The sequence below is a fragment of the Campylobacter concisus genome (assembly GCF_002913545.1).
GTDB lineage: Bacteria > Campylobacterota > Campylobacteria > Campylobacterales > Campylobacteraceae > Campylobacter_A > Campylobacter_A concisus_AV.
Window position 1 is genome coordinate 1 of sequence record NZ_PPBR01000107.1, and the last position, 57,477, is coordinate 57,477.

Consider the following 57,477-nt stretch of genomic DNA (forward strand, 5'->3'; position numbering starts at 1 on the left):
ATCACCACTAAATTTATGGCTCTCGTTTTTGGTATTTATCACTACATCAGCACTTAGACTAATGCCGCTAAGCTCTTTAAACCAAAACTCATCTTTTTGCACGCTAAAGCCAACAAGAGCAGGGGCAGGCATTGAGAGCTCAAGGCCAAATTCGCTAGCTATTTTATATCCAACATCGCTTGCACCAAGGGCTTTGTAGCTTAGTCCGCCACTTGCGATGACTAAATTTTTGGCTCTAAATTTCTCATCTTTTGTCAAAATTTCAAAAATTTCATCTACTTTTTTGGCGCCAAGAACCTCTTTATTATAAAAAATATCTGCATTTTGCCTTTTTAAAAGTAGGCTCAAAACGCTCTTTGCGCCGCTATCACAGAAAAACTGATTTTGCTTTTGCTCGCTAAATTTAAGCTCACTAAAAAATTTCAAAACCTGATCAGGGCTTAGCACTTTTAAAATTTGCTCTATAAATTTTTGCTCGCCAAGGTAGTTTTTAGCGCTTACAAAGCGGTTTGTGATGTTACATCTGCCGCCACCACTTGCTAAGATCTTTTTGCCAGCGCTGCTGTTTTTTTCTAAAATGGCAACCTTTTTGCCCCTTAAATTTGCTCCTAAAAAGAGCCCGCTAGCGCCAGCACCAACGATGATGACGTCGTAGATCAAAACTTCAAGCTCTCTTTTAAGGCCGCCTCGCTTGTTAGGCGGGAGTCAAATTTGATCACTTGTTTTTTCTCGTTTTTGTAATAATCCACCACGCCTTTTTGGCTATTTAGTAGCTCTAAATTTAAGCTCGCTTCTGGGCTTAGGTAGATGTTTTTAAAAATTCTTGGATCGCTTAGGCTAAATAGCAAAACAAGCCAGATCACGCAAAGCACCACGCAGACGATGGCAAGCACTTTAAAACTAAAAGCATGCATGATGTATCCGCCAAACGCGCCTCCAACGAAGCTGCCAAAGTAGCCAAATGAGTTAAAGATGCCAAGAGCGGTGCCTTTTTGTGAGGATTTTACAAATTTTGTCGCGGTTGATTGCATGATGGGCTCGTGGAGGTTAAAACCTATAAAAAATATCGCGATGCCAACCACAAATATAAATTTCGTAAAGCTAAGGGCAAAAATGGCGTAGGTTAGGGCAAAAAGCAGCGTGCCAGCTATCAAGATGACCTTGCTAAGCCCCTTGCCATCGCCCAGCGCGCCAGCTAGCCCCATAGCCAAAAAGCCAAGCACAGCGCCAAGCGTATAGACCTTGTAAAGCTCGCCACTCTCGTAGCCATACTCTTTTACTAAAACGATCGGGATAACCAAAAATGCGATGCTTGTGAGCATCTTTTGCATGAAAGAGGTGAAATTTATGATCATATAGTCTTTTTGTAAAAATAGCTTGCCAAATGACACCTTTTGGGCCTTTGCGCTCACTTTTATCTCTTTTGGCACGACGGTGTAGAGTAGCACGACGCAAAGCAAGCTAAGAGCGGCGCTTAGATAAAAAAGGCTTGAAAGCCCGTAGTCCTTGGCAAGAAGCGGTCCAAGCACCATCGAAAGTGTGAAGCTAAGCCCTATAAAAGCACCCATTATCGCCATGGCTTTTGAGCGGTTTTCTTCAGCTACAAAGTCGCTTATCATCGCTGTTGCCACGGCTCCCACGGCTCCCACGCCTTGTAAAAATCTGCCAAAAAGCATCGTGTAAATTTCACTTGCCAGCGCGCAGACGATAGAGCCAGCCACAAAGATCAAAAGGCCGATAGTTAGTGCTTTTTTGCGGCCGATCTTATCTGAGAGAGCGCCAAAAGGCACTTGAAATATCATCTGTGAGATCGCATAGACGCCTATTATTAGCCCTACTAAAAACTCATTTGCGCCGCTTAAATTTAGCGCGTAAAGGCTAAGCACCGGCAGGACTATGAAAAGCCCAAAAAATCTGCTAGCTACGATAAAAGATAGTGGCAAAACGCTTTTTAACATAAATTTTCCCTTATTTTTAAAAGGATTAAGTTTATCATTTTAACACTAATTTAAATTTAAAAATTTTAATCTACTTTTTTGTAAAATACGCCCAAAAATCAAGGAGTTCTGCGATGAAAATCGTGCTTGCGACATCAAATTTAGACAAAGTAAAAGAGATAAAAGAGTTTTTAAAAGGCTATGAAATTTACGCTTTAAGTGAGGTTGTAAAGCCATTTGAGATCGTTGAAGATGGCAGCACTTTTCAGCAAAATGCGCTCATAAAGTCAAGAGCAGTTTTTGCAAAGCTTAAAGAGCAGGGACTTGAAAGCGAGTTTATCTCACTTAGCGATGATAGCGGCATCAGTGTGGATGCACTTGGTGGCGAGCCAGGGATCTACTCAGCTCGCTACTTTGACCTTGGTGAAAATGGCAAAGTGTGCGGCAAAAACGCAAATGACGCAAACAATAGAGCAAAGCTAATTAGCAAGCTAAAGGCGCTAAATTTAAAGAGCTCTCCAGCTCACTACACCGCCTGTATCGCTATTAGCTCAAAATTTGGCGACTACACGACGCATGGCTTTATGTATGGTGAGGCGATAGACGAGGAGCGCGGCACAAACGGCTTTGGCTACGATGCACTCTTTATCCCAGATGGCTTTACAAAGACGCTTGGCGAGCTAGATAACGAGACAAAGCTTGAAATTTCTCACCGCTCAAAGGGGCTAGAGCTTGCAAATTTCGTGCTAAAGAGCCTAAAGAAAAACTTTAGTTAAGCTCCTTTAGTCCTTTGCTGGCTCGCTCTAAAAGACCCAGCACGCGCGGGTTTTGCTCCTTGCCTTTTAAAATTTCAAGCACCTTTTTGTAGTTTTTGGCAGCTTCGTCCTTTTGCTCAAGCTTTGCTAGGTCGTTAGCGACTTCTATTAACAGCTCTGATCGTACAAGCTCGTTGCCACTTAGCTCTGGCGTGATATCAAGTAAATTTAGCGCTAAAAGGTGGTTTTCATGGGCTTTGTCAAAGTCGTTTTTTAGGTAGTAGGTGTTTGCGATGCCTTTTATGCAGATGAGCTCGTCGTGCATCGGGGTATCTGGCGCATCGTCATAAATTTTTAGAGCATCTTGAAAACTAGTAAGCGCCTCGTCGTATTTGCCTAGCGCCTTTTTTGCTGCGCCTATATTTTGATAAGAGCGAGCTAGTAGCAGTTTGTCACTAACGTTTGCCGCGAGCTCTAGTGCTTTTTGCGAGAGCTCTAGTGCCTTTTGAGGCTCTTTATTTACCATGCAAATGCTGGCGCCATTTATTAGCGAAGCGATCGCCTGCTCGGTGTTGCCCTCTTTTAAGCAGACATCAGTCGCTTGCTCGGCTAAATTTATGGCTCTCTCCAAATTTCTATCACTTTTATAAAACTCATTTACGCTCTCTTGCACTAGCTCGTCGCAGCTACTTGCAAAGAGGCAAATAGGCGCTAAAAATGGCAAAATTTTCTTCATCTTTTTACCTTTAAAATTTGGCTCATTTTACCTTTTGAAGCTAGAAATTTATATTAACTTTGCTAAAATCACTAAAATTTTAAGGAGCCAAAAATGTCAAATATCTTAATCATCGGAGCAGGTGGCGTTAGCCAAGTCGCAACCGTAAAATGTGCGATGAACTCGGACGTTTTTACAAATATCACCCTAGCAAGCCGCACAAAAAGCAAGTGCGATGCGATCGCTAAATTTATAAAAGATCGCCTTGGCGTGCAGATAAACACCGCGCAAATCGACGCTGATGACACAGCGGCCGTGGTGGAGCTCATCAAACAAACAAAGGCTGATCTGCTTCTAAACGTCGCGCTGCCGTATCAAGACCTAACCCTTATGGACGCTTGCGTAAAGGCTGGCATACCTTACATCGACACCGCAAACTACGAGCACCCAGACACCGCAAAATTTGAGTATAAGCTTCAGTGGGCGAAGGATGGTGACTTCAAAAACGCTGGCACCATGGCGCTTCTTGGCTCTGGCTTTGACCCGGGCGTGACAAACGTATTTTGCGCCTATGCACAGCAAAATTTATTTGATGAGATCCACGAGATCGACATCCTAGACTGCAACGCAGGAGACCACGGCTATCCATTTGCGACAAATTTCAACCCAGAGATAAATTTACGCGAAGTTAGCGCAAATGGCCGCTACTGGGAGGCTGGCAAGTGGATCGAGACAAAGCCGATGGAGATAATGTTTAAGTGGGACTACCCAAAAGTAGGCGTCAAAGATAGCTATCTGCTCTATCACGAGGAGCTAGAAAGCTTAGTTAAAAACATCAAAGGACTAAAGAGAATTCGCTTTTTTATGACCTTTGGACAAAGCTACCTAACTCACATGAAGTGCCTAGAAAACGTGGGAATGCTACGCATCGACGAGGTCGAGCATAACGGCGTGAAAATAGTGCCGATCCAGTTTTTAAAGACGCTTCTACCTGACCCTGCAAGCCTTGGCCCTCGCACAAAAGGCAAAACAAACATCGGCTGCGTGATACGTGGTCTAAAAGATGGCAAAGAGCGCCAAGTCTATATCTACAACGTCTGCGACCACGAGGCTTGCTACGCCGAGACAGGCGCGCAGGCTGTTAGCTACACCACAGGCGTGCCAGCGATGATTGGCTCACTAATGGTCGCAAAAGGTATCTGGAGCGGAAAAGGCGTCTTTAACATGGAGAATTTTGATGCAAAACCTTTCATGGACGAGCTAAATAAGCAGGGATTGCCGTGGGAGGTAATAGAAATGAAACCAGGAGAGAGATACGAAGTTTAAAATTTAGACTCTTTAGGCTTGTCTTTTTCTACTTATACTTCGTTGGTTTTAAATTTTGCTCGGTCATTACCCACTCGGTAACTCCCATCACAAAATTTAAAACCGCCTCGTCTAAGCGAAAAATACTTCACCTGAGTTCTATTAAATTTTTATTTTGTTTGGTCATTACCAGATTGGTAGCTCTTGCCTCAAAATTTAAAACCATCTCGTCTAGATAAAAGTCACTTTGCCTAATTTTTGCCTTTAAATTTAAACCTCTTCGCCAAACAAAACCTTGATAATTTACTTCACTCCACCAAAGCAAATTTTCTAAATTTATGCCCAAAGCTAGTTTTGGGCGCTTGTTGCTGCCAATTTATAAATTTATGTTATATTCACGAAATCTTAATCGCAGCTAAAAAGGGGGAATCTTGCAATTAACAAAAACATCTATCTGGTTTTTAGTCATTCTAAGCGGTCTAATGGCCTGCACCTCGCTATCAACGGATGTCTATCTGCCTGCCATGCCTACGATGGAGCGACAGCTTCATGGCGATGCGGAGCTAACGATCACTGGCTTTTTGATCGGTTTTGCCATCGCACAGCTCGTTTGGGGGCCTATTAGCGACAGAATAGGGCGAAAACTTCCGCTATTTATCGGTATGGCGCTCTTTGTCGTTGGCTCCATCGGATGTGCCATGTCACAAAGCATGAGCGAAGTGATAATCTGGCGTATCTTTCAAGCCGCAGGCGCGTGCGTGGGACCTATGCTTAGCCGTGCGATGATCAGCGATGTTTTTGAAAATAGCGAAGCTGCAAAGATGCTTTCAAACTTAGTCATCATCATGGCTGCAGCTCCTATCATAGGACCGCTACTTGGTGGCGCATTACTAGAGATTGGCACTTGGCACTGGATATTTTGGCTAATGGCAGCTGCAAGTGTTTTTTTGTTTATCCTTATCTTCTTCTTGCCAGAGACGTTGCCACAGCAGAAGCGCTCAAAAGAGCCGATGATAAACTCGTTTAAGAGCTATTTTGTGCTTATAAAAGATGCTAAATTTATGAAATACACTCTAAGCGTGACCTTCTTTTACATCGCAGCATACGCCTTCATCACGGGATCGTCATTTGTTTATATAGACTATTTTGGCATACCGAGCAAGTACTATGGCTTTTTGTTTGGCGTAAATATACTTGGTGTGGCGGCGCTTAGTTTTTTAAACAAGAGCTTGGTCAATAAATTTAGCCTAAATTCGCTTCTTATAACCTCAAGCACAGTCGCTTTTGTCGCTGCGGCTTTGCTTTTAGCGCTTACATTTTTTGGTATCGCTGGAGTTTGGGGCGTTATCATACCTATGTTTTTCGTCTTTAGTATGAACGGTATCATCGCCTCTTGCTCAAACGCAGCCGCTCTTAATCAAGTACCTCAAGAGATGAAAGGCAGAGCAAATGCTCTCATTGGCTCACTGCAATATGGAAGCGGCATCGTCTCATCAGCCATGCTAGCACTCTTTACGACCACGACGCCACTTATCATGTCAGCCATCATCTTTGTCTTTGTATTTTTGTGCTGGCTTTCTGCCTATCTAAACAAATAAACTCTCAAAAGGGCTTAAATGCCCTTTAAATTTAAAGCTATTTCATTTATAATAAAGCCAAAATTTAAAAGGAAATTTTAGTGCTAACGATAGAAAATTTATATATTTTGGTGGCAGCTCTTGCGCTTGTTTGCGTTATCTTGGTAGCTTTTTTGATAAATGCAAATTTGAAAAATGCAAAACAAAGAGAAAATTTAGAAAATTTACAAGATGAGTTAAAAGATAGCGAGCGGCTAAATATCGAGCAAAGAGCAAAGCTTGAGGCAAATAGTGACAAGATAAATGAGCTAGCTAAAAATTTAGACGAGTATAAAATTTCGCTCAAGCAAAAAGATGAAAAAGAGGACGAGCTAGAGCGCGAGTTAAGGCGTCTAAATGAGGAGCTTGGCAGCCAGACAAAGATGGCCGAGATGGCAAAGTCGCTATCTTTAAATTTACAAAACGAGCTTGGTGCAAAAGAGGATGAGCTAAAAAGATCAAGCGAGAGCGAAAACGAGCTAAAACGCGCTATCGTCGCACTAAAAAGCGAGATCGAGGCCAAAGAAAACATCCTAAGATCACAAGAAGAGAATTTAAAAAAGGTGAAAAACGAGCTAAATTTAGAGTTTGCAAACCTTGCAAATAAGATATTTGAAGAAAAAAGTGCAAATTTCTCAAAAAACAGCAAAGAGTCGCTTGAGCTCTTGCTAACGCCACTTGGGGAGAAGATAACAAGCTTTGAAAAGAGGGTAAATGACGCCCACAGCGACTCGCAAAAGAGCGCAGGCGAGCTTAGCGCGCAGCTAAAAGAGGTGGTCGAGCTTGGCAAAAATATGTCAAAAGAGGCAAACTCGCTAAGCACGGCGCTAAAAGGCAGCAACAAGGTCCTTGGCAACTGGGGCGAGATGCAGCTTGAGCGCACACTGGAGGCTGCTGGGCTAGAAAAGGGCACGCACTACACTACGCAAGAGAGTTTTGACGTGAGCGGCAAAAAGCTCATACCTGACTTTGTCATAAATTTCCCAGACGACAAACAGATGATAATAGATAGTAAAGTCTCGCTCCATGCCTACGAAAAAGCAGTTGCGGCGGCCGATCTAGCCCAGAGTAAAATCGCCCTTGGCGAGCACATCGCTTCGATAAAAAAGCACATCGACGAGCTAGCTAAAAAAGACTACTCATCGCTTGTAAAAAGCCCTGATTTTGTGCTGATGTTTGTGCCAGTTGAGCCAGCATTTTTGGAGGCTTTGAAATTTGATCCAAATTTATTTAACTACGGCTACGAGAAAAAAGTGGTGCTAGTCTCGCACACGACACTTATGCCGCTACTTCGCGTGGTGGCAAATTTATGGCGCATGGAGCATGGCAACAAAGAGGCAAAAGAGATATTAAAGAGTGCAAATGAAATTTATGAGAAATTTTGCACAGTCGCTGAGAAGCTAAATAGACTTGGAAACTCGGTGAGATCGGTAAATGATAACTTCAATGAGGTCGTTAAAAGCGTGAGTGGTCAAGGCGGGCTTGATAGCAGGCTGGAGAAATTTAAAAAGATCGCTCTAAATCCCAAAGATACGCAGGTAAAAGAGCTTGAAGCAAGACCTAGGGAGATATCAATAACTAACATTAACATAAAAAATAATCAAGGGTAAAACTTATAGTTACTATTAATTTTGTATCTATATTATTTTATTCGAGTACTTATGGCATAAAAGTGTGTATGGCTACCTATTTGATACCTATGTTTAAAATTTAACTAAACTATCAAAACTTTTTACTTTCAAAATAGTAGCTAACTTTGGCGTGCATGATCTAAAGTATTTTGAGCTAAAAGCTAAGATCTTTGACCTTATAAATGGCGAAGATAACGAGGCTCGATACGCTATTTAATAAATTTTAAATATATTTTTAAATTTTAAGCTAGTATTAACTTTAGCGTGAAATTTATGTTATAAGAATTTATTACAATTGCACCAAGCAATCATTTTTGTTATTCCTTTTTACCGATTGAAGCCTTGGGTTTCCAAGGCTTTTTCTAAATTATTAGTAGAGTTTATAAAATTTATCTAAAGGAGATGTTATGAAAAAGACTTTGAGTTGTGTTGCACTAGCCTCTGTGCTTTGCTCGAGCGCTTTTGCGATAGGCGGTCCAAGCGGAGCTAAACTTGACTACGCTATCACTGGGCAGATCGGCGAAGTAGTGGTAAATCCATACGACACAGCGCCTCTTACAGCGGTCATCAAAAATGGCGGCTACACACTAAGCAACGCTAAGGTCACTATCGTGCCAAAACAAGGCGGTCAGGTGATAAGCTACAAAGTGGCTGACAAGCATCTTCGCACACATGGCGGCATCCCAGTTTTTGGTATGTATCCTGACTATCAAAACACCGTTGAGGTCGAGTACGACAAGAGCTACAAGGGCAAGACTGAGCATATAAAAGAGAGCTATAAAATTTACGCCCCAGCTATCTACCTAGAGAGCGCTGGCACGCCAAATCAAAAGGGCGCGTTATTTGACAAGATCGAGGTTACTAAGCCAGCAAGCGCTAAATTTGCAAACCGCCTCTACTATGTAAATAACTTTGTAAATAAAACAGGCAAGGGCACAAAAGTCGTTTGGAACAACCCAGCTGGCGGTGCGATCGAGTGGAACTACAGCCCAAATAACTTCATCCTTGATACAAAAGGCGAGGTTAGATGGTACCTTGAGCCAAGTAAAATTTACGACCTAAAACAGCCATTTCACGCTGGCGTAATGATGGGCTTTAAGCAAAATGATGACGGCGCGATGACTTGGGGATATGGCCAAAGATATGCAAAATACGACATCATGGGTAGAGAAATTTTCAACCGCGAGCTACCAGCTAGCTACAACGACTTCTCTCACTCAATGGATGTAGCACAAAACGGACACTACTTCTTGCGCGTGGCAAATGCCGACTACAAAAGGGCTGATGGCAAAAATGTAAGAACAGTGCGAGACGTCATCGTTGAGCTTGACAGAGATGGCAACGTAGTTGATGACTTTAGACTATATGAAATCCTCGATCCTTACCGCGACATCGTGCTAAAAACTCTTGATCAAGGCGCAGTTTGCTTAAACATAGACGCTAAAAAAGCAGGCCATACAGCAAGCTCTGATGAGCTTCAGTCTATGGATACGCATGATAAGTGGGGCGATATCGTAGGAGCAGGTCCAGGACGTAACTGGGCACACGTAAATAGCGTGGATTACGACCCAAGTGATGATAGCATCATCATCTCAAGCCGCCACCAAGACGCAGTTATCAAGATCGGCCGTGACAAACAAGTAAAATGGATCATGGGCGCTCACAAGGGCTGGAGTGATAAATTTAAAGATAAACTCCTTCAGCCAGTTGATAGCAAGGGCAATAAGATCGTCTGCGAAGATGAATACTCAAAATGCCCAGGATACGAGAGCGACAAAGGTGGCTTTGACTGGCAATGGACGCAGCACACAGCATTTAGGATAGATAGCAAGTCTAAAAAAGGCGAAATTTATCTAAGTGTCTTTGACAACGGCGACACAAGGGGCATGGAGCAACCAGCCATCGCTGGCATGAAGTACTCTCGTGCTGTAGTTTATAAGATCGATGAGAACAAAAAGACCGTTGAGCAGATCTGGGAGTACGGCAAAGAGCGCGGTAAAGAGTGGTATAGCTCGGTTACTAGCCTTACGCAGTATCAAGATGACCTTGATAGCGTTATGGTCTATTCAGCTGTTGCTGGCATGCAGTTTGACATCGCAAAAGGTCGCCCAGTAGGACTTCCTAGTCCGCACATAGATGAGTTTGAGTGGGGCGCAAAAGAGCCTAGTATCGAGATAAAGATGACAAATGCTATGGGCTATCAGGCGTTTCCATTTAGCTTGCAAAAAGCGTTTGAGAAATAAAAATTTTCCTCCTTTGCTTAGGCAATGGAGGGCTTTTAGTTTTGTGTGATCTTAAAATTTATTTGCTATTTTGCTCTTTTAAAATAACCTTTGCATTTTTCTCTTTTTTACAAAATTCCAGAAATTCTCTCCCATTTTTTGTATCGTCATTTAGTCCGATGCAGCCAAAGCCCTTCTCATCATGTGGATAAAGCGCTAAATTTAGGTTTGGAAAGATAAAAAAGCACCACTCATTTAAGGAGTATGTATAGAGCATGAGTAGTTTAGCCAGATCTTTGATCTCATCAAATCTCAAAGCATCTATCCTAAGGCAGATGGCAGGCAGCAAAATCTCACCATCTAAACCAAGATCAAAGTGCTCATTTGGCTCTTGCAAGATGCCTAGCTTTTTAAATTTATCGTGCAAAGTTTTTACTTCAAGCGTTTCATCGCTCAAGTTAGTATCGTCGTAGTTTAAGGCGCTTATGACAAATGCTTCATCTTTAAATTTATAAAAATATTTATCAAATAGCTTTAGTGCGGTATCTATGCCAGAAGCCCAGTTTTCATCCTCTATCTCAAAAAAGCCTATCCAGTTTTTAGAGTGGCTAAAGGAGTTAAAATTTATATCGCTAAGCTTTAGAGCCTTATTTATCAAGTTTGATGATTTTTCCATTTTGATTTTAAACGATATAGTCTTGCAAGCCTTATAAGCTAAGAGCCTCTCGCATAGAAATTTCTATCTTTTTCTCATCGAGGCTGCCATTATAAAATAAATTTAACGCCAAGACCGCTTGGTGCAAGAGCATATCAGCTCCGTCTTTGCATGCTAAATTTTGGTTTTTTGCCTCTTTTAAAAATGGCGTTTGTTTGCCGTAAATAACATCAAATGCAAATTTAGCGCTTTTTAAAATGCCATCTAAAATCTCTTTTGGTGCTGGCAAAAGATCGTCTTTTAGCCCTGCTGAGGTTGAATTTACCACTAGATCAAATTTATGCTCTTTATAATCATCCCAGCTAAAGCACTCATAGTGATCTTTAAATTTATCAAGTCTTGCCTTGCTTCTATTTAGTATGCAAACATCTATGTTTTGCGATCTAAGTGCGTAGGCTAGGGCGTTTGCGGTGCCTCCAGCTCCAAGGATGATGGCGCTTTTTGCCTCTTTGAAATTTGATATCGCTTTTAAAAAGCCAGGTGCGTCAGTGTTGTAGGCATAAATTTTCTCATTTTTTAGCACTAAAGTGTTTGCAGAGCCTATTTTTTGGGCTGCCTCTGAGGCGTCGTCGGCTAAATTTAGAGCAAATTCTTTATGTGGGAGTGTGACATTTGCGCCGTTTAGTTTTAGGGATCTAAATTTATTGATTAGCTCATTGCCATCTTTTAGCAAAACCCTAGCATATAGGGCATCAAGAGCCAGATCGGCAATGGCTTTGTTGTGTAGTCTTGGAGATACCGAGTGAGCTATCGGATCTCCAAAAACTGCGAAGGTTTTCATTTTGCTCTAAAGACAAAAGCGTCTTTATTGACATCTTTTCTTATGTCATTTACAGCTTTTTGTAGCCCTTTTTCATCAAATGGACCAACTAAAATTTTAGTTAGCTCACCAGCTTTTATAGTTTTGTAGCTATAACCTTTGGCTGCTATTTTTTTCATATAGTCGGCATTTGGGTTAAATTTACTAGTTGCAAATACTTGAACATAAGAGCCTTTTGCGACGCTCTCAGCCTTTGCTGGAGCTTCAGCTTTTTTCTCTACTTTTTCAGCTTTTGCAGGAGTTTCAGCCTTTTTCTCTACCTTTGTTTCAGGTTTTTTCTCAGCTTTAGTTTCAGCTTTTTTCTCTACTTTTGTTTCAGGTTTTTTCTCAGCTTTAGTTTCAGCTTTTTTCTCTACTTTTGCCTCAGTTTTGGCTGGCTTTGCTTCAGGCTTTTTATCTGCTTTAGCTTCGCTTTTTGTTTCAGCTTTTTTAGCTGGAGCCTCTACCTTTGTCTCAGCTTTTTTAGGCGCTTCAGCTGGATGCTCTACAGCTTTTACTACCTCTTTTGGCTCTTCAGTTTTAGGAGCTGATTTTGCGCCTTCTTTATCTTTTAGCTTTTTGATCATATCTTCAAAATCATCTTGTTGCTTGTTTTCAGGCACGATAGGCACTTGCTCGAAAAGTTGTGTATCGCCTTTTTTAACATCTGAATTTGTGTCTTGTGCAGGTACCTGCGTATCGACTGGCTGCTCTGCTGGCACTGGAGGCAGAACTAATCTTGAGTCAGCTTCATTTTGAGATTGTGCAGAATCATTTGAATTAACTAATTTCATAGCGACTATAATAATCAAAAAAAGTATAACTAAAGCTGCTATAAACATAAGAAGTTTCTTTAGTTTTGCGCCCTTTGCCTCATCATCTTTTTCTAAAAGTATATCTTTTAACTCTTCGTTTTCCATTATTTCTCCTTACATATATTTTGACCAGCTAGCACCACGCTCTTTTTGATAGAGTTTATATGGCAAAGTTAGAATGTTAAATTCTTTTGGCATATCTTGATTAGGAAACATTCTCCACTCTTTGGCTAATTTTTGTGAGAGCTTTGCGTTTAGCATATTTGCAAGCGTGCAAGCTTCATTTAGCGTAGTGTGACCTTTATGCACATAAAGGTGCAAATGTCCCGGCGTCTTGGTCTCGTAGGCTGTGAAATTTATAAAGCCTTCTTCTCTTAAAAGAAGCTGCGCTCTATGCCAAAACCTATCTGGAGTTCTGCCGTTGTAGTCAAAGACTATATTTTCGACCTTATCACTTGCATTAATTAGCGAGTGAGCGATTATAGCTTTGCCCTCCTCATGCTCTTTCATGACACTATAAGTTAGTGGTTCGTTGATCTTTTCAAATTTATCAAAGAAAATTTTGCCCTTGTACTCTATCTTATTGACGATCGTATCACGCTTGATATAGTAGTGAGTTGTAATAATCTTTATAAGTGCCGTATCAATACTTTGCATTAAAATGTCGCTTTATCATAGATTATAAATTTATGAGCAAGTTCAACTAGCTCAGCTTTTGTCTTCTCTTGTAAAGATGTGTTGTTTATGTCGCTTAGAACGTCAGCTATTTTGTTTGCTATTAGCTCAAACTCAGCCTCTTTCATACCACGAGCCGTAAGCGCAGGACTACCCACACGTATACCACTTGTGATAAATGGACTTCTTGTCTCGCCAGGGACTGTGTTTTTATTTACAGTTATGCCAGCATTTCCTAGAGCGATGTCTGCGTCTTTTCCGCTAAATTCGCGGTTTAGAAAGCTCATTAGGATTAGGTGGTTGTCAGTGCCGCCACTCACTAGATCAAAGCCTCTGCTTATTAGCACTTCGCCAAGTTTTTTAGCGTTTGCTTTTACTTGTTTAGCGTAAATTTTCCACTCAGGGCTAAGGTTATGCTTAAAGCCAACTGCCTTTGCTGCGATGACATGAACTAGTGGTCCGCCCTGGATGCCTGGGAATATAGAAGAGTTTATCTTTTTAGCGTACTCTTCGTTGTTTGTCATGATGATGCCGCCTCTTGGGCCTCTTAGAGTTTTATGCGTAGTTGAGCTTACGACATCGCAGTATGGGAAAGGACTTTGATGCTCACCAGCTACTACAAGACCAGCGATGTGGGCAACGTCTGCAAAGAGTATCGCGCCAACAGCGTCAGCTATCTCACGGAATTTTTTAAACTCGATCTCTCTTGTATATGCACTTGCGCCACAAACGATCATTTTTGGTTTTACTATCTTTGCGATATCCATGACTCTATCGTAGTTTATGCGGCCATCAAGCTCGACGCCATAGAAAAAGCTCTCATACATCTTGCCAGAGCTACTGACCTTTGCGCCGTGTGTTAAGTGTCCACCATGGCTTAGATCCATGCCTAAAATTTTATCGCCTGGATTAAGTAAAGCGCCGTAAACACCTTGATTCGCCTGAGAGCCTGAGTTTGGTTGAACGTTTGCAAATTCGCATCCAAAAAGCCCTTTGCATCTATCGATCGCGATTTGCTCGATCTCATCGACAAATTCACAACCACCATAGTATCTCTTGCCAGGGTAGCCCTCAGCGTATTTGTTTGTTAGGATTGAGCCCATCACCTCCATAACATCTGGATAAGTGAAATTTTCACTAGCGATCATTTCTAGATGGTCGCACTGGCGTTTTAGCTCTAAATTTACTAGGTTAAAAATTTCTTTATCGTAGCTTTGCAAACTCATTTTTCATTCTCCTTTGTCTCAGTTTTTAGTGGTCTCATCGCTGGGAAGAGAACAACGTCGCGTATTGATTTTTTATCTGTTAGAAGCATCACAAGTCTATCGATGCCTATGCCTTCTCCTGCAACTGGCGGCATGCCGTATCCTAGGGCTTTTACATAGTCTTCATCCATCTCGTGAGCCTCGTCATCGCCTGCATTTTTAGCATCGATTTGTGCTTTAAAGCGGTTGTATTGATCGATTGGATCATTTAGCTCGTTAAATCCATTTGCTAGCTCACGACCAGCGATAAATAGCTCAAATCTCTCTGCCACATCAGGATTTGTGTCGCTTCTTCTTGAAAGTGGGCTTATAGAGATCGGATAGTCGATGACAAAAGTTGGGTGGATGAGCTTGCTCTCTACGTAGTTATCAAAGAGTTCAGCCTGCAAGTGACCAAGGTCGAGCTTATCGTTTGCTTCAAAGCCATCAGCCCTTAGTTTTGCTAAAATTTTAGCCTTATCGCTTACGATATCTTCAGCAAGTCCGCCTATCTCAACTAAGGCTTTTTTATAGCTTATGCGTTTAAATGGCTTACTAAAGTCAATCTCCATGCCATCAAAATTTATCACTTTCTCCATGCCAAGTTTTTCTAAAATGACATTAAATAAATCCTCTGTGATACCCATTAGATCGTGGTAGTTGTGATATGCCCAGTAAAACTCTATGCTTGTAAATTCAGGGTTGTGAGTTAGATCCATGCCCTCGTTTCTAAAGTTTCTATTCATTTCATAAACAGCTTCAAAACCACCAACTACAAGGCGTTTTAGATATAGCTCGGGAGCGATTCTTAGGTATCTCTCAACTCCAAGGGCGTTGTGAAATGTCACAAATGGTTTTGCATTTGCGCCGCCAGCTATTGGATGAAGCATCGGAGTTTCAACCTCTAAAAAGCCCTTTTCTTCAAAAAATCTTCTAATCGTGCTTATAATCACCGAGCGCTTTTTAAAATCAGCCCTAACTTCAGGGTTCATTATCATATCAAGGTATCTTTGGCGATATCTTGTCTCTACATCAACTAAGCCGTGATATTTCTCTGGAAGTGGACTTATCGACTTTGTAGCTAAGCTAAGCTCATTTACATGCATTGAAAATTCGCCAGTTCTTGTTATAAAAGCGTAGCCTCTAACATATACGATGTCGCCTATTTCTACATATTTTTTAACGATTTTAAACCACTCTGGATCAAGCGTCTTGTTGCTAAAGTAAATTTGTAAATTTCCATTTTCGTCTTCGATGTTTGCAAAGACCGCTTTACCAGCGTCACGGATCAGCTTTATCCTGCCTGCAAGGCCAACTAGCTGCCCCTCTGCTTTTTTCTCTTCTGTATCTTTTATATAGTTAAATTTAAGTCTAAATTTAGAGATATTCATATCTCTTCTAAGAAAATGTGGATATGGATTTATGCCTAAATTTCTAAGCTCATCTATACTTTCTAATCTTTGAATTTCGTGTTGGTTGTCAAATATCACCTTACTTTCCCTTTATATTATTTTTTGAACATTTTTCGCAAATTCCATAAAGCTGCATCATGTGACCAGTTAGTTTAAAGCCATGCTCTTTTGCGATGCTTATCTGTCTTTTTTCTATCATAGGATCTTCAAATTCTATGATAAGACCGCACTTTCTGCATATCATGTGGTCGTGGTGTGGCTTTGTGGCAAGCTCAAATTTCTTGCCTTGAGAGCCAAAGCTGATAGATGTTACCATCTCTGATTCTTCTAGTAAATTTAGCGTTCTATAAACAGTTGCGATGCCGATATTTAGCTCAGGATAGGTCTCTTTTATAAAAAGATATAGCCTCTCTGGCGTAAAGTGCTCGTCGTTGTTGTAAAGCGTTTTTAGTAAAATTTCACGCTGTTTTGTATATTTTAAACCATTGTCGCGAAGAACTCTTTTAAATTTCTCAAGCAAGGCATCGTATTCTAAATTTTCTATCATCTTTATTCCCCTTTGGTGACATTTGTGTCGGTGTTTGTGCTTGCATTTGCATCCATTGATATAAATGCATCACTCTTGTTTGTATCCTTTGGTCTTACTACCATTTCGTCCAGCTCATTTTTGATGTTTTTCACATCGATATTTGTTATCCATCTACCAGTTTCAAGCAGGAGCGGATAGACTTTGCTGTTTGTGAAGTATGGTTCGATCATTTTATTTAGCGAAGTGCCTGACATTACAGCAACGACTGCTGAAAATGTGAGGAAAATTTTGCCACTTCCCATGACAAATCCACCAAGCCTGTCTAAAAAGCCAAGACCGCTTACTGAAACTATCTTTGATAAAAATTTGCCAACTAGCAGACAAACTAGCCAAAAGACTAGCCAAAGTCCGATAAATGCGACAAATTGTAAAAATGAAGGATTTTCAAATTTATAGATATTTTTGCTTATGAAGCTCTCAGCTACATCTGAAAATCTACTAGCGACAACTAGACCGCCGATAAGTCCGATAAGCCCAAATGTCTCTTTTATAAGCCCGTTTATTATGCCTTTTACACCAAGTATCAGGACAAGGGCGATGACGATAATGTCAAACCAAGTTACTAAATCCATCATACAGTTCCTATTAAATTTTGAAGTTCTTGCTGGCTAGTTGAGTAGGCTAGCGCGTTTTCTTTTGTGATCAAGCCCTCTTTTAGCGCTTTCATCAGGGCTTGAGTCTGTGTGCTCATGCCAGTTTGTTGCTGATTTAGCTGCATTTGAGAGTAAATTTGATGCACTTTGTTTTCGCGTATCAAGTTTGAAATCGCCATGTTGTTTATCAAAATTTCATGCACAGCGCACCTTCCGCCGCCTATTTTGGGGATCAGACTTTGTGAGATGACAGCAGTTAGCGAAACGCTAAGCATATTTCTTACTTGAAGCTGCTCGCTTCCATCGAAGCTATCAACGATCCTATTTATAGTTTGTATAGCCGAGTTTGTGTGAAGTGTGCCAAAGACTAGGTGTCCGGTCTCAGCTGCTGTAATAGCCGTAGAGATCGTCTCTCTATCCCTCATCTCGCCCACAAGTATGATATCTGGGTCTTCACGAAGTGCAAATTTTAGCGCCTTCGAGTAAGAGTGTGTGTCGGTGCCTATGTTTCTATGTGAAAATAGGGCTTTTTTGTTGTTATGTACAAACTCGACTGGGTCCTCAACGGTGATGATGTGCTTTCTATAATTTAAATTTATCTCATTAAGCATCGCAGCAAGCGTCGTTGATTTACCACTGCCTGTTGGTCCAGTAACCAGGATAAGGCCTTTTTCTCGTTTGATGATATATTTAAAAATTTGTGGCGCATTTAGATCATCAAGCGAAGGGATGTCGATAGGTATGATACGAAAAGCTGCGGCTAGATCGCCATTCATCGTGTAGTAGTAGTTGCCACGAAAGCGGCCGATATTTGGAAGCTCTATGGCAAAGTCAAGCTCTTTATTATTTTCAAGCTCACTCTTTTGGGCGTCTGTGATTAGAGCGTAGCATAAATTTTCTATATCTTTGCCACTTAGAACTCCAAATTCAAGCGGCCTTAAAGTACCATCTATCCTTATCTGCGGCTCAGACCTTGAGACTAGGTGAAGGTCACTGGCTTTATTGAAAACAACGGTTTTTAGAAGCGTTTGGATGTCACCAGAGAGATTGCTCTCTGATGCTTTGGTTTGGGCATCCGAGCTTTGCGCTCTTAGTTGTTCGATTAGATCCATGTCTTTACTCTATGATCTTTGGCACAGCAAAAAAGTGTCCTTCGCGTGAAGGGGCGTGCTTTAAAATTTCATCGACAACGTCGCTTAAATTTGGCTCATCTTCTCTTAATGGAGTGCCGCCTTTTATAGAGCTAACTACGGCCTCATCGCTGCTTAGATCAAGCTCGTTTAAAACATCGACAAAAGATACGATTTCGCTTAATTGCTTCTTGATCTCTTCTCTTTTTTCATCATTAATTTGTAATGCGGAGAGTTTTTCTAGTTTATTTAAGAGAGTGTCGTCTATTTGCATTATTAAGCAACCTTTTAATTGATTTTGAGGCATTATATCACATTCAAGCTTTAATTTTGGGCTACTTTTAATTTAATTATGCTAAAATCTGCGAATTAAAATTTTTCAAAAGCAAGGAAAAACGTTGGCTATAAAAGAAGACTTAACCGAGATAAAAAAAGAGATCGACGCCCAGGAGCAGTTTCTTGAGAGTATGATCAAGGGAGAGCGTTTTTTTAGGAAATACAAAACTTTGCTGATCGTGCTATGCGTGGTAGCTATCGTCGCACTCATCGGATTTTACGCTAGTAAGGTTTTAAACGACAACAGAGTTGAGGAGGCAAATTTAGCCTATTCAAAGCTTATCTTAAATCCAAATGACGCGAGCGCTTTAAATGTTTTAAAGGAGAAAGAGCCAAGCTTATATGCACTTTTCTCACTTGGGCAAATGCTTGATAAAAACGATACAAAAGGCATTAGCGAGCTTGCAAATTTAAAAGTAAATCCGATCGTAAAAGATATCATCCTTTCACAAACTGGCGATGCAAATACTCAAATTTTAAACGAATATAACGCACTTTTAAAAGGTTTTGAGCTTTTAAAACAAAATAAAATCAAAGAGGCAAATGTAGAATTTGACAAGATCGCACTTGACTCACAACTACAAACTTTAGTTAAAAATTTAAAACACTATCAGGGAATAAAATAATGAAAAAACTTACACTATTCTTGGCTTTTGCCTTGGCTTTAGTTCTAAGCGGATGCGGCACAAAAAGACAATATTTTGAGCCTGTGCAAACTTCTGGCGAGATATCTTTATCAAAAGATCTTCCTTCTTACATCAAATCAGCAAATGCAAATGGCGCAACGCTGGATAATGGCAACATCATCACTAAAAATGGGCTAAACAAAAGCGTTACTTTGCCTGAAAATTTCAACTTCTTAAACGAAAACAACGGCTTTGTCATCTCGGCTAGTATAAATGGCGATCTAAACGTGACTGATCCTAGTGGCCACAGCGTTTATAGCGGTAAATTTCCAACTGCGATCGTAGCAGCCTCACTTGATCAAAACCAACTTGCAGCTATCAGCGCATCAAACCACATTTACCTTATCGATATCAACACAGCTACGACACTAATGGAGTATAGCTCATCTGACATCGCAGCGGTTGATTCAAGAGTTGTGGCACCTTACTTTATGAGCTCACTCATCGTCTATCCAGCGCTTGATGGTAAAATTTACATCGTGCAAAAAGAGACTGGTAGAATTTTACGCGACGTTGTCGTAAGCTCTGAAAATTTCTTTAACAACATCATATTTTTAGGCGTTGAGGGCGATAATCTAATCGCAGCAACAGCCAAAAAACTAATCGTCATCAACCCAAGCCAAACAGTTTATTATGACGGCGAGATCAAAGATGTGCTAGTTCATAACGATGAAATTTACATCTTTAAAAAAGATGGCACGATCGTAAGAACAGACCTTATGCTAAAAGAGCAAAATAAGGTAAATTTCAAATTTGCTATCTTCTCAGCAGCTACTATCATCAACAATAAGCTCTATGTCATCGAAAAAACAGGCTATGTTATAAAGACAAATTTAGACCTTAGTGGAGCTGAAATTTACGAGTTTAGCGACGAGATAAAAGATAAAAGCTTCATGGGAAATGGCGCATTTTACTACGATAACGAGTATGTTAATCTAGGGCAATGAACCAAAAAATTTGGGAGCTTTTTGAAGCTAAAAAGATCTTGCTAAGGGATCTAAAAAGGCTTGACCTTAGCGAATTTACCAAGAAACGCTCGCTTGAGGCGTTTTTTGGTGTTGATACAAAAAATTTCTACGAGATCGTTTTTTTAAGGAGTGCAAAGAGCAGGCTTTTGCTCAAAGAAGCCAGCGAGATAAATGAAATTTGCACTAAATTTGAAGAAAAATTTCAAACCAAGATCAAAAAACGTGTGATCTTTTACAACTCTCAAATTTGCTCAAAATCCCTAAACTACTTCAAAGAAGAAGGCTGGAGCTGTTATGATTTTGTGTGATATCGGCAACACCAACGCCTCTTTTTTGCAAAATGGCAAGATCACACACATAAAAGTTAGTGAATTTAAAAACTATAAACCAGACGAAAAGGTCTATTTTATCTGCGTAAATGAAGAAATTTTGCGCATGATAGATAAGGACGAAATGTTTGTAAATTTAGAGCCTTACTTTGAGATAGACACGATCTATCAAGGTCTTGGAGTAGATAGAAAAGCTGGATGCTACATGATAAATGATGGCGTTATAGTAGATGCTGGAAGTGCTATAACCGTTGATATAATGGCAAACTCACTTCATCTTGGCGGCTACATCTTGCCAGGTATCGCAACTATGTTAAATGCTTATAAAAGTATCTCGCCACGCCTTGATGTGACGCTAAATTCGCAAATAGACATCGATGCGCTGCCTCAAAAGACGAGCGATGCTGTGAGTTATGGCATCATAAAGCCCATTATCACGCTTATTTCAAAGTTAGCAGGCAGCAAAAAGGTCTATTTTACTGGCGGAGATGGTGACTTTTTGTCTAAATTTTTTAAAAATGCCATTTGCGACAAGATGCTGATCTTTCGTGCCATGCAAAAAATAATCGATGAGAAAAAGGAAATTTTAAAATGATAACAGTAGCCTTGCCAAAGGGTAGGATCGCAGAAGATACGCTTGAAATTTTTAGAAAAATTTTTGGTTCGAGCTTTATGTTTGAGGATAGAAAACTCATCCTTGAAGAGGGAAATTTTAGATTTTTAATGGTTCGCAACCAAGATATACCAACATACGTCACCGAAGGCGCGGCGGATATCGGTGTGGTCGGTCTTGACGTGCTTGAAGAGCATAAGCCAAATGTAGTGAGACTACTTGATCTGCAAATAGGCAAGTGCAAGGTCTGCATCGGCATAAAAAACGAAGATGAGCTTGATTTTTCAAGGTCTGAGCTAAAGATCGCTACTAAGATGCCAAATATCACTAGAAACTACTTTGCCAAGCTTGCCGTTGGCGTGAAGATCATAAAGCTTTATGGCTCGATCGAGCTAGCACCACTTGTTGGGCTAAGTGACGCGATCGTCGATGTGGTCGAGACTGGCTCAACCATGAAGCAAAATGGGCTAAAAGTGGCTGGCGACATCATGCAAAGCTCAGCCTATCTAATCGCAAATAAAAATAGTTTTATCATCAAAAAAGATGAAATTTTGGAGCTTTATCAAAAGATAAAAGAGGAAATTTCAAAGTAAAATTTGAAAAACGTAAATATCATAAATAAAGAAAAAATGGTTAAGGTAAAACACTGTTGCTCTCAAATGAAAGGGGCAACGAAATTAAATTGTAAGATTCATAACAATATTTATGATTGCCCAGACGTGCTTATTTCGTATTATCCTAAATTTGATGAATATGGAATTATCGTTCACGATGGTGGCACAAGCAGTATTTCAATCAAATTTTGCCCTTTTTGTGGTACAAAATTACCAAAATCAAAACGAGATAAATGGTTTGACAAAATGGAAAAATTAAGAATAGATATTGATAATGATGAAATTCCTAAAGTATATTTAAATTATGGTTGGTGGTTGAAGAAGTGATTGAAAATTATTTTTTTAACTCTTTTTAATCAACATAAAAACTAGTTGTTGCCAATTTTAAACGGCTATCACATAAAAAATCTTTAGAAATTTCTATTTAACTAGATGTAAAAGCAATATAAAATGCTTAATATTTTTTTCTCCACTCAGAATGGCGGTGTGTTTTGTTAGATTTTTTAAGACCGAGCAGATATAACTTTGTATAAAAACAGCAAATTTGCTTTAAATTCTGCTGGCAAAATTTGATCCAAGATGGTAAATTTTATTTGATACAGTTAAAATTTAAATGGGAAGAACGAGCAAATTCAGATCAAAAAATAATAATTGTTTTTGCATTTTAAAATTTTAAATTTTTAACTTTTCTTGATAGTTAATTTTAACCCGAAACAACAAATTTAGCCTAAATTTTACCGCCAAACATCTCATACATCGCCTTCTCCTCGCCCCAAAGCTCGCGGTGCTTTTTGATTGATGATTTGATAGCGTTTATGAGATAGAGCACGTCCTCTTTTGTGTGCGTGTAGTGCATGCTCACTCTTACAAAACCTGGCTTTTTCTCTAAGATCTTATTCTCTTTAAGCCCCAGCAGATCAAAAGCATAAGGCCCAGCGCACATCACACCAGCGCGGCTTTGTATGCCGTAGTTGTTGCTAAGCGTTGCGGCAAAGTCATAAGGTGAAATGTCTCGCACATTAAATGAAAAAATAGGCAGTTTTTCTGCATTTTTAGGACCATAAATGGTGATATCCTCGATGCTGCTAAGCTCTTTTTCAAAGAAATTTGCTAGCTCATCTTCACGTGCTTTGATATTTTCCACTCCGACACTTGCTTGCAAGTTGTAGGCTAGACTTGCTCGCACCAGCCCCAAGATAGATGGCGTGCCAGCCTCTTCAAGCTGCTCGGCATTTTTTATAAAAAGGTGCTTTGATGGCGTCGCAAGCGCGATGGTGCCGCCACCTGCAAAGCTTGGTATATCGCTTGTATAAAGCTCTTTTTTGATCGCCAAAAGACCGCAACTTCCAACTCCGCCAAGTAGCTTGTGAGGCGAGAAAAAGGCTGCGTCAAAGTAGGCGGAGTCTAAAATTTCATGCGAACTGGTTGCTGCGCAGTCAAATGCCACCACTCCACCAAATTTCTTAACGAGTGAGTAAATTTTCTTGTAGTCGGTTTTTACGCCTGTGACGTTTGAGGCGGCGCTAAAGCAGGCGATGATCTTTCTTTTTGCGTTTAGTTTTAGCGTCCTCTCAAGCATCACGTAGTCTATCTCGTCATTTTCATCAAGCCCAATGCGCTCGCAGTCGCAAAGCCCTTCACGAAAGCTGATCTCGTTTGAGTGGTGCTCATAGGGGCCAACCAGCACGAGTGGTAAATTTACGCTTCTTAAATTTGCTTCGCCGATCAAGGCTCTTGTTGCTGGCGGCAGATAAATTCCCATTATCTCCTGAAATTTCTTTATCGCAGCCGTTGCGCCTTGACCTGTTGCTATTAGATAAAAGCTATCATCAAGTCCCAAAAGCTCCTTTAGCTCAGCCCTTGCGTTTTCATAGCGTTTTTGCGTTAGCACGGCACTTGAACTGCTGTCTGAGTGGGTGTTTGCGTAGGTTTTTAAAAAGTTTGAAATTTCATCTTCGATAGGCGCATAGGCAAGTCCTGAGGCCGTGTAGTCAAAATAGTAAATTCCATCTTTTAAAATGATATTTTTTCTTACTTCATCTATAGTTGGCACGATTTTCCCTTTGGTTAAAAGCGTGATTATAATGAAATTTTGTATAAAGTGAGGTTACAAGCGGGCAGGGCGCCCACTCGCGTCTGTTTATTTGTTTAAGAAGTTTTTCTCTAACCACTCGTTAGCTTTTGCTTCACTCTCAAATCTTTGGCTCTTAGCAACTTGGTTTGCACCCTCATAAAAACGGATACGAATGCCGTCTTGAACGCTATCGATCTTGATTCTAGTGATCTTATCTTTGTTTAGATAAGTCCTGTCGTTTAGTTTTACATACATGTTTTTCTCCTTTTAAAAATTTGGTTTATTTTTTATCGTTTTTCTTCTCGTCTTGTTTTAAAAATAGCTCTTTAAAGCGCTTATTTGCGTAGTCTTCGATGTCATTTTGAAGCTGTTTATAGGCGTTTATGAGCTCGTGTGCTCTATCATTTAGCGTAGTGCCAGCGCTATCTCCGCCACCTTGCTTGGTCGTAAAGAGATCTTCTTTTAAATTTTTTTGCAAAATTTGCAGATGCGACCAGCATTTTTTATAGTTCATGCCTAAAATTTCAGCTGCCTTTGATATCGAGCCAACCTCGGCTATAACGTCTAAAACCTCGGTTTTGCCCTTGCCAAATATAAGCTCGCCCTCGTCGTTTTCTATCCAAGTCTTTGTCTTTACTCTCATCTTTTTGCCTTTCTTTTCCTTAAAACAGCCTAGCTGACAGTACTTCACGTCAAAGCCGTAGTCTCTAAGCGTCGAGCGCATGGTCTTTAGCCCGCCGTTAGCCGCCGCCATCTCTCTTGCATCTTTGCAAAAAACTCTGCCCTTTTCGTCGCTCACTTCTTTTAGTTTTAGTGATAATGTAAATTTGCCGCGGTCTTTATCTAGGGCGCCAAACTGCCCAAGCTCGCAGTTGTCTATCTTGATGCCAAGCCTGGTTGCCTCGTCGCTTACCTCGCCGACTTCTATGCCAAGCTTATTTGCGATCTTAAAAGCAGTGCCGCAGTCAAGTTTGCCGCTTTTATTTAGCGTTTGTTTTATTAGCTCTTCTAAATTTTTACTCATAAATTCTCTCTTCGCCGCTATAAACGTTGATATTTTCGCCCCTTGCAAAACCACAAAGCGAGAGCTTAAATTTACGAGCGATCACTACGCCAAGGCTAGTCGGTGCTGTCCTTGAGATAAGCGCTGGGATGCCGTGCATAACGGCCTTTGCGACCATCTCTGAACTTAGCCTGCCACTCACCATCAAAAATGAATTTGCTAAGTTAGCTCCGTCTAAAACGGCCTTGCCAACAGCTTTGTCGATCGTGTTGTGCTGAGCGATATCCTCGCCTATGTAAAATTTATCTTCGCTCACAAAAAGCTTTGCCGTATGCACACAGCCAGTCATCTCATAAAGCTCGCATTGCGTGTAAAATTCCTTCATTTGAGCAAGGATCATATCTTTGTTAAATTTAGCCCCGCTTTTTACGGCTCTTGCTGCCATCGCCTGTGGGTCGATATTTGCCGTTGAGCTTCTGCCACAGCCACTTATTATGACCTTTTCTTCGTCAAACTGCTCTAAGCGCTTTTCGTTCACTTTGGCGCTTACATAGACGCTTAGCTCGTCGCTTGAGAGCTTAACTTCTGTTATGTCCTCTGGCTTTGTGATGACGTTTTCGCTGATCAAATAGCCCACAGCAAGCGCCTTTTGATCCGTTGGCGTTGCCATAACGGCACCAAATTTTTTGTCATTTATGTAAATTTCAAGCTTGATCTCACGCACCAAGATATCATCAACCTGTGCTTTTTGCTCGCCTTTATATTTGATGATCTGCGTTTTATAAATCGGTTCCATCTTGCTCCTTGAAGTTTTCACAAATGATAGCCCAAAAAGCTAAATTTAATTTTGGATTGTAGTAAAAACTTGCTTAAATAAAGCAAAAAGCTTAAACGCATTTTAATACGAAATAAACGTTATTATAATTAAAATTTGATATGCAAAATAGGCATATTTCTTAAAGTATAAAGTTAGAGAAAATAACAAATTTTATAGGTGCAAAAAGCACCTATAAATTTACGCTTTTAGTTTTAGTCTGTCGCCAGCGTAGTAAGCGATCTTCCAAACAGTAGTTTGTTTTAGGTTCTTTTCGCCATAACCTCTTGCAGCAACTCTGTCATTGTAGATTTTTTCGATCACATCTGACTCGCCAACTAATAGAGCTTTTGTAGAGCACATCGCAGCACAAACTGGCACCTTGCCCTCAGAAATTCTATCTTGTCCATATACTTCGCGCTCTTCTTCGCTATTAGTTGGTAGCGGACCGCCTGCACACATGGTGCATTTATCCATTACACCCCTTGCACCAAAGGCACCATCTTTAGGGAATTGTGGCGCACCAAATGGGCAAGCATATAAGCAGTATCCGCAGCCTATACAAATATCTTTATCGTGAAGCACGATGCCATCAGCTCTGATGTAGAAACAATCAACCGGACAAACGAGCGAACAAGGTGCATCTTCGCAGTGCATACATGCTATTGACGTTGAAATTTCTTTACCTGGCACACCCTCATTTAGCGTTATAACGCGGCGTCTTCTAACGCCGATAGGTAGTTCATGAGCTTCATCACATGCTACTGCGCAGCCGTTGCAATCAATGCATCTATCTGTGTCGCAGTAAAATTTAAGTCTATTGTTATCGTTAAATGCGCTCATATTATGCCCTTTCTATGCGGCAAAGACCGCCTTTTGTTTCTGGAATTTGAGTGACTATGTCATATCCGTAGTTTGTTACGGTATTTGCGCTCTCGCCAACTGCAAAAGGTCTTGTTCCCTCAGGGAAATTTCCAGTCATATCAACACCTTGCATATATCCAGCCCAGTGGAATGGCAAGAAGATCATATTAGGCTTAACCGATGGCACGATCCTTGCGCGAACCTTGATCTTAGTGCCCTCAGGTGAATGAACCCAAACAAAATCCCAATTTTTAATGCCATGTTTAGCCGCTAGCTCTGGGTGGATGTCGGCAAACATCTCAGGCGTAATGCGTGATAGATACTTACTAGCACGCGTCTCCATACCAGCACCGCTGAAGTTTACAAGGCGTCCCGTAGTTAAATTTATAGGGAATTCTTTTGAGAAGTCCTTACTTTGTTGCAAGCTTTCAAATTTAGTATCAACGCGGTATTGTTTTGCTTTATCTTTAAAGCTTGGATACTTCTTGGCTAGATCTGGTCTTGGTGAGTGGATCGGCTCTCTATGCTGAGGGATCTGATCAACAAATGTCCAAACTATTGCTCTAGCACGTGCATTGCCGTATGGAGCTATGCCTTTTTGCATACATTTTTCAGCGATTATGCCGCTGCCATCAGTCGCCCATGTAGCGCCCATTTTTTCGCGCTCTTCATCTGTAAGTTTTATACCAAGAACCTCTTCGATATTTTTCTTAGTTATCTCAGGATATCCGCCATTTACCGCGCCTTGCTCTGGAGCAGAGCCCATTGCAGCAAGCTGATTAACGCCGTTGTGCTCTAAACCAAAGCGGTTTCTAAATCCCATACCACCTTGCATTACTGGTTTGCTTATATCATATAAATTTGGACTACCAGGGTGCTTTTCCGTCCAGCAAGGCCATGGCAAGCCGTAATACTCACCAGCTACGTCAGTGCCCTCTTTGCCCATAAGTGTTTTTTCATCAAATTTATCCCAGTTCTCTTGGTGGCGTTTTAGGCGCTCAGGTGTCCAGCCTGTAAGTCCGATACTTTTTACGATATTTGCTATCTCGCGGGTAGCAGCTTCTGGCCACTCTATCTTGCCATCGGCATCTCTTATAGTGCGAGTTAGCTCGTCATAGAAGCCTATGCGTTTAGCTAGTTCAAATAAAACTTCATGATCTGGCATGCTCTCATAAAGTGGCTTACATACTTGACTTCTCCATTGACCACTTCTGTTTGTAGCTACGACTGTGCCGCTAGTTTCATATTGAGTTGCTGCTGGGAGAAGATAAACTCCATCTTTTTTGTTAGTGATAACGCCAGCATCATTTACAAATGGATCCATAAGCACTAAAAGCTCAAGCCCGTCAAGACCCTCTTGAACCTTTGCTTGTTGTGCAGTAGATGTTATGCCGTTACCTATAACTACAAGAGCTTTTAGGCTATCGCCTGCGTTTTCGATAGCGTCGTTGCCATCTTTGCCATCAAGCACACCAGCCCACCAGCGAGCTAGAGTAAATCCAGGCTTCATCATCCACTCTGGTTTTACGAAATTTCCTTGCAGCCACTCGTAATCCACTTTCCACATTTTGGCAAAATATTTCCATGTAGCTTCGTTTTTAGCATAGTATCCAGGCAAGCTATCAGGTGCGTTTGCCATGTCGCTAGCGCCCTGAACGTTGTCGTGGCCTCTTAGGATGTTGCATCCTCCGCCACTTACGCCCATGTTGCCAAGAACTAGTTGCAAGATCGGAGCTATACGAGTATTTGAGCTGCCTATTGTGTGCTGAGTTAGACCCATCGCCCAAACGACTGAGCCAGGGCGGTTTTTAGCATAAATTTCTGTGATCTCTTTTAGCGTTGCAGCGCTCACTCCAGTCACATCTTCAACAACTTCTGGTGTCCATTTTGCAGCCTCTTTGCGGATATCATCGATGCCGTATGTGCGCTCATCTATAAATTTCTTATCTTCCCAGCCATTTTCAAAGATGAGATTCATCATGCCATACATAAATGGTATGTCTGTGCCTGGGCGAATTTGTGCGAAATAATCAGCCTTTGCCGCTGTTCTTGTGTATCTTGGATCGACAACGATTAGTTTTGCGCCGTTATTCTCTTTTGCTTTTAAAAAGTGCCTAAAGCCAACTGGGTGATTTACCGCTGGATTTGCGCCGATTATAAAGATAGATTTCGCGTTTTGGATATCTCCAAGGTGATTTGTCATAGCTCCATAACCCCACGTATTCGCCACACCGGCGACTGTTGCGCTATGTCAAATTCTTGCTTGGTGATCTAGGTTGTTTGTCCCAAACATCGCAGAGAATTTACTGATGTAGTAGCTCTGCTCATTGCTATCTTTTGCTGAACCCAAAAACATAACTTGCTCTGGATTTTTCTCGCGGTAAGCTTTTAGCTTTGCGCCGATCTCGTCAAGTGCTTGCGTCATAGAGATGCGTTGCCACTTGCCGCCAACTTTTTTCATCGGATATTTTACACGGCAGTGTGAGCGCACCATATCGATAACGTCTGCACCTTTACAGCAGTGACCACCAGCACTTACTGGGTGATCTTGTGCTACTTCTTGACGTACCCATGCACCATTTTCTACCTCTGCTAGCACTCCGCATCCTACAGAGCAAACTGTGCAGACAGTTTTTACTATTTTTGAGTCTGGAAATGGGTTTGCCATCTCTTGAGCTGTTGCTTCTCTTGTGACATTGCTTGCTGCAAAGCCGGCCGCTCCACTAGCACCTGCTAATGCAGCCATTTTTAAAAACGATCTACGGCCGATGTTGTTTGGCGTAGCGTTTAATCTAGCTTCAGACATTTTCATCCTTTCTTAAATTTCTATCAAATTTTATTTTGCTTGTTTGTAGTAAAGTTCCCAGTTTTTGCTTCTTTTGTAAAGCACCTCGGTCTTTTTACTCTTTCCTGATTTTAAATTTTCATTAGCATTTGCTGCTACCGCACCACTTGCTGCCACAGCGCCAACCAGACCGACTTTTTTTAGAAATTCGCGTCTATTTTGCATATGTACCCTCCGTTCTTAGTTTTCTTATCCTATTTTTTTCTCTTCTTATGCTTTCAGATCTTGAAAGACCATCGCTCTTTTTGTGGTCTATCTTGACCGGTTTTGGTGAGTTTAGTGCAACGCGCTCAAACGTGATAAATTCGTTTAGCAAAACGGCCACATCCTTGTAAATTTCACTATTTTTATGCTCATATAAATTCTCTATAAACTCATCAATGTTTGGATTTATAATATTTTTAAAAAGCTCCTCTTCGCACTCGTCAAATTTACCGATAAACTCGTTCATAAGTGTAAAGACAAAGCCCACGTTATCTTCATTCTCTTTAAATTTACTCTCATCTCTTCTGATGTTTGTCTTAGCCAAAATTTTACGCACATCGGCACAAGCATGACCCACTTCATAACCCTCATCGTAAAAAGAGAGCGAATTTCGAAGCGGACTTGGCGGAGTGTGAAAAATGTCATCAAATTCGGTGATCAAATTCTCTGGATTTTTTTCATCAAATTTACTTTTTATATTTGCAACAGCATGCGAGACTTCATCATTTAAGCTATATTCTTCTATGAGATCAAGCATTTTACTAAGGCCATCAAATCTCTTTTCATCTTCACTAAATACGAAGAATTTAGAGAAAGTAGCGTAGTAAAGTTTTCTGCCAGCTGCAAATTCCTCTTTTGTGCTCACCTTTTTCCTTAAATAGTTTTTTAACGACACTGAAACTATACAATTAATTGCCTTATTAATTTGGCTTAAAATAAAATAAATTAGAAAAGTTAAAAAAAGCTTAAATATGCCTTAATTGCATATTTAAAAGCACTATTTTTAGGGGATTATACAAAATATGATTTTTTAGCAGGATTATTAAAATTTAGCTCTTTTTTGATATCCATTTTTATTTTTGGAATAAATTTAAAGAGTAGGAGTAAATTTTACTCCAAAGCGAGCATCGAGCCATCTTCAAATTCTAAAAATACTCGCTCTCCAATCTTTAAAATTTCATCATCATGGCTAAAAATTTTGATCAAAAAGTCGCCAACTTTGACCTTCAAAAGCTTTTCATCACCCATGTAGAGCGAGGCCGAGTGCAAAATCCCTGAAATTTGACCCTCTCCACCTGTTTTAGAAATTTTTATCTTGCTTGGATTGATCGTGATCTTACTTTTACCTTTAAAATTTGAAGGTAAATTTAGCCGTGCTTCGTCGCCAAAGCTTAGCACGCCACCCTCTATCTCAAAGATATTTTTGTATTCAAACTCGCAGACTCTGCCTTTGTGTAAAAACACACACTCGTTTGCTAGCATACTAAGCCACTTTTCGTCGTGACTTGCGATGACAAAGCCGCAGCCATATTTCTCGTGCATCAAATTTATAGCCTTGCTAAAGAGCTTTGAAGTGCCGATATCAACGCTGTTTGTAGGCTCATCAAGCAGATAAAATGGCACTCTTAAAGAAAGTGCAAGTGCAAATGCGATGCGCTGCGTCTGACCAGAGCTTAGCTCAAAGTGGCGCTTATCTAAAAATTTCTCATCAAGTCCCACGAGAGCTAGTGCTTCGCTGGTTCGCTCCTCAAATTCGCTTAGTAAATTTCTACTTTTTAAGATGACTTTGAAATTTTCTCTAACGCTTCTTTTTAAAAGGGCAGGCTCAGGCAGCAAAACGCAAATTTTACGCAACATTTCAAGGCTTGGTCTATTTTCTCCCCAAAGTGAAATTTCGCCGCTATCTGGGCTTTGCAGGCGTGAGAGCACTCTTATTAGCGTGCTTTTGCCGCTGCCATTACTGCCCATTAGAGCGGTTATCTTTTTAGTATTTATATCAAGGCTTGGGATATTTAGGATCTCGCTTTTGCTGTAGCTTAGGTGTAAATTTCTTATCTTTATCAAAATTTGATCCTATTTGTCTAGTTTTTTGAGCGCAAAGATCGCTAAATTTACTAAAAATGCGATAAATATCAAGACCATGGCAAGCGCAATACCCATGGCAAATTCGCCCTTGTTCGTCTCAAGCGAAACGGCTGTGGTGATCGTTCTAGTAAAGTACTTTATGTTGCCACCTATCATCATCGCAACGCCAACTTCAGCGACTATCCTGCCGTATGCGGTGGCGATGACGACCATGAGAGCGTAGCGCAGCTCGTAAAGCACACAGCAAACTAGCCTTGCTGGCGCAAGGCGTAAATTTAGGATAGTTAGATAGTGCTTTTTCTCCATATTTTCAACAACGCTTGCAGTAAGCGAGATGATGATAGGAAGGGCGAGCACAAACTGACCCAGCATGACCGCTTTTAGCGTAAAGAGCAAATTTAAGCTGCCAAGCGGGCCATTTCTAGTGATAAATGCGTATAAGATAAGGCCGATCGCAACTGTTGGCATGGCAAGAGCAGTGTCACTTAAAAGGCGCAAAATTTTTCGGCCCCTAAAGTCATAAAAGCCAAGTATGAAACCAAGTGGAAAGCCCACAAGAACGGCAAGAAGTATCGACACGCTTGATGTGTAAAGGGTAGCCTTGATGGCTGAATATGTTTCAAGATTGCCGTTTAAAAGTAGATTAAAGGCTTCTGTAAAGCCATTAAGTAAAAAATCCAATTATTCTTTCCTAGCATATTTCTTAAGATTATTTTAAATGTGCTATAATATCACAATTTTTTTTAAAGGAGAAAAATGAAAAAGATTATTTTAGGCTCACTAGCAGCTGCAGTTTTGGCGTTTGGCGCTGACAATGAACTAATCATGGCGACTACAACAAGTACAGATAACACTGGCTTGCTTGATGCGATCTATCCAGCTTATAAGGCAAAAACAGGTGTTGATATAAAATGGACAGCTGTTGGTACAGGTGCAGCTCTAAAGCTTGGCGAAGACTGCAACGCTGACATACTTTTCGTTCACTCACCAAAAGTTGAGAAAGAATTTGTAGAAAAAGGCTTTGGTTTAAAAAGAAATGCCGTAATGTACAATGATTTCGTCGTTATCGCTGATAAATCAATCGCTGATAAATTTAAAGGTAAAGATATAAAACAAAGCTTTGAGCTTATCAAAAAAGATGGTATCAAATTCTTCTCACGTGGCGACAAATCAGGCACAGATAATAAAGAAAAAGGCATCTGGAAAAAGATCGCTGGCGAAGTCCCTGAAAAAGATAGCTGGTATATGCAAACAGGTCAAGGCATGCTAGCTACGATAAATGCTGCTGCTGAGCAAAAAGGCGTTACATTTACTGATCGCGGTACTTACATTAAATATGAAGCAAATCAAAAAGGTCATCCTGAGATGGTCATCATCAATGAGGGCGACAACGACCTTAAAAACTTCTACTCTCTAATCGCAGTAAATCCAAAACACTGCCCTAAAACTGACATCGAAAATGCAGAGAAATTTATAAAATGGGCGACAAGCGAAGAGGGTCAGAAATTTATAGGCGACTTCAAGCTTCTTGATAAGCCACTTTTCACTCCAGACGCAAACACACGCAAAAACTAATTCAAAGGGCGAGCAATCGCCCATCTTCTTATAAATTTTCATATTTTTTTAAATTTATTTTTAATCACTTAAGCTAAAAAACCAAATTCAAAATAAGAAATATAGCCAAAACACTGAAATTTATGGGGGAGGGTTGGAAAGAAAAACATTGTATTGGTGGCGGACAGAGAGGGATTTGAACCCTCGAGCCCCGATTAAGAGCTGCACCCTTAGCAGGGGTGTGGTTTCAGCCGCTCACCCATCTGTCCGTGCCCATGAAAAAAGTTTATGAAAAAGAAATGGTGGTTAGAGGCAGAATCGAACTGCCGACACGCAGATTTTCAGTCTGCTGCTCTACCGACTGAGCTATCCAACCACCTTGATAAAAGAAATTGGATTATACATTTTAAATATTTAAACTAAGTTTAAAAATCTACAAGAAGCTTTTGTTTTTAAGAAATTTAAATATAAAACTATAAATTTTTAGCCCGACAAAGTTAAATTTAATGTACCAAATTTACTACACTTACATCTTTATCTATCTCGATAAAAAATGTTTGTGCGCCAGCTCCGCTGCCATATATGCCTTTATAGACTTGATTTACAGCGTGACCGCTACCATCAACTGCTACTTGGTTGTGTGTATCGCCTAAAGCGCTATGTTTTAAATTTAGTGCCGCTACTTCGCTGTCTGTAGCTTGCGCGAAGATAGTGCCTTTGCCTTCTAGTGCCACTTTGTCATTATTATCGCCTTTGATCTTTAGCACGGTATTTACGCTTTTTAGACCACCATCTGTTACTTGTGCGTCTATGATATCAAGCACGCTTTTGGCATCTAGTCCTATCGAGACCGCCTGAGCGCTCTTGCTACCAAGCTGTAAAGTTTCAAAGCTTTTTAGTTTATCATTTAGATCATCCACTCTGCTAAGATCGATATTTTCAGTAAAGATGAGCGTATCAACGCCACCTTTTGCGTCTATCGGATCGCCGTCATAGATAAATTTATTATCTTTGTCATCTCCTTCGCGTGTAAATTTAACGCCTTTGTCTATCTCTACAAAAAATGTCCTTGTGTTAGCTCCATCGGTATATGTGCCCTTATAGACTTGATTTACCGCGTGATCCATGCCGTGTATCGTTGCATTTGCACTTGCATTGTAAGTTACATTGCTGTGGTTAGGGTAGGTTTTGCTACCGCTATTGTCTGTGACTTCGACTTTATTAAAATCATCGCCCACAACTTGACTATGCTTCCAGTTTAGCATCGTCACTTCCTCATCAGTTGCTTTTGAGAAGCTTCCTATGAGTTTTACCGTGTCACTTTCGTCGCCCGTTATTTTTAAGACTGTATTTATGCTTTTTGTGCCTTGTATCTCTTTTTTCGTGCCACTTGTTTCGATGGTCGTGGCGGTCTCTTTTGAATCAACGATGTCAAGTATGTTTTTTGAATTTAGAGTGAGGGCAACCGCTTCATTATCCTTACCTAGTTGCACCCTCTCAAAGCTTTTTAGCTCATCTTTTACATCTATGTTGCTAAGGTCGGTATTTGCTGTAAAGATGAGTGTATCTACTCCATCTTTTGCGTCTATAGCGTTGGTGGCATTATATGTAAAGGTGTCGTCGTAGTTGCGCTCTTGCGCTACGATCTTGACATTTTTGTCTATCTCAATGAAAAATGTCTTTAACTCGCCATCTTTTACGTATGTGCCTTTATAGACGTGATTTACTGCATGTCCATTTGTATCCACTTCTACTTTGTTATAGCTATCCCCTATAGCTTTGCTATGCTTCCAGTTTAGTAAAGTTACCTCTTCTTTTGTTGCTAATTCAAATTTATTAACTCCAGAATTTATAAGTTTTACTATGTCGCCATCCTTGCCTGCTATCTTTAAAACTGTATTTACACTCTCTGTTCCAGGTATAGTTCTTAAGGTTGAGTATTCGCCCTCTGTTATCTTTGTTGTTTTTGAATCTATGATGTCAAGAACGCTCTTTGCGTTTAATGCGATTGAAACGTTTTGGCTCTCTGTGCCTAGTTGCAGGCGTTCAAAGCTTTTTAGTTTATCTTTTAGATTATTTACTTCACTAAGGTCTATATCTTCAACAAATATCAGCTTATCTACGCCACCTTTTGCATCTATGCTCTTGCCGTTATAGATAAAGACATCGTTTAGGTTGCTACCTTCAAGAGCATCTGTGTTGTGTTTTAGATGTATTACTTTGTTAAAATCATCTGGATCGTTGCCATAGCCATTTAGTGCTTTTCTATAGCCATTTGCATCAGCACTACTGACATATCCTTTATCTTCTAAAGCTTTCACATAGCTATCACTAAAAAGATGCGTGCCGCTTCCTTGTGAGCCTATTATTTTATAAGTGCTATCTTTTTTAATCGCAATATCAAAATTTAGATCTGTTCTTTGATCAATGTAGTCAATATTTATTTTATGAAAGCCTTTTTCAAGGTGAAAACTAGCTTCTGTCTTATGTTTGCCATAATCACCAGACCACCAAGCGCCTTGCATTTCATGATTTGATATTTTAAGGCTTGCTAGGTCTTGATAGTATTGCATTTTTAATAAGTAGTTGGCTGTTTCGCTTACATATATCCAGCCACTCATATGCATGATAAGGTCTGTTCCTACTGTCTCAGCTTCCAGTAATGTATAGTTTCCTTTAAAATTTTCTAAATAATCTTCTCTGTATTTCCCAGAGGCATCTTTTTTCGAATAATCTGCTGGATAATTTTCTGTATCTACCGTATAGGGATCTAGCCCATATGTATCTGTTTTGCTTGCATTTGGAGAATGCCCAACCCTTGCCATATCATTTGTATTTAGCTCACCTGAGTGTGGTCTAGTCCAAGATCTATTATAATCTCGACCTGATCTAAAAGTAACTTGACTAAATGTAGTAGTTGCACTAACACCAGCCCACTCCATCCACTGTGTATAGTGATTTGCTACATGGTATAAGCCAGCAGTTGTTGGTGTTGGCAAAGTGTCATTGTAGTGATAAGGTGGTGCCGATGGTTTGTAGATTACAGGGCTGTATTTACTCCAAAATTCTTTATTTGTACAATCATAAAACCACATATCAACATCAAGGCCTTTATTTGCCACCATAGTCACGGTTTGAACGGCTAAATTTCCCGCATCATCCAGCCTTTCTACTATGTAGTTTTTGCTGCCAGTGTTTTGCGCTACGTTAAAGCTTCCAGAGTAGCTTAAATTTCTATCAAGTGTCAGTGTCGTCTTCTCAGATGTCTCAGCGTCTATGACCTCTACGTCTTTTGATTTTTCATCGTGTGGATTGTTTGCGGCTTCGCCTTTGCCACTAAAATTTATAGCGTAGCTACCAGAGCCGTTTTTTATATTGTCAAAGTCAGATTCTATTAGCTTGTCAGGCTTTGAGTCAAGATCGACTGTGATAGTTAGGTTATCATCTCTTTGAGGCACGCCGTCAGTCCCCACGTAGGTGGCATCTATGATGTGGTGAGTCCTATCTAGCTTTTTGCCAACCTTTTCAAAGTCTGCTATGACGGTATTGTTTTCGATCTTAGCTATAAAGCTATCGCTTATATTTGCGTTTTCGTCTTTTATCTCGATTAGCACGTAGCCCTTGCCGTCACTTGTGGTATCAGGCTTATTTATGCCAAATTTAATGTATGGCTGTTCGTCATTTGTAAGAGCGATGTTGTAGTTTATCTTTTGGGTCGAATTTGACTCATACTGGCTTGTCGAGATGATGTGCTCGTAGTCCTCTTCGTTTAGGTATTTTGCGGAGTGGATATCGGCATTATCTATCTTTGTAACAAGCTTTACATCGTCTATGTAGTCCAGCACGCCAAAGGCAAATAGCCTGCCACTTGATGTGCCAGAGATCGCACTCCCATCATCTTTTATAAGGGTCGCATCGACTAAGGTTGGGCGCTTGCTGCTTACCGTCACGTCTGGTATGGTGATAGCGCCGTCACTTATCACTTTTATATCGCTTGGGTCTTTTTTGTTTATCATATGCACGCCATCATCGTCTAGGATGTAGCTCACGGTTGATTGTTTGTTGGTAAGTGGGTTTAGGATGCTTATCTTTAGCTCATCTTTTGGCACTGCGCTACTTGGGAGATAGACCTTTACATCAGAGGTCGTTATGGCTCCAGTGGTATCATCTATGAGCCCATCTCCGTCAGCGTCTTTGACAAATTTAGCCACTGGGCTGTCGCTAAATTTTATCTCATTTGTGTCGCTCTCGCCTTTGTTGCCAGCCTTGTCCATCATGGTCGTCGTTATGCTTGTGGTTTTGCCATGTTCTATTGGCACTGTGATCTTAAATTTACCATCATTTAGTGGCACTTCATTGTGATCAGGGGCGATTATCTTGCCATTAGTGTATGTGTAGACCTTGTGCGTTTTGCTGCCGTCTGGATTTGTGACATCTATGGCTATCTTATTGCCTTCTTTTATCACGCTTGGGATTTTTATAGACGCATCAGTTTTTGTTGGGTCGCCGTCATTGTATCTGTTTTCTGAAGTGTCTATCTTGCCATCTGGTGTTCTATTGCTAGAGCCCAAGTCACTATCAAAGCTTATCTTGGCTGATTTTACAGGTGGAGCTACTACGACGCTTGGGGTGGTTTGGTTGCTTGTGCCATTTGGTTTTGGCGTGCCATGCTCGTCATTAACTGTTGTGTTTATAGATACACTTGAGCCAGGTGTCACTGGCACGCTTACGCCTGGCACTTCAAATTTACCATTAACTATTGGCACTACTATGCTTGGGTTATTTTTATCATAGACGCTTGTGCCATCGTCGCTTACGACAAATTCTTTTGGCGAGCCGCCTATGTTTATAGTGACGCTCTCTTTTGGTTTTATAGTGCGAGGTAAATTTATCTCAACCTTTGAAGTGCCATCTCCTATCTCGTCGCCACTTATCAGCCCATCGCCGTTTTTATCAGCTGTTAGCGTCACTTTTACAGTGTCACTTACACTGCTGCTTGGCGTAGTGTGAGTGGCTGAGATGTTGCCAAATTTATCGACTACACCAGTTTCTATGCTGCTTCCTGCTGTGATGTTTGCGATGTTTGGCACGCTAAAGCTAACTGCGCCATTTTCATCGGTCGTAAATATATAGGTGTTGCCGTCCTCATCAGTGGCTGTGCCATTTTCTTTATCTAGCGTAAATTTCTTCTCAACTGGTGGTTTGCCAGGCTCATTTAGCTTAAACGTGATCTTATCTCCAGTGCTAAGCTCGTCAGGCACTACAAATTTCATGCCGCTAGTTTGCGTGCCACTGCCATATCCTAGCTCGGTCGCGTCTATAACGCCGTCGCCATTTTTATCAAGATCAAGCGTGGCTGTCACTTTTGAAATGGCTGGCGTGTCGTTTAGCTCATAGGCAGTTGGTGGCGCTGTAAATGTCCTGCCACCAGTGGTGTATGAGCTTGTCACGGTCGTTTTGCCATGGTTTAAAATTTCAACCCCAGTGATCTCTGCTTTGCCATTTACTATAGGTATAGCAGGCGCTCCAGTGGGCGTGCCGGTGCTATCAACTGGGATTAGCTCGTTTGTTATCGTATTTACTTTGTAGTTGCTAGTTTTGCCACCACCTTTCATGTTTGTCTTTATTGTGATGATGTCGCCATTTTTAGCAACGTCTGGGATATCAACGCCTATGCTTGTGATGATCTTCTTGCCATCAGGAGTTTTTGGTAGTGAGTTTAGTTGTGCTCCTCCTAAAAAGCCTTTTTTCTCACCAGTGTCGCTTGTGAGGTTGAAATTTAGCACGATGTTTGGCTCTGGCGGTGTAAAATTTAGGTTTTGCGCGCCAAATCCAGCGTAAGAGACCCCGCCGATCTTAGCCTCGCCAACTGGCCATTTGACCTCGTCATGCCTCGCTTCAAGAGCGCGCAAACCAGTGTAGAAGTCGTAGATATTTGAGTAGTGGCCACCTAGTTCAAATTTGATGCCATTACTGCCTGCTGAGGCGAAATTGTGCGATGATGAGCCGTGAGAAGATAGCTCTTGATGGGAGATTTGATCATCGTCATTTGCGTGTTCTTTGTGATTTTCAAGGATGTTTGCATTTTTTGGGATGACTAGCTCGCCTTTATGCTCAGCAAAGACATTTATTGTGTGAAATACCGAGCTAAAGCCGACATAAGCCTTTTCGCCGTCATCAAAAACAATGGTAAGGTTCGAGTTTTCGCTCGTTTTTATATCATCACCAAGGTAAATTTCATCGCCTTTGTGCAGCACCCTCATAGTGCCGTCCCTGCTTATGGCGATGGCTTCACCTTTGATCTTTTTGATAACGCCGATCCTTATGGCGTCAAAATTTGGCATTTTTTCATCCCTGTAAAATATGTGTATTGTAGTATCGGAAAAATTTACTAAATTTTTATATAAGAAAAAATAAATTTTTATCTAAACTAAAAAAATAACAAGAGTGATTTTTTTAAAAGCTATCAAAGAGCCCTTATAAACTCTTTAAATTTATCTCCTCGCTCTGCGTAGCTCTTAAACTGATCAAGGCTCGCAGCTGCTGGGCTTAGAAGCGCTATCTCGCCTTTTTTTAGCTCTTTGCTTATCTCATTTACAGCGTTTTGTAAAAAGTCGCATTTTAGGGCGGGGACGTTAAATTTATCAGCTAAATTCATAAGCTTGTCACTGTTTGAGCCGATGGCGTAAATTTTGACTTTAAGGCCCTTTAAATTTTCAAATAGCTCATCCATACTAACGCCCTTGTCGTCGCCACCTAAGATTAGGTGCATGAAGTGATCTTTGTAGCGCTTTACGGCCTGAATGCTCGCATCTATGTTGGTCGCTTTTGTGTCATTTACCCAGGTTCGACCCATCTTATCAGTAAATTCTTCGAGCTTATTTGCTTCAATAACAAAGGTGTTTAAAAGCCCCACATCGCAGCGGTCAAATAAAATTTTCTCCACCGCAAGTGCCAGTAGCGCGTCAAGTAAAAACGGCGTTTTAAAGGCTATATCGCCTAAATTTACGCCGCAAAAACGAGCCAAGTCGCTCTCATCTTTATAGGCGATCACTTTGGCCTTAGTAGGCGTTTTAGCGTAAATTTCAGGCACGATAGCTACGCTTGTTTCGCTCATGCTAGCAAGCGGCTTAAGCTTGGCTTTTTCGTACTCGCTCATGTTGCCATGCCAGCTTAGATGATCTGGAGTGATCGGCAAAAGCACGTAGATGCCAGGCGTTGCGCGCTTTGTGTAGTGCAGCGTAAATGAGCTAGTCTCAAGTATCCAAATTTTAGCGTGTGGGTTTAAATTTGCTAGCGCGATGCCGACGTTTCCGCCCATCACTGAGCCTTTGCTCTCTAGCAGGTGCTGCATCATCTTTGTGGTCGTCGTCTTGCCGTTTGTGCCGCTTATCCAGACGTTAAATGGCAAATGCGCCTTGTAAATTTCATAAAAATAGTCATATTCGCTAATCAAATTTTTAGCTTTTTTGACAAGCTCGTGGTGAGGCGGGATGCCTGGGCTTGGTATCTCTAGGCCGCTTTTTGCTGGGTCAAATTCGCCAACTGGCAAAAGAGCATTGCCAAACTCATCCTTTGAAGCTTCACTAAATTTATCATCGTAGATGTCCCAAAGTCCGTCATTTACGAAGTTTTTAGCGATCGCCTTTGTCGTGCCACCATAGCCAAATAGTGATTTTCTCATGTTTTATCCTCTTTTGCCCCATAAAATTTCTACTATCTCGTTAGCGCTAAGCTCACGCATCACGCCCTCTATCTCGTGGCGCTCAAAGAGCTCAAAGCTAAATGTTTGGGCAAAATTTAGCTTCAAAAACTCTGCAAAATATGCACCTTTGCAAGCAAATGTCACTCTTGCGTAAAATGCCTCTAAAAAATCATCATCAAATTCAGGCACAGGCGCCAACATACGCTCTACGATCTCGCTAAGCTCGTCTTTTGTTATATCAGGCACCACTTTTGGCTCTGGCAAAGCGATATCAAAGGCGAGATTTTCAGCGCCCTCGGCCTCCCACCACTCGTGCAGGCTAAATTTACTCATATCCTTGCCGCTTATCTTGGCTAGACGATCGGTTACTTTGCGGTACTCTTCGCCGTCCTCATCGCCAAATTCGTCGCAATAGTCGGTGTAGGCTAAAATTTGCTCCAAAATTTCATCATATTTTTTTCTAGCACTCTCAAAGTCAGGCTCTATCTGCGCTCGCATGATCTACCTGATCTTTAGCGCGGTCAGTGCGATCAAATTTGCCAAAAGCGCGATGATCCAAAAGCGCACGATGATCTTATTTTCCGCCCAGCCCTTTATCTCAAAATGGTGATGTATAGGCGCCATTAAGAAAATTCTGCGTTTAAAAATTTTAAAGCTGCCCACCTGTAAGATGACGCTTAGGGTTTCAACGACAAAGATAAGACCAATGATGATGAGTAAAATTTCGTTTTTGGTCGCAACACCCATAAAGCCGATATATGCGCCAACGCTTAGGCTGCCACTATCGCCCATAAAGACTTCAGCTGGATGGCAGTTAAACCACAAAAAGCCCATGAGTGAGCCAATTAGCGCAGAGGCTACGACGACGCTCTCGCCAACGCCTGCGATCTTTGGTAAAAGTAGGTACGAGCTAAAGACAGCGTGGCCGCAGATGTAGGCAAAAACGCCAAGTGTCAGAAGCGAAAATATCGATGGCACGGCGGCAAGTCCGTCAAGTCCGTCTGTTAAATTTACCGCATTTGAGGCTGCGACGATGACTAGCGTCCAAAATAAAATGGCAAAAATTTTCATATCAAAGATCGGCTGCTTGTAAAACGGCAGGTAAAACTCGGTGTTTAGCTCCTTGCTAAAGTAGAGAAATGCTGCGAGCAAAAAGGCTATGAGAAACTGAAAAAAGAGCTTTGCCTTTGGGCTTAGGCCGGCGTGGTTTTTTGCACCTAAAATTTTGCTGTAGTCATCCTTGTAGCCAAGCAGAGTGAAGCAAACTAGGCAAAAGAGCGATGCTAGCACGAAAGCGTTATCAAGCCTTGCGCAGATGATCGTAGCGATCACGGCTGTAAAGACAAAGACAAGTCCGCCCATGGTTGGCGTTTTAGCCTTTTTTTGGTGAGTTTGCGGGGCAAGTTCATAGATAGGCTGGGCGGCGTTTTTTGCCTTTGCCCAAGCGATAAATTTAGGCATCAGATAAGCTGTCAAGATAAATGATATGAAAAACGCGATGCCAGCGCGAACGGTGATATACTGAAAGATATTAAAATTTAAAATTTCATAGATATAGTAAAACATAGGAGCCTTTATTTTAAAAAAAAGCAATTTTAGTATAATGGCCTTAAAAATTATCTAAATTTAAGGATAAAATTTAAAAATGGCTCAAAAAACTATACTTATAATAACTGATGGCATTGGATCAAACAAAAATGGCAAATTTAACGCATTTGAGGCGGCCAAAAAGCCAAACTACGATAAATTTTTTAAAGAAATTCCAAACTCACTCATAAAAACCTCTGGAAACGCTGTGGGACTACCTGAAGGGCAGATGGGAAACAGCGAAGTAGGGCACATGTGTATAGGAAGCGGTCGAGTTTTGTATCAAAATTTGGTCAAAATTTCACGTGGCTTTGCTGATGGCTCAGTAGCAGAAAATGAAGCGCTAAAAGCTCTTTTTAAAAAGTGCAAAAAGATCCACGTTATAGGGCTTTATAGCGACGGCGGCGTGCACTCTCACATGGAGCATTTTGATGGCATGTGCGAGCTTGCTAGCAAAAGTGGCTGCGAAGTTTTTGCCCACGCTATCACCGACGGACGCGACGTTAGTCCAAATAGCGGTCTAAATTTTATAAAAAGCTTGGAGGCTAAATTTAAGGTAGCGACCGTTTGTGGCAGATTTTACGCGATGGATAGAGATAAACGCTGGGAGCGCGTAAAAGAGGCCTATGATAGCTTGATAAAGGGAGCAAATTTATGCAGCTTAACGCCAAGCGAGTATCTACAAAAAAGCTACGATGAGGGCGTGACAGACGAGTTTGTAAAGCCAGCAAGCTTTAATGGCTTTAAGGGCATAGGCAAAGATGACGGCGTGATCGTAATAAATTTTAGAAATGATAGAGCAAGAGAGATTTGCCAGGCTTTGGGTGAAGAGAAATTTAGTGAGTTTGAGCGCCCTTTTGCTATCAAAAATCTAATCACCATGACCGAATACGACGCAAATTTTAAATTTGAAGTGCTCTTTAAAAATGAAAAGATAAAAAACACCCTAAGCGAGGTCATAGCGACCGCTGGACTAAGGCAGCTTCACACGGCTGAGACTGAAAAATACGCCCACGTAACATTTTTCTTTAATGGCGGCGTCGAGGAGCTAGCTAGCAACGAAACGAGGGTGCTCATCCCTAGTCCAAAAGTAAAAACCTACGACGAAAAGCCAGAGATGAGCGCTGCTGAGGTTTGCAAAGCCGTGCTAAAGGGCATGGATGACGAGCAAGACTTTATCGTGGTAAATTTCGCAAATGGCGATATGGTGGGGCACACTGGCAACTATGAGGCTGCTATCAAGGCAGTCGAAGCGGTGGATAGGGCTCTTGGAGAAATTTATGCCAAGGCAAAAGAGAAAAACTACGCTATGATCATCACGAGCGATCACGGAAACTGCGAAGAGATGCGTGATAGCAGCGGCGAGCTACTGACAAACCACACGACTTATGATGTCTTTTGCTTTGTGATGGCTGATGGTGTAAAAGAGCTAAAAAATGGCGGCCTAAACAACATCGCGCCTAGCGTTTTAAAGCTCATGGGGCTTAAAATCCCAGCTGAAATGGACGAGGCGTTATTTTAAATTTGATAATATAAGCAAAATTTATAAGGAGAATCTATGAAATTTAGCGGAAAAAACGTGCTAATAACAGGTGCAAGCAGAGGTATCGGCGCACAGATCGCAAAGACGCTTGCAAATATGGGCTTAAAAGTGTGGATAAACTACCGCTCAAAGCCTGAGATAGCAGACGCTTTGCAAGCTGAGATCGAGCAAAATGGCGGCAAGGCTGCTGTGATAAAATTTGACGCAACAGACGAAGATGAGTTTATAAAAGGTATAAATTTGATAGTCGATAGCGACGGCGAGCTAAGCTACCTCGTAAATAACGCTGGAATCACAAATGACAAGCTAGCGCTTCGCATGAAAACTAGCGAATTTACAGATGTGATAAATGCAAATTTAACTTCAGCTTTCATAGGATGTAGAGAGGCTTTAAAAGTGATGAGTAAAAAGCGCTTTGGAGCGGTCGTAAACGTCGCATCTATCGTTGGTGAGATGGGAAATGCAGGACAGGTGAATTATTCAGCCAGCAAGGGCGGACTAATCGCTATGAGCAAGAGCTTTGCAAAAGAGGGCGCAAGTAGAAATATCCGCTTTAACAGCGTAACTCCGGGCTTTATCGAGACTGATATGACGCATGGGCTAAGTGATGAGGTGAAAAAAACTTATAGCGATAATATCCCGCTAAAACGCTTTGGCAGTGCTAGTGAGGTGGCTGAGGCGGTTGCATTTTTACTAAGTGATCACGCAAGCTACGTGACTGGCGAGACGCTAAAAATAAACGGTGGACTTTATATGTAATGAAATTTCAACAAGTTTTGAAATTTAAAATAAATAAAAGCGTAAATATTATAAGATAACAGACATTTTTTATAAGGAGACCTTAAATGGCAGTATTTGAAGACGTAAGAGACGTAGTTGTAGAGCAACTAAGCGTAGATCCACAAGCGGTAAAACTAGAGTCTAAAATCATCGAAGATTTAGGCGCTGATTCACTTGACGTTGTAGAGCTAGTTATGGCTTTAGAAGAGAAATTTGAAGTAGAAATTCCTGATAGCGAAGCAGAGAAATTAGTAAGCATTCAAGACGTTGTAAATTATATAGAAAAACTAGGCAAATAATTTAAATTTGCATAGTTTGATTTAAGGAGATGTATTGAAACGAGTCGTTGTAACTGGTATTGGCATGATAAACGCACTTGGTCTTGATAAAGAGAGCTCTTTTAAGGCTATTTGCGAGGGTAAGACAGGTGTGAAAGAGATCACGAGCTTTGATGTAAGCGAATTCCCTGTTAAAATTGCTGCCGAGATAACTGATTTTGATCCAAATAGCATTTTAGACGGCAAAGAGGTGAAAAAAGTAGATCGTTTCATACAGCTTGGCATAAAAGCATCTAACGAGGCTATAGCTGATGCAAATTTTAAGGAGTTTGATGCTCATAAATTTGGCGTTAGTTCAGCTGCTGGCATAGGTGGTTTGCCAAATATTGAGAAAAACTCAATCACATATTTTGAAAAAGGCGTAAAGAGAATTTCGCCATTTTTCATCCCATCTGCACTTGTAAATATGCTAGGTGGCATAGTTTCAATAAACCACGGACTAAAAGGTCCAAATTTATCAAGCGTAACAGCTTGTGCAGCAAGCACTCATGCGATATCACAAGCTGCAAAATGCATAATGATCGGTCAAGCGACAAATATGCTAGTTATCGGCGCCGAATCAACTATCTGTGGTGTTGGCATAGGTGGTTTTGCAGCGATGAAAGCGCTATCAACTAGAAATGATGAGCCAAGTAAGGCATCAAGGCCATTTGATGCAAACCGCGATGGCTTTGTAATGGGCGAAGGCGCTGGCGCACTTGTGCTTGAAGAGTATGAGTCAGCTATTGCAAGAGGCGCTAAAATTTACGCTGAAGTAGTTGGCTTTGGTGAGAGTGGAGACGCACACCACATCACATCACCAACACTTGAAGGTCCATTAAGCGCGATGAAGCAAGCACTTGATATGGCAAAAGGCGTAAAGATAGACTATGTCAATGCGCATGGTACTTCAACACCAGTAAATGATAAAAATGAGACAGCTGCATTAAAGGCTGTTTTTGGTGATAAGTGCCCACCAGTTAGTTCAACTAAAGGTCAGACTGGACACTGCTTGGGCGGTGCTGGTGCGATCGAAGCTGTCATATCTATAATGGCAATGAGAGATGGCATCATCCCTCCAACGATAAACTACGAAACGCCAGATCCAGACTGTGATCTAGACTACGTTCCAAATAAAGCTAGAAAAGCTGATATAAAAGCTGTTATGAGCAACTCATTTGGCTTTGGCGGAACAAACGGCGTCGTGATATTTAAAAAGTTGGATTAAGATGTCAAATTATTTAGATTTTGAAAAGAGCATAAAGCAGATTGATGAAGATATAGCAAATGCTAAGATCAGAGGCGATGAACATGCTGTTGAAATTTTAAATAAGAACCTATCTAAAGAGATATCAAAAGTATATAAAAATTTAAACGAATATCAACGTTTACAACTTGCTCGTCACCCAGATAGGCCATACGCTATTGATTATATAAATTCATTTTTAGTTGATGGCTATGAGATCCATGGCGACAGGGCATTTCGCGACGACCCAGCAATAGTTTGCTACATCGGTTATATCGGAGGCAAAAAGGCTGTCGTTATAGGCGAGCAAAAAGGTCGTGGCACTAAAAATAAACTAAAAAGAAATTTTGGTATGCCTCATCCAGAGGGTTACCGAAAGGCTTTACGCGTAGCAAAATTGGCTGAGAAATTTAACCTACCTATCTTATTTTTGATAGACACTCCGGGCGCATATCCTGGTGTTGGCGCTGAAGAGCGAGGTCAAAGCGAGGCCATAGCTAGAAATTTATTTGAATTTGCAAATTTAAAAACTCCAATAATAGCTGTCGTTATCGGCGAAGGCGGAAGTGGCGGTGCTTTAGCTATTGGTGTGGCTGATAGACTTGCCATGATGAAAAACTCTGTCTTTTCAGTCATCTCGCCAGAGGGTTGTGCAGCGATACTTTGGAACGACCCAGCTAAACAAGAGCAAGCTACAAAATCTATGAAGATAACGGCTGATGACTTAAAAAATTTATCGCTTATAGATGACGTGATAAACGAGCCGATAAATGGAGCTCATAGAGATAAAGATGGTGCTGCAAAAGCACTTGCAAACTACTTCATCTCTGAGCTAGCCGAGATTGAGAAGCTTGATATAAACGAGCTTGTCGCAAAAAGAATAAACAAAATCCTCTCTATCGGGGCTTATGAAGAGTAAAATTTATAGTCGCAAGTGAGTTAAAAGTTTAAGTAAATTTGCTTGCGACTCTCCTTTACGCTAAATTTAATATACTTTTTTTAAATTTTAAAAATTAAACAATTTTATATTTTTATCCCACTCTTTTAAATTTTAATAAGTCATCTATGCAACTTTTAAGTGTTTAAAGCTAAAATTCTTAGCAAATTTAAACAAAGGTCATTTGTGGATAAATTTCAAGAAAAATATATAAATCTTTCAAAAGATTACTACAAAAATAACGGCAATGCGGCGAGCGTAGAGGCTTTGTATCAGTTTAAAGAAGAGCTTGAAGCAAGCGAGGAGCCGCAGGCAAAACACGTTTTAGTAGATATTTATCAGCTTTTGTCTATGCAAAAGAGCGCTTATGAGCTACTTTTAAAGATACACGATAGAAACGACAAAAAGCAACTAAAAACGCTTGGCTACCTTGCGCAGTTTGTGGATAAGGGCGACAAATGGGCGGTGCCAAGGCCAAAGAGCAAAGAGCAAATTTTAGCCCAAAAGGCAAAGGCTGCCACCTTGTCAAAATTTCGCTATCACCCAGAGCCATTAAAAACTGGCGCATTTAAAGATGATATGAGTGTCACCTGCGAGTGCTGCGGCGAAACCACTGAAATTTACTATGATAATGGCATCTATAGCGAGCAAGACGTCACCTATCTTTGCCCAGCTTGCATTGCAAATGGCGCAGCTGCTAAGAAATTTGACGCTACATTTGTGCAAGACGCCGACAAGCTTGCCACGGATGACGCCAAAAAAGATGATGAGCTTTTTAGAAGAACACCTGGCTATGAGAGCTGGCAGGGCGAACACTGGGTGGTGTGCTGTGATGATTATTGCGCATTTTTAGGCGATGTGGGCACAAAGGAGCTTGAGGAGCTCGGCATCGCAGACGAGGTTTTTGATGACTACACAAAAAGGGATAAGTATGACGTGAAAATGGCGCGCGAGATGCTCGTGGCGGGCGGCAACTTTGCTGGGTATTTGTTTCGCTGCTTACACTGCAAAAAGTATCACATCTACATTGATGCTTGCTAGAAAGGAAAAATATGGATCTAAATGAAATTGTAAAAGGCTGCAAAGAGCGCGGTCTGGAGGGGCTTTTTGAGTTTTTAAAGCCAATGGCCAAAAATGCTATAAAGATAGATACGCAGGCTAAATATGACGGTGATATCGCTGTTGGAGCGTCTAAATTTGGTGGGCAACCAGATCTACCAGCTAGCATGCCTTGGCCCTCAAATGAAAACGGCGCGCTTAGCTTTGTGGCGCAGATAAATTTTGCTGAAGTTAGCAAATTTGACACCGACGGACTTTTGCCAAAAAGTGGCATGCTCTATCTTTTTTATGATATAAATTTACGCATTTGGGGCTACGACCCTGCTGATAAAAAGGGCTTTGCCGTGATCTTTAGTGAGGCAGCTCAAGACCAGCTTACTCGCCAAAACGTGGATAGCGGAAATTTCATATTTGGCGCACGCTCTCTTAGCTTTAAAAACGAGCTAAATTTGCCGAGTTTGCAAAGCTCGCTCGTGCCATTTGGCAAATTTAGCGAGGAGGAGTGGGAGGCTTATCACGAGGTCATCGAGCCAAGCTGGCAGGCTAAAGAAAACAAGCTTCTTGGTCACTCTGACAACATTCAAGACGGCATGGAGCTAGAGTGCGAGCTCGTGGCAAACGGCCTTGATTGCGGCGATGGTAGCGCTTATCACCACCCAAATATCGCGGATTTTGAGAAAAATGCCACCCAGTGGCAACTGCTTTTGCAGATAGATAGCGACTGGGATAGCGACATGGACTGGGACGGAGAGGGCAGAGTTTATCTGTGGATAAAGAGGGACGACCTGGCGGCGCGCGACTTTAGTAAGACGTGGCTAGTTTTGCAGACGAGTTAAATATAAAAATTTATTAAGATCGCTTGTTTTTTGTATCATTGGCAATCCTTTTAAAGGGATTTATGCCTAAAATTTCATCACGCAGGCACTTATTGCCATGACTGCTTTGCTTGCAGCAAGTGCTATTTTGCCTACTTTTGCTCACACATCGTCCGCAAAAGGTCAAAACCAAACAAATTTAAAAAAAGATGATTAAAAAATATCGTTTTAATTCATGGCGCATTTGCCGATGGGTCTTGCTATGCTGAGGTGATCCTCCACTTGCAAGAAGCTGACATTAACGCCGTTGCCGTGCAAAATTCGCTAACTTCGCTTGCAGCAGACGCTTAGACGCTTAAGCGCACACTTGAGAGAATTCAGGGCAAGAGCCTGCTAGTTGGGCACTCTTGGGGGCGTGCCGATCACTGATGCAGGTACTCACGAAAATGTCGCTGCTCTTGTCTATCCCTCGGCTACCATACTGATAACGGCGAGTGCGCTACTGAGGCGCTTGAGCGGCAAAATGCGCCGATGAAAGGTCTTAGTCCAGACGCAAATGTCGAGATATTCTTACCAGCTGAGGCGTTTGCGGATGTGATGGCAAATGACCTGCTAGCAAGCCTCGTTTTAGCAGCACTTCAAACACCTATGAATGCAGCTGCATTTGGCGATAAGATAGGCGATGCTGCTTGGCGTAAAAAGCCATCTTTTTATCTCCTAACTAAAAACGATCACGCCTTGGCGCATGAGGTGTAGCAGCGTTTTGTAAAGCAGATAAATGCAAAGACAAAAGAGCTTAATAGCGGGTATCTTTCGATGATTGCAAAGCCAAAAGAGCTGGCAAATTGGCTCATTAAGATTGCAAATTTGATTTAAATTTATAAAATAAGCTACATTAAATGAGTGGCTTGAGGCTAAATTTTTGCTAGTATTTTTGCCCATCAAAGCTTTAAATTTATCTTTTCTTTTTTAAAATAAATAAGCCCATCAATGCCCAAAATTAGGTAAAATGTTTTACGGTTAAAGGCTAAATTTAGCCGCCTCCGCTACTTTAAGGTTTATCTATCTTTTGTAGCTCGTCCGCTTTTTTGATCAAATTTTTGTATTCGTCCTCACTTAGATGCTCCAGCCATGTTACGTTTTTGCTGTCCTTTTCAAAGGTCACTGCGATATGCTCGCCATCTTCTTGCACTCCGGCTCCGTGCCAGTGCTTGATGTTAGGCGGGCAGAGCACTACGTCGCCAGCACTAGCGATTTGCAAGGTGCCGTCTGCCGTGCCAGTGTAAATTTTACCCTTTGTTACGATCAAATTTTGACCTGCGGGATGTGTATGCCACGCCGTGCGAACTCCACGCGGAAAATGCACTAGCGCTGCTCCTGCGTTTGCATAAGGTGTCGCACTAAAAAGCATCGTGACTTTTGGCAGACCGCCTGCAAAAATTTTATCGCTCACCTTGTCATAGACGGCGAGATCTTCTTTTTTAACCAAAACTTGCGCTTCTTGCATCTCTTCTCCCTTGTTTATTTTTTGCGATTTAGCACGCCACTGTGCTTAAATTTTTAAGACCTTTACTATATGACTGTAAAATTTAATGACAAATTCAAAGCCAAAATGCAAAAGCCGCCTAAAATTTCACGAGCCACTCTTTTATCTCTTTTTCACTTGCTCTCTCGCCAAAAGACTTTCCAGCTAACCACTCACTGCCGTTTGCTTTTTTAGCTAAATTTTTATCGCTATTTCCAAGCCCAGAGCTATAAACGGTGCAAAAAGCGATCACCTTTTTGCCGCTAAAATCGTTGTTTTTTATAAACTCCTCAACTGGCCAAGCTGCAATATCCCACCAGATCGGATAGCCTACAAAAACGACATCGTAGCTCTCCCAGTCAGGGATCTTAGCGTTAGTTAAAGGCACGCTTCTAAGTGAGCCATCATCATGCTCGCGGCTAACTCTACTTTTTGGATCGTTGTAGTTTAGATCCGCGTTCGTGTAGGGCTGCACAGGCTTTAGTTCAACCGCTTTGGCGCCTAAATTTTGTGCTATTAAATTTGCCGCTCTAGCTGTGTTGCCGCCTGCTGAAAAATATACCACAAGCGTTTTTTCTGGCTCAAATTTGCTCTTTTTCGCTGCACTTTCATCTGCTGCAAATGAACACACAGCAAGCGTTTTAGCCATTATCTTGCTTAGTTCTTTCATGTTGCTTTTCCTTTATCTCATCTATTCTTGCCAAAATTTGAGTGCTCATCTAGCTAGCTAAATACATGACCAAAATTTGCGTAGCTGCATAAGCTGTTTTTAGCGCCTACAAAGGCTAGGATAAGTCAAATTTATTGTTTTAAATTTTACTTCATCCAGTTTATGAGCCATTTTACTTTGCTCTCGTCTCTGTGGTCGAAAAATAGTGTCTTATCCGCATCAAGTGTAGCGATCGTAGCCATATCTTCAGGCGAAAGAGTAAAGTCGAAGACGTCAAAATTTTGTCTCATCCTCTCTATTTTTACGCTTTTTGGGATGACGACGATACCGCGTTCAATTAACCAGCGTAAAATCACCTGAGCTGCACTTTTGCCATATTTTTCACCGATACCGCTTAGCACGGCGTTTTTAAATATATCGTTTTTACCCTCAGCAAAGCTAGCCCACGACTCAAATGTTATGCCGTAGCCATCAAGCACGCGCTTTAGGGATTCACGCTGAAAAAATGGATGGCACTCGAGCTGATTTACCGCAGGGATGACGCCGCTGTTTTCACAAAGATCTACCACGCGATCAGCGTAAAAGTTGCTAACTCCGATAGAGCGAACACGGCCTTCGTCTTTTAGGCGCTTCATCGCTCACCATGAGCCGTAGATATCGCCATATGGCTGATGGATAAGATAGAGATCAAGATAGTCAAGTCCCAGCTTTTTCATCGACGCATCAAAGGCTTTTAGCGCTTTTTCTTCGCCTGCGTCGCTGATCCAAAGCTTTGTGGTGATAAATAGCTCCTCTCGCTTGACGCCGCCAGATAGAGCTGTTTTAACAGCCGCGCCAACACCCTCTTCGTTTTGATAAGCCTGCGCGGTGTCGATGAGGCGGTAACCCACGCTAATAGCGTCCTCTACACATCTTTGAGCCTCTGCTGGCTCTACTTGATAGACTCCATATCCTAAAATAGGCATTTTATTGCCATCGTTTAAGGTTAAATACTGCATTTTTGCTCCTTTGTATATTTATAAATTTCCCCCGCAAGGTGCAGGGGCAGCGGTTTATTTCAAATTTGCTTTGAAAAATTCCTCAAATTTATCGTATGGGATCTTGTTATTTTTATTGTCATACAGATCTGTGTGCACAGCGCCAGGGACGATAACTAGCTCTTTATTCTTGTTGCCAAGAGATTTAAAGGCGTCCTCGCTAAAGTATCTTGAGTGCGCTTTCTCGCCGGCTACGATAAGGGTTGGAGTTCTCATCTCGCTTGCGTAGGCAAGGATTGGCATATTTATAAACGAGATAGGATTTGTAACTATCCAGCCGCTCTCACCGCTGTTTGAATTTACAGAGCGTTTGTGATAGCCGCGTGGCGTGCGGTAATAGTCCGCATACTGAGCGACAAACTGCGGCGTGCTCGCGTCTATCTTTTTTGGATCAACATTTATCGCACCCGTATATGCTGGTTTGCCATTTTGGAGATCGAGCCAGCGTTGCTCGGCTAGCTTCTTTTTGGTTTCATATCTCTCATCGGCGCCCACACTATCGTTGTAGCCTTTTGCCATCACTCGCGTCATATCATACATCGTGCTGGTCGCAACCGCTTTTATGCGAGGGTCTGCTAGAGCTGCATTTAGAGCAAAACCGCCCCAGCCGCATACGCCTAAAATGCCGATTTTATCTCGGTCTATATTGCTCTGGGTGCCTAGAAAATCCACCGCCGCGCTAAAATCATCAGTGTTTATCTCTGGGCTTGCTAAATTTCTTGGCTCGCCGCCGCTCTCTCCGGTGTAGCTTGGATCAAAGGCAAGCGTGATAATGCCGCGCTCGGCTAAAGTTTGGGCGTAAAGGCCGCTTGATTGCTCTTTGACTGCGCCAAAAGGTCCGCTAACTGCGATCGCAGCTGCTTTGCCATGCAAATTTTTAGGCGTATAAAGATCGCCTACTATCTCAACACCGTAACGATTTTTAAATTTAACTTTCTTGTGATCTACCTTATCGCTTTTAGCGAAAACTTTGTCCCACTCGCTTACCATCGATACCGCCTCTAGCGGTGATTTTGCTACGTTTGTGCTAGCCATTGCATTGCCTCCTAAAATAAAACTTGACGCTACAAGCGTCGCCGCAAATTTCTTAAGATTCATCTCTTCTCCTTTAAGTTTTTTGATATTTTGGCGAGCTTTGGATTTTACTTGTCTCGCATACCCTTTTGTTGTAGTGCATTATATCTGTATCATAAATTTTACGTTAGAACGATCCTCTAAATTTCATGCCTAATCCTGCAAAATTTCTAAAAAATTGTATAATTTTGCAAAATTTAGTTTGGAGGCGCAAAAATGGCTGATGTAAATTTACTAAAAGAGCAGACAAAAGAGTTTTTATTAGATAGATGCGGCGTAAACTGCTTAGAGCGCAGCGACATTGACTCGCTTAACTTTTATATCAGCGATAAAACGCATGATTTTATTAGCACGGTTTATGAGCCGTCTTTGTGCATAATACTGCAAGGAGCAAAGGCGATAGGCTTTGGCGATGAGATGTATGGATATGACGAGCGAACCTACGCGCTAGCCTCTACTCATGTGCCCTTAAATGTAAGCCTAACAGACGCCTCAAAAGAGAAGCCCTACATCTCGCTTTGCATTAAATTTAGCCTAGATGAGGTCTATGAAGTGCTAAAAGGCGTGGACGTAAAAGAGCAGAGCTTGCAAAAAAGCGAAAAAGGTATATTCTTTGGCGAGCTAACGGATGAGATTTTAGAGCCTGTTTTGAGGTTTGTCTGGCTGCTAGAAAAACCGAAAGAGAAGGTCAAATTCCTCTCAGAGCTTGCTAAAAAAGAGATACTTTACACGCTCGTAACAAACGATAAAAGCGGCTATTTTTTAAGTAAATTTGCGATGCAAGGCAGCGTTTCAAATAAAATTTCACGAGCCGTAGCAAAGATAAAAAACGAGTTTTCGCAAAAACTAAATATGAAAGATGTCGCTAGAGAGTGCGATATGAGCGAGTCTTCGCTATATCATAACTTCAAAATCGTAACTTCGCTAAGCCCAGTAGCCTTTCAAAAAAAGATCCGCCTGGAAGAGGCCAAAAACCTGCTCGTAAATAAAAATATCGGCGTTGCGCAGGCAGCATTTGATGTAGGATACGAGAGCGCGTCGCAGTTTAGCCGCGAATACGCAAGGATGTTTGGCATGCCGCCTAAAGTTCATAGCGAAATTTTACGCTCTGGTGTGGCGTCATAAATTTATTTTGGTGTGGCTTAAATTTCACAAAACTAGCAAATCTATCCATGCGCCAAATTTAGGCAAAATTTAGTAAAATCCTTAAAAAATTTAAAGGCAAAATATGTTTAATGGCTTAATCAGGGAGCTTGCCGAGGTCATTAGCTACTCGCAAAATGTTTTACGAATAAGGGCTAAATTTCGCCCAAATTTAGGCGACAGCATCGCAGTAAATGGCGCTTGCTTAAGCGTCATAAAACTATACGATGATGGCTTTAGCGTGGAGCTAAGCGCAGAGAGCAGGGCAAATGTCGCAGTTGAAAATTTAAGTGGCTTAGTACATATCGAGCCAGCGATGAAGCTTGGAGAGCGCGTGGATGGGCATTTGATGCAAGGACACATCGACTTTATCGGCGTGATCTCAGCTATAAAAAAACATGAAAACGGCGTTGATTTCTACATCGACCTGCCACGTGAGGCGATGGCTCTGATGGCAAACAAGGGCTCGGTGGGCGTTGAGGGCGTGAGCCTTACGATAAATGAAATTTTGCCAAATGGCATAAGGCTAACCATCATACCGATCACATTTAGAGATAGTCTTTTTGGCACTTTCAAGGTCGGCAGACGCGTAAATATCGAGAGCGACCTGCTGGCTCGCTACGTGGCTAGGATGCTTGAAGCTAAGCAAAATGGCGGCCTTAGCTGGGACGAGGTCGAGAGAATTTCAAGCCTCTACTAAGCGAGCGAAGATGCGTGAAAATTTAGATATCGTTTTTGATAAAAATGGCATAGTGGCTGGCTTTACAAACAGGCTTGGCGGCGTAAGTGAAGCTAAATTTAGCTCGCTAAATTTGGGCGATCACGTGGGTGATGAGCCAAAAGATGTCATAAAAAATAGAGAAATTTTGGCTAAAAAATTGGGCGTTAGGCAGCTTAAATTTATGAGGCAGATCCACTCGGACAAGGTTTTTGTCCTTGAAAACGAGGAGGACGAGCTGCCAGAGTGCGACGCTGTGATCACAAATTTAAGTGATGTTGGCATCTGCGTTTTGGTGGCGGACTGCTCGCCAGTCGTGATGATAGATGAGAGGCAGGGCGCTATCTGCGTGGCTCATGCAGGAAGAGCTGGCGTGATGCTAAAAATTTGCACAAAAGCCGTTATGCTTATGGGCGAGAAATTTGGCTCAAGAGCGGGCGACATCAGCGTCTTTGTCGGAGCAAATATAAAAGGCGGCTGCTACGAGGTGGGCGAGCTTGATCTTGGGGAATTTAACGCATATAAGATAGGTAGAAATTTTGATATGAACGCGGCCTTGAGAGATGAATTTAGCGCACTTGGGGTTAGAAATTTAAACTTTAGCGAGGTCTGCACGCACTGCGACGAGATATATTTTTCCTACCGAAGAGACGGCGTGTGCGGTAGATTTTGCGGATTTGCAGTGAAATTTAAGGATAAAAATGGGATATGAGAGCTTTAAAAATCCGCTAGCGGCAAAAATAGCTCAAAACGCTAGAAATTTGGGCTTTGAGCAGCTTATGAATGAAGAGTTTGTGCAGATGCTACTTAACTCAAAAAAGATGGAGCTAAGCGCCGTGGATAGGGAAAATATCGAGCAAATTTTTATAAAACTGATGGAGATAGAAGAAAAAGTACAACTTAGCAAATAAAGGAGAAAATATGCTTTTGCTTAAAAATGCTAATCTATACACGCCAAAATTTCTTGGCAAGCGCGATGTTTTGGTAGGTGGTGGTAAAATTTTAGCCATCGGCGAGGGGCTAAGCTTTAGCATAGAAGGGCTTAGCGTTTACGACCTAAAGGGTAAGGTTTTAGCTCCAGGTCTCATTGATCAGCACGTGCATATCACGGGTGGTGGCGGCGAGGCTGGATATCACTCAAGAACGCCTGAGATCACGCTTAGCCAGATCGTAAAGTATGGCACTACGACGCTTGTTGGCGTTTTGGGGACTGATGGTGTCACTAGAAGCTTGGAAAATCTCTACTCGAAAGCAAAAGCGCTCGAGTTTGAGGGCATCTCGACCTTTATCCACACTGGCTCATACGCAAGCCCCTGTGTGACATTTACCGGCAACATCGCAAAGGACCTCATACTAATCGACAAAGTGATCGGCGTAAAGATCGCACTGACCGACAACCGCGGCAGCTACGTCTCAAAAGAGGAGCTCATTAAGATCCTAAGCAAGATACGCATAGGCGGCATGGTCTCTAAAAAAGGTGGCGTGCTTCACATGCACATGGGCGGACTAAGCGAGAAATTTGACAACGTCTTTAAGGTGATAAAAGACTATGAATTCCCAGTTCATTACTTCTCGCCGACACACTGCGCTAGGACGAAAGACCTGTTTAACGAGGCTTTGAAATTTCAAAAAATGGGCGGAAACATCGATATCACGAGCGGCGGAAGTAAATTTGCCCCGCTTCATGAGGTGGTGGCTTATGGCCTTGAAAATGGGCTAAATTTAGAGCGTCTAACGATGAGCTCAGACGGAAACGGCAGCGTGCCTAAATTTAACGAAAATGGCGAGCTTATCGGATATGGCTGTGCGTCATGTGCATCAAATTTAGAGGTATTGCAAGCTTTGGTGAGAAATAAAATTTTAAAGATAGAAGACACTTTAGCTTTGATGAGCAAAAACGTGGCGAGATATCTAAATTTAAGCCAAAAAGGCGAGATAAAAGTTGGCAATGACGCTGATTTTTGTGTCTTTGACGAGGAGCTAAATTTATATGACGTGATCGCAAAAGGTGAGTTTTGCGTTAAAGACGAAAAGGTCGTTAAAAAAGGCTTTTTTGAAAATTAATATCCTTAAAGGTATAGTAAAATAGCTATACCTTTTATATATCAAAGTGCTCGTTTTGCTTTACTTTTCTTCTTAAAATTTAATAATCCACTTTTTAAATATTTTATTAACTTCATTTAAGCATGATTTAAGCGGGGGGGGGGGGGAAAATTATCCACTAAAAAAAAAAAGGAAGGTCTCTTATACACATCTCCGAGCCCAGGAGCCCGCACTAGATCTCTTATGCCGTTTTCTCCTTGAAAAAAAAAAAAAAAAAAATATAATGTCTATTTCACAATCCTGTGTGACTATACTATCTTTTCATTACTAGTACCACACTAACACTATGTTTCAT

55 protein-coding genes, 2 tRNA genes and 1 pseudogene are annotated in these 57,477 nt (G+C 41.4%); 25 read left to right on the forward strand and 33 right to left on the reverse strand.

What is annotated here, in order from left to right; translation table 11 throughout:
* Positions 1 to 660, reverse strand: a 660-nt coding sequence (locus CYP05_RS06995; protein ID WP_141090286.1) for an NAD(P)/FAD-dependent oxidoreductase, incomplete at its 3' end; no start/stop codon positions are given.
* On the reverse strand, positions 657 to 1,958 hold the full coding sequence (locus tag CYP05_RS07000; protein ID WP_103642429.1) for an MFS transporter: 1,302 nt from the start codon (positions 1,956 to 1,958) through the stop codon (positions 657 to 659). The genes CYP05_RS07000 and CYP05_RS06995, both read right to left, overlap by 4 nt.
* 113 nt (positions 1,959 to 2,071) lie before the next feature.
* Here CYP05_RS07000 and CYP05_RS07005 point away from each other — a divergent pair, with 113 nt between their 5' ends.
* Complete coding sequence (locus CYP05_RS07005; protein WP_103642430.1) at positions 2,072 to 2,713, forward strand: non-canonical purine NTP pyrophosphatase; 642 nt, start codon at positions 2,072 to 2,074, stop codon at positions 2,711 to 2,713.
* Here CYP05_RS07005 and CYP05_RS07010 read toward each other — a convergent pair.
* Positions 2,706 to 3,428, reverse strand: a complete 723-nt coding sequence (locus CYP05_RS07010) for a tetratricopeptide repeat protein (protein WP_103642431.1) — start codon at positions 3,426 to 3,428, stop codon at positions 2,706 to 2,708. The genes CYP05_RS07005 and CYP05_RS07010 overlap by 8 nt on opposite strands.
* 93 nt (positions 3,429 to 3,521) lie before the next feature.
* Here CYP05_RS07010 and CYP05_RS07015 point away from each other — a divergent pair, with 93 nt between their 5' ends.
* From CYP05_RS07015 to CYP05_RS07040, 4 genes are all read left to right on the forward strand, one after another.
* Positions 3,522 to 4,733, forward strand: coding sequence for a saccharopine dehydrogenase family protein (locus CYP05_RS07015; RefSeq protein WP_103642432.1), 1,212 nt, complete (start codon positions 3,522 to 3,524; stop codon positions 4,731 to 4,733).
* A gap of 410 nt (positions 4,734 to 5,143) precedes the next feature.
* Complete coding sequence (locus CYP05_RS07025; protein ID WP_103642434.1) at positions 5,144 to 6,310, forward strand: multidrug effflux MFS transporter; 1,167 nt, start codon at positions 5,144 to 5,146, stop codon at positions 6,308 to 6,310.
* Positions 6,311 to 6,390: 80 nt separating this feature from the next.
* The gene (rmuC, locus tag CYP05_RS07030; RefSeq protein WP_103642435.1) at positions 6,391 to 7,938 is read left to right on the forward strand and encodes a DNA recombination protein RmuC; all 1,548 of its coding nucleotides are present in this window, start codon (positions 6,391 to 6,393) and stop codon (positions 7,936 to 7,938) included.
* A 428-nt stretch (positions 7,939 to 8,366) separates the two neighbouring features.
* Positions 8,367 to 10,202, forward strand: a complete 1,836-nt coding sequence (locus tag CYP05_RS07040) for an aryl-sulfate sulfotransferase (RefSeq protein ID WP_103573127.1) — start codon at positions 8,367 to 8,369, stop codon at positions 10,200 to 10,202.
* Positions 10,203 to 10,260: 58 nt separating this feature from the next.
* On the opposite strand, the gene CYP05_RS07045 is transcribed toward CYP05_RS07040, so the two are convergent.
* The 10 genes from CYP05_RS07045 to gatC are packed head-to-tail and all read right to left on the reverse strand — an operon-like array spanning position 10,261 to position 18,427.
* Positions 10,261 to 10,839 (reverse strand): hypothetical protein, encoded by a 579-nt coding sequence (locus tag CYP05_RS07045; protein WP_141090287.1) that lies wholly within the window; start codon positions 10,837 to 10,839, stop codon positions 10,261 to 10,263.
* 49 nt (positions 10,840 to 10,888) lie between these two features.
* A complete protein-coding gene (locus CYP05_RS07050; protein ID WP_103642437.1) occupies positions 10,889 to 11,677 on the reverse strand; it encodes a shikimate dehydrogenase in 789 nt (262 codons plus the stop codon).
* On the reverse strand, positions 11,674 to 12,615 hold the full coding sequence (locus CYP05_RS07055) for an SPOR domain-containing protein (protein ID WP_103642438.1): 942 nt from the start codon (positions 12,613 to 12,615) through the stop codon (positions 11,674 to 11,676). Before CYP05_RS07055 ends, CYP05_RS07050 begins: the two co-directional genes overlap by 4 nt.
* Before the next feature lie 9 nt (positions 12,616 to 12,624).
* A complete protein-coding gene (locus tag CYP05_RS07060; RefSeq protein ID WP_103642439.1) occupies positions 12,625 to 13,167 on the reverse strand; it encodes a DUF1882 domain-containing protein in 543 nt (180 codons plus the stop codon).
* Positions 13,167 to 14,411, reverse strand: coding sequence for a serine hydroxymethyltransferase (locus CYP05_RS07065; RefSeq protein WP_103642440.1), 1,245 nt, complete (start codon positions 14,409 to 14,411; stop codon positions 13,167 to 13,169). Before CYP05_RS07065 ends, CYP05_RS07060 begins: the two co-directional genes overlap by 1 nt.
* The gene (gene lysS, locus CYP05_RS07070) at positions 14,408 to 15,916 is read right to left on the reverse strand and encodes a lysine--tRNA ligase (RefSeq protein ID WP_258031539.1); all 1,509 of its coding nucleotides are present in this window, start codon (positions 15,914 to 15,916) and stop codon (positions 14,408 to 14,410) included. Before lysS ends, CYP05_RS07065 begins: the two co-directional genes overlap by 4 nt.
* A 4-nt stretch (positions 15,917 to 15,920) precedes the next feature.
* On the reverse strand, positions 15,921 to 16,388 hold the full coding sequence (locus CYP05_RS07075; RefSeq protein ID WP_002941362.1) for a Fur family transcriptional regulator: 468 nt from the start codon (positions 16,386 to 16,388) through the stop codon (positions 15,921 to 15,923).
* Positions 16,389 to 16,390: 2 nt separating this feature from the next.
* Positions 16,391 to 17,002: a CvpA family protein gene (locus CYP05_RS07080; RefSeq protein ID WP_103642469.1), complete on the reverse strand. Its 612-nt coding sequence runs from the start codon at positions 17,000 to 17,002 to the stop codon at positions 16,391 to 16,393.
* Entirely contained in the window at positions 17,002 to 18,135 is a 1,134-nt protein-coding gene (locus tag CYP05_RS07085) for a type IV pilus twitching motility protein PilT (RefSeq protein WP_021085022.1), read from the reverse strand. Before CYP05_RS07085 ends, CYP05_RS07080 begins: the two co-directional genes overlap by 1 nt.
* Positions 18,136 to 18,139: 4 nt before the next feature.
* Positions 18,140 to 18,427, reverse strand: a complete 288-nt coding sequence (gene gatC / locus CYP05_RS07090; protein ID WP_103642442.1) for an Asp-tRNA(Asn)/Glu-tRNA(Gln) amidotransferase subunit GatC — start codon at positions 18,425 to 18,427, stop codon at positions 18,140 to 18,142.
* Positions 18,428 to 18,551: 124 nt separating this feature from the next.
* Between gatC and CYP05_RS07095 the strand changes: the two genes are divergently transcribed.
* Genes CYP05_RS07095 through CYP05_RS07120 form a run of 6 tightly spaced genes read left to right on the forward strand, consistent with a single transcriptional unit; the run spans position 18,552 to position 22,026 of the window.
* On the forward strand, positions 18,552 to 19,115 hold the full coding sequence (locus CYP05_RS07095) for a hypothetical protein (protein ID WP_103642443.1): 564 nt from the start codon (positions 18,552 to 18,554) through the stop codon (positions 19,113 to 19,115).
* Positions 19,115 to 20,122 (forward strand): L-seryl-tRNA selenium transferase, encoded by a 1,008-nt coding sequence (locus CYP05_RS07100; RefSeq protein WP_103642444.1) that lies wholly within the window; start codon positions 19,115 to 19,117, stop codon positions 20,120 to 20,122. The genes CYP05_RS07095 and CYP05_RS07100 overlap by 1 nt, the downstream gene beginning before the upstream one ends.
* Positions 20,119 to 20,451, forward strand: coding sequence for a hypothetical protein (locus CYP05_RS07105; protein WP_012140325.1), 333 nt, complete (start codon positions 20,119 to 20,121; stop codon positions 20,449 to 20,451). The genes CYP05_RS07100 and CYP05_RS07105 overlap by 4 nt, the downstream gene beginning before the upstream one ends.
* Positions 20,438 to 21,067, forward strand: a complete 630-nt coding sequence (locus tag CYP05_RS07110; protein ID WP_021087426.1) for a type III pantothenate kinase — start codon at positions 20,438 to 20,440, stop codon at positions 21,065 to 21,067. Before CYP05_RS07105 ends, CYP05_RS07110 begins: the two co-directional genes overlap by 14 nt.
* Complete coding sequence (hisG, locus tag CYP05_RS07115) at positions 21,064 to 21,678, forward strand: ATP phosphoribosyltransferase (protein WP_103642445.1); 615 nt, start codon at positions 21,064 to 21,066, stop codon at positions 21,676 to 21,678. Before CYP05_RS07110 ends, hisG begins: the two co-directional genes overlap by 4 nt.
* A gap of 3 nt (positions 21,679 to 21,681) precedes the next feature.
* Positions 21,682 to 22,026: a DUF6980 family protein gene (locus CYP05_RS07120; protein ID WP_219809359.1), complete on the forward strand. Its 345-nt coding sequence runs from the start codon at positions 21,682 to 21,684 to the stop codon at positions 22,024 to 22,026.
* Between the two features lie 400 nt (positions 22,027 to 22,426).
* Here CYP05_RS07120 and CYP05_RS07125 read toward each other — a convergent pair whose 3' ends face one another.
* From CYP05_RS07125 to tupB, 10 genes are all read right to left on the reverse strand, one after another.
* Positions 22,427 to 23,752 carry an aminotransferase class V-fold PLP-dependent enzyme gene (locus CYP05_RS07125; protein WP_103642446.1) on the reverse strand — a complete coding sequence of 442 codons (1,326 nt, stop codon included), beginning with the start codon at positions 23,750 to 23,752 and terminating at the stop codon, positions 22,427 to 22,429.
* 87 nt (positions 23,753 to 23,839) lie between these two features.
* Positions 23,840 to 24,028 (reverse strand): hypothetical protein, encoded by a 189-nt coding sequence (locus CYP05_RS07130; RefSeq protein ID WP_002941192.1) that lies wholly within the window; start codon positions 24,026 to 24,028, stop codon positions 23,840 to 23,842.
* A gap of 25 nt (positions 24,029 to 24,053) precedes the next feature.
* Positions 24,054 to 24,797, reverse strand: a complete 744-nt coding sequence (locus CYP05_RS07135; protein WP_009294802.1) for a winged helix-turn-helix domain-containing protein — start codon at positions 24,795 to 24,797, stop codon at positions 24,054 to 24,056.
* On the reverse strand, positions 24,790 to 25,572 hold the full coding sequence (fdhD, locus tag CYP05_RS07140) for a formate dehydrogenase accessory sulfurtransferase FdhD (RefSeq protein ID WP_103642447.1): 783 nt from the start codon (positions 25,570 to 25,572) through the stop codon (positions 24,790 to 24,792). Before fdhD ends, CYP05_RS07135 begins: the two co-directional genes overlap by 8 nt.
* A gap of 219 nt (positions 25,573 to 25,791) precedes the next feature.
* Positions 25,792 to 26,433, reverse strand: coding sequence for a formate dehydrogenase FDH3 subunit beta (gene fdh3B / locus CYP05_RS07145; RefSeq protein ID WP_009294800.1), 642 nt, complete (start codon positions 26,431 to 26,433; stop codon positions 25,792 to 25,794).
* A gap of 1 nt (position 26,434) precedes the next feature.
* Positions 26,435 to 29,260, reverse strand: a complete 2,826-nt coding sequence (locus CYP05_RS07150) for a formate dehydrogenase subunit alpha (protein ID WP_103642448.1) — start codon at positions 29,258 to 29,260, stop codon at positions 26,435 to 26,437.
* A gap of 30 nt (positions 29,261 to 29,290) precedes the next feature.
* Positions 29,291 to 29,464 carry a twin-arginine translocation signal domain-containing protein gene (locus CYP05_RS07155; protein WP_002941238.1) on the reverse strand — a complete coding sequence of 58 codons (174 nt, stop codon included), beginning with the start codon at positions 29,462 to 29,464 and terminating at the stop codon, positions 29,291 to 29,293.
* Positions 29,454 to 30,149: a TorD/DmsD family molecular chaperone gene (locus tag CYP05_RS07160; RefSeq protein WP_103642449.1), complete on the reverse strand. Its 696-nt coding sequence runs from the start codon at positions 30,147 to 30,149 to the stop codon at positions 29,454 to 29,456. Before CYP05_RS07160 ends, CYP05_RS07155 begins: the two co-directional genes overlap by 11 nt.
* 245 nt (positions 30,150 to 30,394) lie before the next feature.
* Positions 30,395 to 31,348, reverse strand: a complete 954-nt coding sequence (gene tupC / locus CYP05_RS07165) for a tungstate ABC transporter ATP-binding protein TupC (RefSeq protein WP_103642450.1) — start codon at positions 31,346 to 31,348, stop codon at positions 30,395 to 30,397.
* Positions 31,349 to 31,357: 9 nt separating this feature from the next.
* Positions 31,358 to 32,050 (reverse strand): tungstate ABC transporter permease TupB, encoded by a 693-nt coding sequence (gene tupB / locus CYP05_RS07170; RefSeq protein ID WP_103642451.1) that lies wholly within the window; start codon positions 32,048 to 32,050, stop codon positions 31,358 to 31,360.
* 75 nt (positions 32,051 to 32,125) lie between these two features.
* Here tupB and tupA point away from each other — a divergent pair, with 75 nt between their 5' ends.
* Positions 32,126 to 32,944, forward strand: a complete 819-nt coding sequence (gene tupA / locus CYP05_RS07175) for a tungstate ABC transporter substrate-binding protein TupA (RefSeq protein ID WP_002941321.1) — start codon at positions 32,126 to 32,128, stop codon at positions 32,942 to 32,944.
* Between the two features lie 157 nt (positions 32,945 to 33,101).
* Here the strand turns inward: tupA and CYP05_RS07180 are convergent.
* The 6 genes from CYP05_RS07180 to mraY form a co-directional block, all read right to left on the reverse strand.
* A tRNA-Ser gene (locus CYP05_RS07180) sits at positions 33,102 to 33,192 on the reverse strand.
* A 31-nt stretch (positions 33,193 to 33,223) separates the two neighbouring features.
* Positions 33,224 to 33,299, reverse strand: a tRNA-Phe gene (locus CYP05_RS07185).
* A 127-nt stretch (positions 33,300 to 33,426) separates the two neighbouring features.
* Complete coding sequence (locus CYP05_RS07190) at positions 33,427 to 39,267, reverse strand: hypothetical protein (protein WP_103642452.1); 5,841 nt, start codon at positions 39,265 to 39,267, stop codon at positions 33,427 to 33,429.
* A 122-nt stretch (positions 39,268 to 39,389) separates the two neighbouring features.
* Positions 39,390 to 40,607, reverse strand: a complete 1,218-nt coding sequence (murD, locus tag CYP05_RS07195) for a UDP-N-acetylmuramoyl-L-alanine--D-glutamate ligase (protein ID WP_103642453.1) — start codon at positions 40,605 to 40,607, stop codon at positions 39,390 to 39,392.
* Positions 40,608 to 40,610: 3 nt separating this feature from the next.
* A complete protein-coding gene (locus CYP05_RS07200; protein ID WP_103642454.1) occupies positions 40,611 to 41,126 on the reverse strand; it encodes a hypothetical protein in 516 nt (171 codons plus the stop codon).
* Between the two features lie 3 nt (positions 41,127 to 41,129).
* Positions 41,130 to 42,194, reverse strand: coding sequence for a phospho-N-acetylmuramoyl-pentapeptide-transferase (mraY, locus tag CYP05_RS07205; protein ID WP_103642455.1), 1,065 nt, complete (start codon positions 42,192 to 42,194; stop codon positions 41,130 to 41,132).
* A gap of 79 nt (positions 42,195 to 42,273) precedes the next feature.
* Between mraY and gpmI the strand changes: the two genes are divergently transcribed.
* From gpmI to CYP05_RS10070, 8 genes are all read left to right on the forward strand, one after another.
* A complete protein-coding gene (gene gpmI / locus CYP05_RS07210; protein ID WP_103642456.1) occupies positions 42,274 to 43,737 on the forward strand; it encodes a 2,3-bisphosphoglycerate-independent phosphoglycerate mutase in 1,464 nt (487 codons plus the stop codon).
* A 36-nt stretch (positions 43,738 to 43,773) separates the two neighbouring features.
* Complete coding sequence (gene fabG / locus CYP05_RS07215; protein WP_021083753.1) at positions 43,774 to 44,517, forward strand: 3-oxoacyl-ACP reductase FabG; 744 nt, start codon at positions 43,774 to 43,776, stop codon at positions 44,515 to 44,517.
* An 86-nt stretch (positions 44,518 to 44,603) separates the two neighbouring features.
* On the forward strand, positions 44,604 to 44,837 hold the full coding sequence (gene acpP, locus CYP05_RS07220) for an acyl carrier protein (RefSeq protein ID WP_002941395.1): 234 nt from the start codon (positions 44,604 to 44,606) through the stop codon (positions 44,835 to 44,837).
* A gap of 34 nt (positions 44,838 to 44,871) precedes the next feature.
* Positions 44,872 to 46,083, forward strand: a complete 1,212-nt coding sequence (locus CYP05_RS07225) for a beta-ketoacyl-ACP synthase II (protein ID WP_103642457.1) — start codon at positions 44,872 to 44,874, stop codon at positions 46,081 to 46,083.
* Between the two features lies 1 nt (position 46,084).
* On the forward strand, positions 46,085 to 47,020 hold the full coding sequence (gene accA, locus CYP05_RS07230) for an acetyl-CoA carboxylase carboxyl transferase subunit alpha (protein WP_103642458.1): 936 nt from the start codon (positions 46,085 to 46,087) through the stop codon (positions 47,018 to 47,020).
* Between the two features lie 204 nt (positions 47,021 to 47,224).
* Positions 47,225 to 48,079, forward strand: coding sequence for a CbrC family protein (locus tag CYP05_RS07235; RefSeq protein ID WP_103642459.1), 855 nt, complete (start codon positions 47,225 to 47,227; stop codon positions 48,077 to 48,079).
* An 11-nt stretch (positions 48,080 to 48,090) separates the two neighbouring features.
* Positions 48,091 to 48,933, forward strand: a complete 843-nt coding sequence (locus CYP05_RS07240; RefSeq protein ID WP_103642460.1) for a YwqG family protein — start codon at positions 48,091 to 48,093, stop codon at positions 48,931 to 48,933.
* A gap of 510 nt (positions 48,934 to 49,443) precedes the next feature.
* Entirely contained in the window at positions 49,444 to 49,668 is a 225-nt protein-coding gene (locus tag CYP05_RS10070) for a hypothetical protein (RefSeq protein WP_219809360.1), read from the forward strand.
* Positions 49,669 to 49,963: 295 nt separating this feature from the next.
* On the opposite strand, the gene CYP05_RS07250 is transcribed toward CYP05_RS10070, so the two are convergent.
* The 4 genes and pseudogenes from CYP05_RS07250 to CYP05_RS07265 all read right to left on the reverse strand — a co-directional run bounded on the left by CYP05_RS07250 (position 49,964) and on the right by CYP05_RS07265 (position 53,242).
* Positions 49,964 to 50,419, reverse strand: coding sequence for a cupin domain-containing protein (locus CYP05_RS07250; RefSeq protein ID WP_103642461.1), 456 nt, complete (start codon positions 50,417 to 50,419; stop codon positions 49,964 to 49,966).
* A 118-nt stretch (positions 50,420 to 50,537) separates the two neighbouring features.
* Positions 50,538 to 51,107: a flavodoxin gene (locus CYP05_RS07255; protein WP_103642462.1), complete on the reverse strand. Its 570-nt coding sequence runs from the start codon at positions 51,105 to 51,107 to the stop codon at positions 50,538 to 50,540.
* 146 nt (positions 51,108 to 51,253) lie between these two features.
* A pseudogene (locus CYP05_RS07260) lies at positions 51,254 to 52,105 on the reverse strand (aldo/keto reductase).
* Between the two features lie 54 nt (positions 52,106 to 52,159).
* The gene (locus CYP05_RS07265; protein WP_103642463.1) at positions 52,160 to 53,242 is read right to left on the reverse strand and encodes an alpha/beta hydrolase; all 1,083 of its coding nucleotides are present in this window, start codon (positions 53,240 to 53,242) and stop codon (positions 52,160 to 52,162) included.
* A 192-nt stretch (positions 53,243 to 53,434) separates the two neighbouring features.
* Between CYP05_RS07265 and CYP05_RS07270 the strand changes: the two genes are divergently transcribed.
* The 5 genes from CYP05_RS07270 (at position 53,435) to iadA (ending at position 57,143) form a co-directional block, all read left to right on the forward strand.
* Positions 53,435 to 54,343, forward strand: coding sequence for an AraC family transcriptional regulator (locus CYP05_RS07270; RefSeq protein WP_103642464.1), 909 nt, complete (start codon positions 53,435 to 53,437; stop codon positions 54,341 to 54,343).
* Between the two features lie 103 nt (positions 54,344 to 54,446).
* Positions 54,447 to 55,061 carry a riboflavin synthase gene (locus tag CYP05_RS07275; RefSeq protein ID WP_103642465.1) on the forward strand — a complete coding sequence of 205 codons (615 nt, stop codon included), beginning with the start codon at positions 54,447 to 54,449 and terminating at the stop codon, positions 55,059 to 55,061.
* Between the two features lie 10 nt (positions 55,062 to 55,071).
* Positions 55,072 to 55,791: a polyphenol oxidase family protein gene (locus CYP05_RS07280; protein ID WP_103642466.1), complete on the forward strand. Its 720-nt coding sequence runs from the start codon at positions 55,072 to 55,074 to the stop codon at positions 55,789 to 55,791.
* On the forward strand, positions 55,781 to 55,990 hold the full coding sequence (locus tag CYP05_RS07285; RefSeq protein ID WP_103642467.1) for an acetyltransferase: 210 nt from the start codon (positions 55,781 to 55,783) through the stop codon (positions 55,988 to 55,990). Before CYP05_RS07280 ends, CYP05_RS07285 begins: the two co-directional genes overlap by 11 nt.
* 10 nt (positions 55,991 to 56,000) lie before the next feature.
* Entirely contained in the window at positions 56,001 to 57,143 is a 1,143-nt protein-coding gene (gene iadA, locus CYP05_RS07290) for a beta-aspartyl-peptidase (protein WP_103642468.1), read from the forward strand.
* Positions 57,144 to 57,477: the final 334 nt, after the last annotated feature.

Coding starts and splice junctions, on each gene's coding strand:
- CYP05_RS07000 (WP_103642429.1), bottom strand. CDS start 1,958: ATGTTAAAAAGCGTTTTGCCACTATCTTTTATCGTAGCTAGCAGATTT.
- CYP05_RS07005 (WP_103642430.1), top strand. CDS start 2,072: ATGAAAATCGTGCTTGCGACATCAAATTTAGACAAAGTAAAAGAGATA.
- CYP05_RS07010 (WP_103642431.1), bottom strand. CDS start 3,428: ATGAAGAAAATTTTGCCATTTTTAGCGCCTATTTGCCTCTTTGCAAGT.
- CYP05_RS07015 (WP_103642432.1), top strand. CDS start 3,522: ATGTCAAATATCTTAATCATCGGAGCAGGTGGCGTTAGCCAAGTCGCA.
- CYP05_RS07040 (WP_103573127.1), top strand. CDS start 8,367: ATGAAAAAGACTTTGAGTTGTGTTGCACTAGCCTCTGTGCTTTGCTCG.
- CYP05_RS07050 (WP_103642437.1), bottom strand. CDS start 11,677: ATGAAAACCTTCGCAGTTTTTGGAGATCCGATAGCTCACTCGGTATCT.
- CYP05_RS07055 (WP_103642438.1), bottom strand. CDS start 12,615: ATGGAAAACGAAGAGTTAAAAGATATACTTTTAGAAAAAGATGATGAG.
- CYP05_RS07060 (WP_103642439.1), bottom strand. CDS start 13,167: ATGCAAAGTATTGATACGGCACTTATAAAGATTATTACAACTCACTAC.
- CYP05_RS07065 (WP_103642440.1), bottom strand. CDS start 14,411: ATGAGTTTGCAAAGCTACGATAAAGAAATTTTTAACCTAGTAAATTTA.
- CYP05_RS07075 (WP_002941362.1), bottom strand. CDS start 16,388: ATGATAGAAAATTTAGAATACGATGCCTTGCTTGAGAAATTTAAAAGA.
- CYP05_RS07080 (WP_103642469.1), bottom strand. CDS start 17,002: ATGGATTTAGTAACTTGGTTTGACATTATCGTCATCGCCCTTGTCCTG.
- CYP05_RS07085 (WP_021085022.1), bottom strand. CDS start 18,135: ATGGATCTAATCGAACAACTAAGAGCGCAAAGCTCGGATGCCCAAACC.
- gatC (WP_103642442.1), bottom strand. CDS start 18,427: ATGCAAATAGACGACACTCTCTTAAATAAACTAGAAAAACTCTCCGCA.
- CYP05_RS07100 (WP_103642444.1), top strand. CDS start 19,115: ATGAAAAAACTTACACTATTCTTGGCTTTTGCCTTGGCTTTAGTTCTA.
- CYP05_RS07105 (WP_012140325.1), top strand. CDS start 20,119: ATGAACCAAAAAATTTGGGAGCTTTTTGAAGCTAAAAAGATCTTGCTA.
- CYP05_RS07110 (WP_021087426.1), top strand. CDS start 20,438: ATGATTTTGTGTGATATCGGCAACACCAACGCCTCTTTTTTGCAAAAT.
- hisG (WP_103642445.1), top strand. CDS start 21,064: ATGATAACAGTAGCCTTGCCAAAGGGTAGGATCGCAGAAGATACGCTT.
- CYP05_RS07130 (WP_002941192.1), bottom strand. CDS start 24,028: ATGTATGTAAAACTAAACGACAGGACTTATCTAAACAAAGATAAGATC.
- CYP05_RS07135 (WP_009294802.1), bottom strand. CDS start 24,797: ATGAGTAAAAATTTAGAAGAGCTAATAAAACAAACGCTAAATAAAAGC.
- fdhD (WP_103642447.1), bottom strand. CDS start 25,572: ATGGAACCGATTTATAAAACGCAGATCATCAAATATAAAGGCGAGCAA.
- fdh3B (WP_009294800.1), bottom strand. CDS start 26,433: ATGAGCGCATTTAACGATAACAATAGACTTAAATTTTACTGCGACACA.
- CYP05_RS07155 (WP_002941238.1), bottom strand. CDS start 29,464: ATGCAAAATAGACGCGAATTTCTAAAAAAAGTCGGTCTGGTTGGCGCT.
- tupA (WP_002941321.1), top strand. CDS start 32,126: ATGAAAAAGATTATTTTAGGCTCACTAGCAGCTGCAGTTTTGGCGTTT.
- CYP05_RS07190 (WP_103642452.1), bottom strand. CDS start 39,267: ATGCCAAATTTTGACGCCATAAGGATCGGCGTTATCAAAAAGATCAAA.
- murD (WP_103642453.1), bottom strand. CDS start 40,607: ATGAGAAAATCACTATTTGGCTATGGTGGCACGACAAAGGCGATCGCT.
- CYP05_RS07200 (WP_103642454.1), bottom strand. CDS start 41,126: ATGCGAGCGCAGATAGAGCCTGACTTTGAGAGTGCTAGAAAAAAATAT.
- mraY (WP_103642455.1), bottom strand. CDS start 42,194: ATGTTTTACTATATCTATGAAATTTTAAATTTTAATATCTTTCAGTAT.
- gpmI (WP_103642456.1), top strand. CDS start 42,274: ATGGCTCAAAAAACTATACTTATAATAACTGATGGCATTGGATCAAAC.
- fabG (WP_021083753.1), top strand. CDS start 43,774: ATGAAATTTAGCGGAAAAAACGTGCTAATAACAGGTGCAAGCAGAGGT.
- acpP (WP_002941395.1), top strand. CDS start 44,604: ATGGCAGTATTTGAAGACGTAAGAGACGTAGTTGTAGAGCAACTAAGC.
- accA (WP_103642458.1), top strand. CDS start 46,085: ATGTCAAATTATTTAGATTTTGAAAAGAGCATAAAGCAGATTGATGAA.
- CYP05_RS07240 (WP_103642460.1), top strand. CDS start 48,091: ATGGATCTAAATGAAATTGTAAAAGGCTGCAAAGAGCGCGGTCTGGAG.
- CYP05_RS10070 (WP_219809360.1), top strand. CDS start 49,444: ATGAAAGGTCTTAGTCCAGACGCAAATGTCGAGATATTCTTACCAGCT.
- CYP05_RS07250 (WP_103642461.1), bottom strand. CDS start 50,419: ATGCAAGAAGCGCAAGTTTTGGTTAAAAAAGAAGATCTCGCCGTCTAT.
- CYP05_RS07255 (WP_103642462.1), bottom strand. CDS start 51,107: ATGAAAGAACTAAGCAAGATAATGGCTAAAACGCTTGCTGTGTGTTCA.
- CYP05_RS07265 (WP_103642463.1), bottom strand. CDS start 53,242: ATGAATCTTAAGAAATTTGCGGCGACGCTTGTAGCGTCAAGTTTTATT.
- CYP05_RS07270 (WP_103642464.1), top strand. CDS start 53,435: ATGGCTGATGTAAATTTACTAAAAGAGCAGACAAAAGAGTTTTTATTA.
- CYP05_RS07275 (WP_103642465.1), top strand. CDS start 54,447: ATGTTTAATGGCTTAATCAGGGAGCTTGCCGAGGTCATTAGCTACTCG.
- CYP05_RS07280 (WP_103642466.1), top strand. CDS start 55,072: ATGCGTGAAAATTTAGATATCGTTTTTGATAAAAATGGCATAGTGGCT.
- CYP05_RS07285 (WP_103642467.1), top strand. CDS start 55,781: ATGGGATATGAGAGCTTTAAAAATCCGCTAGCGGCAAAAATAGCTCAA.
- iadA (WP_103642468.1), top strand. CDS start 56,001: ATGCTTTTGCTTAAAAATGCTAATCTATACACGCCAAAATTTCTTGGC.